This is a genomic window from Paenibacillus sp. tmac-D7 (assembly GCF_006519665.1).
Lineage (GTDB): Bacteria > Bacillota > Bacilli > Paenibacillales > NBRC-103111 > Paenibacillus_G > Paenibacillus_G validus.
This window is the reverse complement of sequence record NZ_VIDW01000038.1, coordinates 1-44,886: the sequence shown is the minus strand read 5'-3', so window position 1 is coordinate 44,886 and position 44,886 is coordinate 1. Positions and strand designations below refer to the sequence as shown.

The following is a 44,886-nucleotide window of genomic DNA, read 5'->3' as shown; positions in this document are numbered from 1 at the left end:
AAGCCGGGTTAGGTCTTATTCTTATGTTTACAGAAGATCGGAAGAATCGTCGTAATCAAATCGAAAACCGTCCTCGGACAAGAGTCTCGATGGCTGCATCGCCGCCGCGGCATTGGTTTTCAGTTTGCTCAGCACTTCTTGGTACGACCGAATGCTGCCTGTTTCGCCCTGGGACCTAATCGCAATTTGCAAGGCCTGTTCGATAACGGCGATATCTTGGCTCGTAAAGTCCATGCCGCAACTCCCCCTACAGCTTGATTTTTTACTGCAACTATTCTAACCCAATCCATGTCAATTCATACTAGACGGCTATCTGGAGGGGACGACCGGAGGGTCAACGCGCCTGCCATCCTCCAAACTCGATCGTAGGCGGACTGCTTGGGCTTCCGCCTCCTGTAGGCGGATTCCTCTCGACGCGCACAACCGTTCTGTTCCTGAATTCAGGGTTTCCGTAATAAGAAGGAAACACGCCGATTTGTCTGCCCGCCGACAATCCTCCGAAGGACGGCGGAGAACCGCCGATGTCCTTCTTGAAGTTTATATCTCCCATTGTGGCCATATAGCTGCCTACTTTTAACCCGGTAATGCTATTGTTAAACTCAATGCTGCCCTTGGATAAAAAAGTCCCGTCCACGGTCATATTAGGAAAGGTATTGCTGCTGCCAATCACCGTGCTGTTTGTATAAATCGATCCTTTGATTTGCAAGCCGTCAACGGCATTGCTCAAGGTGAGCGTCCCGCCGGAGTAGATGGAACCTCCAATTTCCGTGCCGGCGATCGTATTGGCGAAGGTTATGCTCCCGTCGCTGCCAAGACTGCCTGGAACCGTAAGACCGGTAATCGTATTTTGAAATAAAATGCCGCTTCCAGCAAGGATAGAGCTGCCCGCTCCAAGCAAGTTCAATCCTCCGACGGTTGATTTGAACGTAATACTGCCCTTGGAGCTGATAGATCCGGATACACGGGCCGAGCTTAATGTATTATTGAACATAACATGGCCCGTTGCTGCGATCGGCCCTTGCACCGTCAATCCGCTTACGGTGTTGTTAAACGTAATCCTGCCGTCCGAGCGAATCGCCCCGTGAACGGTCATGTCATTAACGGAATTGTTGAAAAAGATGTCCTTGTCCGCTGCGATCGGTCCCCAAATTTCAAGTTTATCCCAATTGGCATTAAAGGTTACCGTGCCCTGACTTCGAAACATGCTGAGGCTATTATTCGGACTGCCGATGGCGAGCCTCCGAAATCCTTCAAAATAAACCCCTTTCCCCGCCAAAAGCGCCTGTCCGATTTTGTTTTCCGTCCCCCAACCGCCCAGCTGTTTCGAAAAATAAATATACCCTTGAGAGCTCAAATCTTTGCCAATCGACAAGCGGTCGCCGATCTGATTAAATTTAATCCCCGTGGAATCCGCGTTTGCGGTTGAGAGAAAGCCGGAAATCAACGACTCACCAATTTCCAAAGCGGACATTTGTTCAAACAGGATATTTTCCTTACTGCTCATCGAACCGTTTACGACGTGAAACTTCCCGCTCATATTGCCGACGCTTAACGTTTTGCCGCTAATGATGTTTTTTTGTACGGTGACAGCATTCGCCCAATTTGTATTAAACGTAATTTTTCCGGCTGCGATGATATTGCCGTTAACCGATAAATTGTTCCAGTTGGAGTTAATGGTGATGTCGCCGCCGGAAACGATATCGCAGTTAATCGGATCCGAATTCGATAAATGGATAATGACACTTCCCGCCGAAGGCGTACATACAGGATTGGAACTCCCCGGTGATAAGGCGTAGGGCGCCAGACTCCCCGCTTTCAGCATCAGCTTGTTCGTGTCCGGGTTCGTGTAGGTATATACATTCAGAGGTGTTTCCGGCACTCTCAATGGGGAAGCGGCCGGGATCGCAACGGGGTCTAAAGGAGCAGGATTCTGGTTAAATTGGGCATTAAAATATTCGGTGAAATCAGCATCGTATTTGGCTTTCGGCACAGTGTCGTCCTGAGCGATGATGTCTCCGTCAGGACGTTTGAAAATTTGCAGCTTCCCGGCCGTAATGGTAGGCGTTACCGCTTCTTGACCGAAGATTCCGCCCGGTACACTATATTTATCGGCCCCGTCGCCTGGCGTCCCCGGATTGACGCTGAAATTCAGCCGGATCGTCCGCGAAATCGCTTTGGATTGGCCCGTCGATACCAACTGAAGATTGTCATTTGGCCCCCCTTCCAATGTCACCTGGGGACTGGCGGAATCATAAAGCACGTCCGGCACGGCGCTTATACGTTGGATAATTGAATTCAGATGATCCGGGGTTAATCTGTATTGCTCGTGTCTGACCGCTTCATATAGCGCCCGCTGAGCGATCAAAGCTCCTGTTTCAGCTAAATAGTAGGCTCTTTCCGACTGTTCTCCCCGAATCGTGTTCAGTTGGCCTTGACGTGTGCTAAACAACAAGGGCGTCGACAATAAACCTATTAATACGACAAAAAACAAAACCAATACTAACGCAGAACCCCGTTCGGCTGAGACTATTTTCATATGCCCCATTCCTTCTTTACAAGTTTTCATGTTATCCTCTATAGTAAAAGTATAATACAAATGACCTAGTGCAAAAAGGGCGTGTTGTTGTGAATAACGAAAGAGGGATTACGTTACTCGAAGTGCTGGCTGCCGTAGCCATACTAAGCGTAGCCATGATCTCCTTTTCACTCCTATTCGGCCAAAATTTCCAATTCTCGCATCGGGAAGAAAGACGCGACGTGTCCGTCAATATTGCAAGAACCGTTATCGAGGAGCTTAAAGGACAACTGCCTTCTGGCGCTGAGCGTATGACTATTTTTGAAGACCATCAAGAAATTGATTTGGCGCTGCTGCGAGAACCATCCGCAGACATCCAGGCCGTAACCGTATATTACCCTTCCGGCACGGATCGACAGTTTACGGTTGTCATTAGAAACATTCCGATACCCGCTGATAAAAGGATCACGATACCAAATCCGGACGACGCCTCCCAGTCGTATACCTTTCCTTATCACGACTTTTTTTCGCATATTGAAGTCGAAGTGGAGAACGAGGCGCTGCGAACAAGCTACTCCTTGCAGAGCTACGTCGAGAGGCGGGGATTAGGTGGATAGACTGAATGAACGCGGCCTTTCCTTGGTAGAACTTCTCGCCGCCATTACCATAGCTGCCATTGTAATAGGAGTTGTTTCGTCGGCTATTTTTCAAACCTACACAGGATTTGCAACCGTAACGGCACGCGAATCGACTCAGGAAAATGCCAGACTCGTTACCGAGCATATCGTGAATCGCGTCAGGGAACAACCTTATGTCATTTCGCAGAGCGACGAGAACTTCCTGGAATTAACCGCTCCGGACGGGAATCCCGATACCCCCGACGATTTCGTGCATTACCGGCGGGAAGGCACGAATCTTAGCGTCATCACCAGAGCAAACAATCGGGTCGCCACAACCTTGATCGCAACGAATGTCACGGAGGCGGACGCCGAACTGATCGATGCCCATGGGCAAATCATCACCGGTCCCTCCCCGTTACAAGCCCAGGCAATCCGGATTTCTTTGAACTTCAGAACAACGGATAAGCACATGCAGCATTTTAGTACCACAATCAGCATCCCGTCCTGGAATCAATATCGGTAGCGGAAAAGCCGGGTCATGTTTACCCGGCTTTCCTATTTTTGCGCAGACGCGGTGCTTCCCTGTACCTTGGCCTTCAACATGGCATTGACTTTCTCCGCATTCGTATTAAATATGGTCCAGGCGATGCTGTAATCATCCAAATTTTTACTTTCCCAACCACCCCGCAGAAGCTCCACTGCTGCCGCCATTTTGGCAAACGAATTGGCCAATTCCTCGTCCTGTAAATCTCTGACGGTATCCTCCAAGCTCAAATACCGTTCCCGGATGGTTTGCATGCTGCCCGTATCGGTCGTCTTCAAAGCCTTCAACAGCTCCGAAAGAATAGAATTATTCGTCATGGCAACATATTGATAGATGCCTTGTTCGGAAGAAGCTTGCAGGGCAGCCGATTGCGACTTGATAAAATCCAGATTAACAGACCTGTTGGCATCATTCCAGCTTACTTCAGCGCCCAGCATCTCGGCTAGACTGCGAAGAGGAACATAGATGGAGCCGTTGTATAGAATTGAATCCTTGCCCAGCTCTGCTTGCTGGCCATTGACGGCAACATGGATTCTTTCAAATAAAACCTGAATCGATTTCAAGCCGCCTTCCGCAAATACGGTAGCTGAAGTCGCCAGCGTCGTCGCCAGCGCTAATGCGGTAACCACCTTTTTGTTCATCGTTCCCTCCTACTGCTGCGGCTGCGTTGTTCTTAGCAATGCCTGGAAATGTTCTTCCGTCCATGTCGGGTCAAGACGCTTATCCACGATATGGGGCGATAACGGCGGTAATTCCTTGAATTTCCCTTCATAAGCACTTGCCGAAAATATCGTGATCTCTATAACCATTCGCGTATTTTCACGAGTTTCGTCAGCAGCTTTGGATGCAATCATTCCAGAAGATGCCGGGTTCGTATTCCCCGCCGTAACGGTCCATTTTCGTACATTGACAAAACGGTTCATCTGATAAAGGCCGTTTATAAAATCGACCGTGCTTGGATAGGAGCCGTTAATAGCGATGGTCAAATCGTGAGCTACCGTAGTTTGATCATTTTTCGCCTGCTTTTGAGAGGAAGAACTCCCGTTGGCAGTGGAACTTTTCGAACGATTTTGCTGCTGGGTACTGGGTGCCTCCTCATTGCCCGAAGTCAGGCCTAACGCAGTTAATGGATCGTTGGAAGACACGTTTCCCATTGAAACCGTTTCGATTATCGCGCCTGAACTCGCCTCGAGCTCCCTTATGGAGAAGAGGAATCGGACCAGTTCTTCTTGGGTCGGCACTTGCTCGACAAGCTTTTGGATGTCTTCATCCGTTACCTTGGCGGGAATGGGCTTATTTTCAATAGCCGCTTTTTGCTGCTGCAGCGCATCAATCTGATTGTTAAATTGACGTTCATTCAAATATGGCGGCAGCACAAAAACAAAGGCTAGGTATATATTCACAACTAAACCTGCGGTCACTACGCTCCCGATGATCGTGTAAGGAGACTTCAAATAGTTCAAATAATCGGCCATCTTCCGCATGTATCGAACCCCTATTTTGATATAGCCTTAGCCTTTAACTTTACTTCAATGGTTACTGAATACTTAAAAACTGTAGTTGGTTCAGACACGGCTGCGTTGGAACTTGCACCGGTTTCACGGTTTGACGGTGTCTGATTCGAATAGGCTGAGGGCGACTGCTTCTTAAATTGTTCCAATTGCTGCTGAGCCTGCCTGATATCTTCCGCAGTGATAGCTGACTTGCCGGCGGCTGAAGGCGCCGATACATCAGAACGGCTTCTCCCGGATCTGTCCGGTGTATCCGGGATTTGTAAATCAAATTGCTGGTCTACCATCTGCTTGGTAATCATCCAGTTCAACTCGTTCAACAATTGATCGCCTGTCGTTTCCTCAGGCTTGAGCGAATTTTCCAACGATTGGATATAGGCTTCGGTACGATCAATCTTCCCTGTCTCCGCATTCGCGCCCGAGCCGGATTCAACCGGTTGGTTACCCGCGTCCGCTGTCACCTTCAATGGAGCCCGCGTAATGCTTTCAACATGGACGGCTTCAATTAAAGCCGATTGCTGAAGGCGAACCATGTATTCCATCGATTGTTGTAAGCTGGCGAACTCTCCGAGTAATTTGACGGAACGTTGCGGCTCGGAAGCCATAGAAGCTGCAGCGGCGTTATTCGGCGCAGCTGACGCTGCTGTTTCATAACTTTGCATGTTCAGTAGTCTGGACGCTTCCGGAAGCTGGGAGGTCAGAAGTTCGAACACAGGGATCCAATCGTATCGCTCATTTTTGAGCTTCTGGATCTCATTCGCAAACTGTTGGAAATCAGCCGTTATCGGATCTTGAACCCGCTGCTGAGTTACCGCACGCACTTCCGCTTGAAGCCTCTCGACCGCTACCGCTTTATCGGACAATCCCTTTTCCAGATAAAAATGAAAAGTGACAAGCAGCACAGCAGCAAGCGCCGATGCAGCGCCCGAGGTAACTAATAAGGGAACGAAGTATTTCTGTATTTTCGGAATTTTAGGAACTAAGTTGATGTTCATCATGTCGAATTCCCCCGCAAGGCCAAGCCGATCGGAACGGCGTACACCGGGAACAGGTCTTGGAACATGTTCTGCACCTGCACCCGCTCGGTATAAAACATGGTGATCTCGAGCTGCAATCGCTCCCGAAGCAGCCCGGCGATCTCGTTCAACCGGCCTACATCCCCGGCCAGCACCAACCGGCTAAACTCCTGGGAGCGATTGTTCAACGTGTAGCGATAAAAATTCATCAGCCGCTCCAGCTCATGTGCCAAATCGCCGCATGAACTGCGGAAATCGGCATCCGGATCGGAGAACGCAGCGAAAAGCTGATCGATGTCCGAGGCCGCGCCCCCTTCTTCCTTCTCGCTGAAGGAAACCGGTACGGTCCGTGTGATTTTCAGCATCCCGTCGTGGAAAATACTCATGTCCGCCAAACGCTCGTTAATATCAAGCACCAACAATGTGCCCTGCTTATCCGCAAAATCCATATATTCAATAACCCGATATAGGGACAACGCCTTGATCTCCAAGCTGGATACTTTCAAATTTGCCGCTTTCACGGCATGCATATACTCGTCTACCAGCTCGCGGGGAGCGGCTACCAGCATCACTTCGCACTGCGTTTTCTCTACTTGCGGTCCTTCCTCTGCTTGTCTCGAATCGCCGAAGAGACCGTCTACCCCTTTCAGATCCAAGCCGCCGGATTCTTTGGAAGCCGCAGCTTGTCCGAATAAATCATCGCTTTTGCTTGCTTCCGGGAGTTTGTTATGAACGATCTTCTTCTGCCGCCTGCTTGAATGACCCGTTAGACGTCCGGCCTCTGTACCGTTCATTTTTACGAAATCGTATACGGGCTGATCGAAGGGCAAATGGATATGATGCTTCATTTCGAAGTCGACCAAACGGACTAAATCTTTATGCGCAATATCCGGAAATTTCAAAAAACGAACCATAATCGCCTGGCTTGGCAGCACCATATGTACGAACTTTGTTTTTTGGCTTACCCTGGCCGTCAAAGTTTGCAGGGCACGCGTTACGGTAACGGGCTCGAGAATACGTCCGTCTTCGACCGCTTTCTTCGGAAGCTTCTCAACATGATAAGCTTTAATTTCCGGAGGCTTGGATTTATGCAGCCGCAATTCGGTCATTTTTATGGATGAATCAGTGATTTCGAGTCCTAGAGAGGATGTCACGGGAGAGAATAATTGTACAATTGAAGAAAACCGATTCGGCATAGTGACCATCCCTCCTTTCTCTATAAATCCTGAGAGCATTCAATGTTGGTAATTGTCGAAAATAATCGAATATATACGTCTATATTTTATCATAGTCATTCGATGAAAAGACATCATAACGATTTCCAATTGGCCCCATTGCAAATCAAATGGCGATGAGCAGGTCTATATACGCACGGATACACGCGTCTCCCCATAGATAACAGCATATCGCGCCGAGCGCAATAAAGGGGCCGAAAGGAATATGCGCATCCCTTGTTTGACCGCTGCTCTTGAGTAGAATGAGCCCGCCGATCAGTCCGAATAACGAAGCGGCAAAGATCGTGAGTAAGGTAAGCTTGATACCCAGCATGAGCCCGAGAAAAGCAAACAGCTTGATATCTCCTCCGCCCATCCCTTCCTTCTTCATAAAGAACTCCGATGCCCAGGCTATCCCATACAACAGGCCGCCTCCGACTAATGCTGCGACCCCATAGTTCCATAAAGGGAGCCCGTGAATGAACAATCGCAGAATAAGCCCAACCGCCACGGCAAAGATCATGATTTTATCCGGAATCAGCATATATTTGACATCCGTTAAAGTAATGGCGGATAAAATCGCGACAAGAAACAGTCCGACGAGGAGTTCGGGCTTCAGACCGATTACACCAGAAGTGATTGCAAAGAATATGGCGGTAACGAACTCTCCGAACGGATAAATCCGCGAGATCGGAGCCTTGCAGTACCGGCATTTCCCTCCTAGCAGCACATAACTGAAAACCGGAATCAGGTCGAGCGCGCCCAACCGATGATGGCAGTGCACGCAATGCGACGGCGGGTAAACAAAGGATTCCTTCTTCGGAATGCGCAGGGCGATGACGTTCAAGAAGCTTCCGATGAACAGGCCGAGGATACCCGATACTAACGGGAGAAGAAGCGGATGCGCTTGGAATAACGCTTTATATAAAGCTAACGTGTCGTTCAGAAGGCTCATCACAGGCTCCTTAGTAAGAGTTAAGAAAGGTAACCCTACTTGGGGTTACCTTTCTTAAATATTCAGGCCTATTTTTACCTACGGCGTGGTTGCAACAGTAACTGTATACACACCGTCGTTTGCATTATCTCCGTCCGTAATCGTTACAGTCACACCTGTCGGCACATTCGACAGGTAGCCTTCAGTAAACAACTCCTGCAAGACAGCTGCACCGTCAGTCAATGCGGCGGTAGGATTTCCGCCCGTTTCCATAAAGTGTCTTTGCAACGCATCTTGAACAATTCTCTCTGTCGATTCGTTTGCGCTCACACGGGATTGGGTAAACCCTCTAGTCACTGCCGCTCCGGCCACTGCGGCCAAAATCCCCAAAATCACGACAACGGCCATTAACTCGATCAACGTCATCCCTTTTTGATTTTTCGTCAGCTTGAACCGCTTTTTCATTACAGTCTCCATTGTTCATTCTCCTCTCCATGATTAAACGATGTGATCAAACCTTGACTCATTCCCTGGCATTAGCCGCCCATGTTCTCCATCAGCTTGAATGAAGGAAGCATGACCGCCAGCACAATACCGCCGACGATAACCGCTAAAATTAAAATCATGATCGGCTCCAGAAGCGCCTTCAGACGATCCGCCATCGCATCGACGTCGGCTTCATAGAATTCGGCCACCTTCTCCAGCATGGTGTCGAGCGCCCCTGTCCGTTCGCCCACCTGCAGCATTTGCACGACCATCGGCGGAAACAGCCACGAATTTTTGAACGGCTCCGCGATGGAATTCCCCGCCCGCAAGCCTTCACGCGAGTCGCGAATAAGCTTCGCGATGACTTCGTTGCCGACTACGGTAGAGACGATGGACATCATTTGCAGCATCGGGATCGCAGCTGCGAACAAGGAGCAGAAGGTCCGGCTGAACCGCGACAAACTTTGCTTGTGCCATAGCTTTCCGAAAACAGGCAGTTTCAGTTTGATATAGTCCAAGCCGTACACGCCTTTGGGATGCTTCTTCATCATTCTTAGCAAGAAAGACGGTACCAACAAGAACATCATAACCACGTACCAAAACTGCTTCATCCAGTCGCTGACGGCAATGACGATCCGAGTCGGAAGCGGAAGCTCCAACCCCATCGTCGCAAAGTTCCCCACGAGCCTGGGAACGACAAAGGTCATCAATATGATCACGACGATGACGGTAACGACCCCCATGATGGCGGGATACACCATCGCCGATTTCACCTTTTGTTTCGTGTAATATTCTTTCTCGTAGAAGATCGCGAGCCGCGTCAGCATTTCGTCCAGGTTGCCGCTGGCCTCCCCCGCACGGATCATATTGATGAAGATCCCTGTGAAGACCGTCGGGTAATGGGCTGCTGCTGCGGAGAACTGCGTTCCCCGGGCCATCTCTTCGCTGACCGAGGTCAAGATTTTGCGAAATTCCTTGCTTTCCGTCTGCTCACTCAGGACCCGCACGGCTTCCACCAGATTGATCCCGGATTTGTACAAGGTCGCCAGCTGACGGCAAAACACGGTGAAATGCTCCGTCTTGACCTTCGGCCCGCCGCCGAATTTCAGCTCCTTGCGAAGCAGGCTCTTGCTTTGATCGATCAGTTCCAGGATCCAAAGCCCTTTGCCCTTCAGCTCCTCCATCGCTTGATGGAACGTTTTGGCTTCTAGGGTGCCTTTGTAATAGCGGCCATAATCGTCCACGGCTTTGTAATCGAACTTGGGCACCGGTCTCAACTCCGTTTCGCATAAACTCAGATGTATGGCCGTTAACCGTTCAGATCTGCGAAGCCGAACATCGCTTCCCGGGCGCTCTCCATCGTGATAACGCGCTGCTGCAGCAGTTCGCGCAGCGACATCTCCATCGTTTGCATCCCTTGCGCTTTGCCGGTTTGCATGGCGGAGCGAATCTGGTGCACCTTCTCGGAACGAATCAGGTTCGCGATCGCCGGCGTGTTCACCAGCACTTCGATAGCAGCGACACGGCCTTGTCCGTCAGCCGTCGGCAGGAGACGCTGCGCCATAACGCCGAGCAGCACCGAAGCAAGCTGGACGCGAATTTGCTGCTGCGACTCCGGAGGGAATACGTCGATCACGCGATCTATCGTTTGCGGCGCATCCGCGGTATGTAACGTTCCGAACACCAGGTGACCGGTTTCGGCCGCCGTGATGGCGGTGCTGATCGTCTCTAAGTCGCGCATCTCGCCGACCAGGATGACGTCGGGATCCTGACGCAGAGCGGCACGCAAGCCGCTCGCGAACGAAGCGGTGTCAACGCCGATTTCACGCTGGTTGACAATGCAGGATTTATGGTTGTGAACAAACTCGATCGGGTCTTCGAGCGTAATAATGTGATCGTTGCGGGTCCGGTTGATGTAGTCCAGAATCGCCGCCAGCGTCGTCGATTTCCCGCTTCCCGTCGGCCCCGTGACCAGGAGCAGGCCCTGCGGCTTCTTCGCGAACTCTTCGGCCATCGCTGGCAGCCCGAGCGCTTCCATCTGCGGGATTTTGCTCGGAATCAGGCGGATCGTCAAGCTGACGTTTCCCTTCTGTTGAAAAGCGTTGACACGATACCGGGACACATCCGGTATTCCATAGGAAAAGTCCAGGTCGCCCTTGCTCATAAACGATTGATACTGTTCGTTCGTCATCAGCTCCCGGGCCAGCTCGACCGTGCGGGCAGGCGTCAGCACCTCGCCGTTAACCGGCTTGAGATCGCCGTGAATCCGAAACACGGCCGGCGAATGTACGGTAATATGAATATCTGAAGCTTTCTTCTCATAAGCCAGCTTCAACAAGTCAATTACGCTCAAATCAGACCCCTCAATTTCCCATTTATTATCATTATACGCATAATCCGGGTGATCTGCCATTAAATATTAGTTAATTCGAACTATTTCTTTATAGCGAACGTACATCTATAGAACTATGTATTAGAAATGCTTATGATTCATTCCCGATCACTCTGAATATTTCAGACAGCGTCGTATAACCCGCAGCCGCTTTCGCAAGCCCATCCTTGACAAGCGGGACATAAGACTGGGTCAGCGCATAGGCGCGGTAATCGCTGTCCGGCCTCTTCTGCAGGATCATGGACCGGAGCGTATCGTCGAGCGTCAAGATTTCATGAATCGCCAGCCGTCCCCGATACCCGCTGCGGCCGCATTCTGCGCAGCCTTGGCCCTTCTTCAACGTTTGCGCCTCAAAACCGTGAGCCTCGAACAGCTTCCGTTCATCCTCGGACGGCGAATACGCTACGGAACACGAAGGACAAACTCGCCTCACCAAGCGCTGAGCGACGATGCTGTTGACCGACGAAGAGACGAGGAACGGTTCGACGCCCATATCGATCAGCCGGGTGATGGCGTTCACGGCACTGTTCGTATGCAGCGTACTCAACACCATATGACCGGTCATCGCGGCGCGGACAGCGATCTCCGCCGTTTCCACATCGCGGATTTCTCCGATCATGACGATGTTCGGATCTTGACGAAGAATCGCCCGCAGTCCCCGGGCGAAACTTAAACCGGTTACCGGATTGACCTGAACCTGGTTAATGCCTTGCAGCTGATACTCCACCGGATCCTCAATCGTAATGATGTTGACGTCCTCATGATTAAGCCTCGACAAAGCGGAATACAGCGTGGTCGTCTTCCCGCTTCCCGTCGGCCCCGTAATCAGTACGACACCGTGCGCGCCTTGAATCCCTTTCATAAACAATCCCAAGTTATGCTCCGAAAGCCCGAGCTTTTCGATATCCGTAAGGGCGCTGCCGAGGTCGAGCACCCGCATCACGACCTTCTCGCCGTGAATAGTCGGGAGCGTGGAGATCCGAATATCGACCTTCCGGAATTCAATATCCATCTCCACCCGGCCATCCTGCGGCAGACGTCGTTCGGCGACGTTCAAGTTCGCCATGATCTTGACCCTGGCAATAATGACGCTCTGCATGTGAGGCGGCAGTGAACGCTCCGTACGCATAACGCCGTCCACCCTGTACCTGATGCGAAGACTGTCTTCCTGCGGATCAATGTGAATGTCGCTGGCGCCGATCTGAACCGCTTGAATTATAATCTGATTCACGGTCTTGACAACCGGCGAATCGTCGTCTTCCCGGGTCTGCGGCCTCGCTTCCTCGCTCTCCCGGTTCTGCAGGATTTGACTGATCTGCTCGACCGATTCCTGCAAGCCGTAATAACGCTTGATCGCCCGCTGCAGCTCGTCCCGAGCCGCAATAGTCGGTTCGATGCGAAGTCCCGTGCTCATGCGCAGCTCGTCGATGGCGAAATAATCGAGCGGGTCGGCCATCGCCAGAATCAGCTTGTTGCCTTCCGTACGCACCGGGAGCACTTGATGCTGTTCGGCAAGCCGCTGAGGAATAAGATTAATGACCTTCGGATCGATCTTTTGGCGATATAACTGGATGTGAGGGATGCCCAGCTGGAACTCGAGCACTTCGATCAATTGCTGTTCGGTGATGTAGTTGCGGTTAATAAGAAATTCGCCGAGCCGCATCTTCGTTTCCCGCTGTTCCTGCAGAGCCGTCGACAGCTGCTCTGGAGTCAACAGCCCCGCCTCCACGAGCAGGTCGCCGATCCGTTTCCGTAGAGCCACTACGCGTTCCCCCCGATCCGAATATGTACCCAAGCCCCAAACGATAAAGTCCTTGAAAACAAAAACAACCCGACTTCAAAAAGTCAGGTCGGTTGCGCTAGTTGCTCACAGCTGTCCAAGCGCCCACATGAAGACAGCCGTTCATCGCATCATCTGAAGAAATAATATGAAAATCATGCCCTATCTACTATTATTTAAGCACAATTCATACGAAGTCGTCAATGAAAAATAGATCTTAAACCCTATTATTTCGTCATAATTCGACAAATATTATTCGAATTTGCCCTAGACTAGACGAATGGCGGGGCCCACGCTTTCTTTTTCCAGCCGAAGGAATAACCCGTCACTTTCATATCGCGATCCAGCATCACATCGACACCGAACGGCAGCTGATGATTATACCAGAAGCGGACATCCCTCCACTTCACGACATAACCGTCCTGTCCTGCCGAACAAGAGACATGAATCCGCTGCGCAAACTGCAGGAAGGCTCTTACGCCGTCCGTTGACTTGGAAGCCTCGACAATCGAATCGAATGCTTCCTTGACGTAGATGTCTTTCACCTCGACATGCTTCCCCCGCACATGACCTGTATAAAAGCAATCCTCCGTTTCCACCACGAACTGCCATCGAAACCAGTGAAACCCGGGCGCAACCTGATAAATGCCTTCGTAAGGCAGCTGGTGCCGGACGCGAGCTACGACGCGGAGGTGATGTGCCGCGCGGACTGCGATATATCCCGCCGTCACCGCATAAACGGCCACAAACAACAGGCCCGGATTCGTCCCCGACGCTATCCACCATAGAACGCCCCCGGCATGCAGGGCAAACAGGAACGGATCGAAAATCGATAATACGTCCAGATGCTGCCACTTTCGGGTAAACGGACGAAAGCACTGAACGCCGTAAGCGTTAAACCAGTCCAGCAATACGTGGAAACCTACCGCGGCAAATATCCAGGCCAGCAGCAGGCCGACATGCGCCCACACCCCGAACGTCCAGGCGATCGGCAGCGCCAACACTAGCGGCCAAACGAACAGCGCCGGCAGCGAATGCGTTACGCCGCGATGCACCCGAATATAGGTCGAGTAACCGCGAACTCTCGCCAATGTATCGAAATCCGGCGCTTGCGAACCGACCATCGTCGCCGTCAGCATCGCTTGAAACAAAACCGGATCAGCGGACACCTCCGGATGTAGCATGGCCAAGCCCGTCAGCGTCGTCCCGAATAACAGATGGCTACCCGTATCCATCTCGGACACCCCCTGCCGTTTAGGCGGAATGCGTTTCTTTCCCTGCGTCTTGTTCCGCTTCAGTACGGCATTCCTGCTCCCACCGTTCCTGAGCGTTAAACCAATAAAACCATTGCGCCGGATGTTCGCGTATCACGCGTTCCATGAACCGATTCAACAAACGGGTCGCCTCGGAACGGGTGGAACGGCTGAAAGACGAGGATAAGTGAAGCGCCGGTTCAAACGTTAACCGGTGAACAAACCCGCGATCCCGCCGCCCGTAGAACGGAACAAGCGGCGCCTGTTGTTCAATCGCCAGCGTCGAAGCGCCTTGCGGCGTCCGGGTCTGCTTGCCGAAAAACCGTGAGGGCGGGAATGTCGGACGCCAGAAATCGCCTAACAAAAATACGATGCCTCCGTTATGAAGATGCTTCTTCAGTTTACGAAGCAGCTCCAATGACGGCGTTCGATCATAATCAAGCCCGGGACAACCAAGCGCTTGAAATTTTAAATAGAACGGTCTTAGCTCCTCGCTGCCTGCAGTCGCAACCGTCAAGCAATCGTACTTCTGACATAGATACCAATAGTAGTAAAAAAAGTTGCCGCAATGCGGTGTATACACGATCGCACCTCGGCCCAGGCGGAGCGCTTCTTCCAAGCAGGCTTCGCCTTCTACCCGGAAACGTCCGGTTCCGCCGGCCGGCAGACGGTAGGATTCAATCGCTATTTCGTAGAGGGCAAAGACGACATTCTCATAATAACGATAACGAACGCTCTTCAGATCCCGCACCTTGCGATCAGGCAGCAGCTCAAGCATATTGCTCAGGATCCGCTGCCGCAGCCGGACGCCGCCGAGCATATACAAGAGCAGCGCCGCAGCGCGGCAAACGGCAACCATTATACCGAGCGGTACCCGGCCTGTGAATCGAGCGATACGTTGTAACATTCGTTCGTTCCCGGTGACTTTCGCGATCCATTCATACAAACCGTTGACGCCTCCTCCGCATATAAACGTTTATCTAGACATAAACCGCTTTTGATACCGTTTCGTCACACGGTCCTTCTCCAGAACGATGAAGAAGTCTACCGTATCGAACAACGCATCGTAAGCCGGCTCGCCGCCGATTTCGGCGCCCAGCCATTGATAACCTTTCATCAGCGGCGGCAGCTTGCGGAAAATATCTTTATCGCTCAGCTCGCTCTCAATGAGCTGCAGTCCGGCGATCCGATGGGAGTCCAGCGGCCGGACGCCGAATCGGTCGGTGATGACTTGCTTTCGCCGCAGCAGCGTATACATTTCGTTCACGTCGGCGATCGTTGTCAGATGCATGCTGGCACAGCCGATCATATAGCGATAGTCGTTAAGCGTCATATAATCGGCGATCCCTTCCCACAACAGCTGAATCGCCCGCCCGCCGCGATAAGCGGGATCGATGCAGCTGCGGCCGAGCTCGAGCGTTTGGCTTTTGGAAGTGTGGAACCCGGACAGATCGAACTCTGTCTCCGAATAAAAGCCAATATGACGGACCGCCCTTTGGCCCGGCAGCAGCCTGTACGTGCCGACGACCTCATCCGTATCGACGTTCTTCACGATCAAATGATCGCAATAGGCATCGTACGCATCTTGTTCCAGACCGCTATCCGTGCGCAGCCGCATGTTTTTTTCCTCTTCTACGAAAACCCGGTACCTAAGACGCAATGCTTGTTCCACTTCGCCGTCGCCTGCCGCCAGTCTAACCGTCAGCCTGGAGGGATCTAATGACGTTTGAGTAGCCGTTGGGATCATCGAGAACACGCCTCTCTACAGGTAAGTTGCCTTACACTCTTAGGTTAGCAGACGTTTATTAAGAAGACGTTTGGCGGTTGTAAAGCTTTTGTAAGGATTCGTCAGGCTGTCCATAACAAATAACGGAGCCGCATCTAATGCGACTCCGCCGTTACTTTAACTCAACCATATATAAACGGGGATAAACAATACGCTTGTCAAGATAGCAGCCGCCCCCATCGCAAATCCGCTGATACTGCCGGCCAGCTCCGAATCGCGAATAATTCTCGCCGTGCCGATCCCATGCGCGGCCGTTCCCATCGCCGTGCCGATCGAGATGTCGTCGCGAACGCCGGCCCACCTGAGTAAGGACGGTCCGAGCACGCTGCCGATTAATCCGGTGAGCACCGTCAGCACCGCCGTCAGCTCAGGCAGCCCGCCCGCTTGCTTGGATATTTCCAGAGCGACGGGCGACGTCACCGACTTCGGCATCATCGTCACGATCAACTCGCGGCTGCCGCCGAGTCCCCAAGCAAGGGCAGCGGACAGCAGCAGAGCGCTGATCGAGCCGACGGTAATGCCTGTGGCGATCGGGAGCAGCATGCTTTTGATTTTGCGCGCGTTTTTATATAAAGGAACCCCTAACGCCACGGTAGCCGGTCCCAGCAGAAATACGATGAAATCCGCCCCTTGACGGTAGGATTCATAAGGGACATGAAGCAGCAGCAGAACGGCAACGATGAGGACGGAGCATACAAGCAGCGGATGCAGCGCCCCCCACCGTTTGTGAATTTGCAGAGCCAGCGCGTAGGCTACGACCGTAAGCGTCAGGCCGAATACGGGTTGTTCCGTAAAGTCAGCGAGCGTCATGCGTTTTGTTCGCCTCCTTTCGATCGGAGCGGCTCAAGCCTTTGACCGTCCAGCCTGTCACCAGCAGAACCCCGAACGTGCTGAGGAACAGATTGGCAAGGATAACGAACGCTTGATCGCCTATGACGTGAAAGAACGCCATCGTCCCGACAACGATCGGCGCGAATAACAGCAGCATATGGCGGACGAGAAATTGACTGGCGTCCTCCACCCATTCCAACTTGACCCATTTCGCGAACAGCGCGACTGTAAACAGGATCAGTCCGATCACATTGGCAGGCAGCGGCAGATCGCAAACGGTTTGAAGAAGCGAGCCGAGCAAGTAAAAGAATAGCAAAATGGCAAAACCGAGCATGGGCTTGAACCTTTCCTTTCCGGCCTATTGGGCAGCGATTAAGAGGTATATAAAACTTGCCACAGGGCATCAATAAAGGGGGCGCCGTAAAGCGCTAATCCACAAGATCAAAGGAGCTGTCCACCCTTATGGCTAAACCCGACAATCGCGCAGACAACGTGGAACATTTACAAAACAACATCAATAACACGATTGAGAACCTGGAGGAGTCGGAAGAATACTTGGCAGAGCATGCCGATGAAATCAGTCCCGACGAGAAGCAGCAGGTCGCAAGTAAGAACGAACGCCGGCGCAACAGCCTGGAATCGTTCCGCTCCGAGATCAAGGATGAATCCGCTTTTCAAAATGAGCAGTCTTAACCTACCGATAAAACCTCCTTCCCGTTTCCGGGTCGGAGGTTTCTTTCATCCGCGGAGCCGATTCAAAATTTCCAGATGAAAATGATCGTGCGCCAAATAAGTGTCCGCATGTATAGATTGAGCTTCACGAAGCAGCTCTTCGGACGCCTCGGCTTGATACCGCGAGCTGATATGCGTGATAACCAGTGTACGCGCGCCAGCTTCCTGTGCCGTTCGCGCGGCGTCCATCGCCGTGGAGTGATCGTAACGGATCGCCATTTCCTTCCTCGCCTCGGCGAACGTCGCTTCGTGAACAAGGAGGTCCGCATGCTCCGCCAGCTTCACCGCATTCGGGCACGGCTGCGTGTCGCCTAGAATCGTTACGATACGCCCGGGAATCGAAGGGCCGACGAACGCTTCCGCATCCAAAGTACGGCCATCCGGCAACGTCACCGGCTCTCCCCGTTTGATTTTCCCGTACAACGGACCGGATGCAATACCGTATTCTTTCAGCTTGTCCACCTGCAGCTTGCCTACCTGCGGTTTTTCCGTAATCCGGAAGCCGAAGCTGGCGATGCGGTGCTTGAGCGGAGCCGTTTCGACCTGAAATCCGTCATCCTCGAACAGGACCGATTGCTCCCCCTCGGTAAATTCCACGAACCGGGTTTCGTATCCGACATGCGAGTCGCTGATCCGCAGCGCCGTTTCCACAAATTCCTTCACGCCTTTGGGCCCGTAAATCGTAAAGGGCGTATCCCCGCCCTGATACGAACGGCTGGACATCAGACCCGGCAAGCCGTAAAGATGGTCGCCGTGCAGATGAGTGATGAACAGCTTCTCCAATTTGCTGATTTTCACCGGCGCCCGCAAGATTTGGTGCTGCGTCCCTTCTCCGCAATCGAACATCCAATACGCGTTCCGTTCCGCCAACAAATTAAGCATGATCGAAGTGACGTTTCGTTCCTTCGAAGGCATACCTGCACCGGTACCGAGAAAATAAATCTCCAACCTGATCGTCTCCGTTCATGTCCTTACGGTTTTCTTAAACGAAAGAGTGGAGCGTCCGCCCCACCCTCTCTAGCATGCCCATTTTCGGTTAAGCATTAAAATAACGCGCTTGCGGGTGTGCAAATACGATGGCGGATACGGACGCCTCCGGTTCCATCATGCTGCCCTCGGTCAACTCCACCCCGATATCGCCCGGATTCAACAACGCGAACAGCTGCTGCTGATCGTCGAGATTCGGACAAGCCGGATAACCGAACGAGAACCGCTGGCCGCGGTATTTGGCGCCGAAACGCTCCTGCATCGTCATTTCCGCCGGATCCGGGAAGCCCCACTTGTCGCGCATCAGCTGATGCACGCGCTCGGCGAAGCCTTCGGCGATCTCAAGCGCAGCCGCCTGCAAGGCGTGGGAGCGCAAGTAATCGCCTTTATCCCGCCACAAGGTAGCCAGATCGCTGACGCCGTGCCCGGCTGTGACGACGAGGAAGCCGACATAATCCATCTCGCCGCTCTCCACCGGTTTTAAATAATCGGCCAAGCAGAGGAACGGCTCCGATTGTTGGCGCGGGAACGAGAACGTCTGCAGCACTTTGGTCGGATCTTCCGGATCGTATACAAGCACGTCATTGCCGCTGGATTGGGCCGGGAAGAACCGGTACATCCCGTGAGCGCGAATAATGCCTTGGCTTTGCGCTTCGCTGAGGATATCGTCCACCGTCTCTTTCAGCTGGACCGCTTTCGGATCTTTCTCGGCAAGCAGTTGTTCGACCTTGCCCTTAAGGCCAAGGTGGTGCCCAAGCAGCATTTGCATATTCACGTAAGGGATCAGATGGCTGATCGGAAAATCCCGCAACACGTGACGTTCCAGATCCGGCGGCACTTGAACAGGAACGGTACGGTCGACGTTGGACGTCTTGACCCTGGTCAGCGCAGGCATCGCGTCTTCTTTCCGACCGGATTCCTTCACATCCGACTCCTTGCTTTCGCGGAGCTCGCGGATGAGCTGCTGACGCTGCTGCGGATCGCTCAGCTTGTTGGCGATATCGAGTCCGTCCATCGCATCCTTTGCATACAGCACCATCCCGTCGTATTCCGGCGCAATACGCGTTTTCGTGAACTTGCGCGTAAGCGCGGCGCCCCCGACGAGAATCGGCACGTCGATGCCCGCCATCTTCAAGTCCTGTGCGGTGATGACCATCTGCTGTGCGGATTTGACAAGCAATCCGGACAGGCCGATCGCATCCGGCTTCTCTTTGCGGTAGGCTTCGATCAGCTGTTCCGGCGGCACCTTAATGCCGAGGTTGACGATTTTGTAGCCGTTATTGGAAAGAATAATCTCGACGAGATTTTTCCCGATATCATGGACATCGCCCTTCACCGTGGCCAGGATGATTTTCCCTTTCACGGCGCTTTCCTCTTTCTCCATAAACTGCTCGAGGAACGCGACAGAAGCTTTCATGACTTCCGCGCTCTGCAGCACCTCGGCAACGATCAGCTCGTTGTTGTTGAAGAGGCGGCCGACTTCTTCCATCCCTCTCATTAACGGACCGTTAATGATCTCCAAAGGAGCGTATTTCTTCAGCGCTTCCTCGAGATCCGGGATGAGACCGTCCTTCGTCCCTTCCACCACGTAAGACGCGAGCCGCTCCTCCAGCGAGAGGTTGGAGATTTTCTCCTTTTTCTCTACCTTCTTAGTCCGGAAATGGGCGACGAATTCGGCGAGCGTCTCGTCATTCGTGTTGTAGATCAGATTTTCAGCCAGACGGCGTTCCTCTTCCGGAATAGAAGCGTACCGCTCCAGCTTCTCCGTATTCACGATCGCATAATCGAGTCCGGCCTTCGTACAGTGGTACAGATAGACGGCGTTCAATACTTCGCGGCCGGCATCCGGCAAGCCGAACGAAATATTGCTTAATCCGAGAATGGTTTTACATTCCGGGTACTTTTCTTTAATCATCCGAATGCCTTCAATCGTCTCCACGGCTGAGCCGATGTATTGCGGGTCACCGGAGCCGATAGGGAACATATTCGGGTCAAAAATAATATCGTGAGGCTTAAGCCCGTATTTGTTCGTCAATAAATCGTACGCACGGTCGGCCACTTCCATCTTTGCCTGACGGGAAACGGCTTGTCCGCGTTCATCGATCAGGATCATGACGACGGCCGCTCCGTATTTGTGTATGAGCGGAACGATGCTCTTGAATTTGGATTCGCCGTCTTCCAGGTTAATGGAGTTAATAATGGCCTTCCCCTGGGAATATTTAAGGCCCAGCTCAATTATATGATCATAGGTGGAATCGATCATCAACGGAGCCTTTACTTTTTTGACGACATAGCTCAAGAAGTTTTCCATCGCATAAGCTTCATCGATATCCGTATCCTGCAGGTTGATGTCGATGACCTGGGCGCCGTTCTTTACTTGACTCCTCGCGATTTCCGAGCCTTCCTCGAACTTCCCTTCTTTAATCAGCCGTTTAAATTTACGCGAACCCGAGATGTTGGTCCGTTCGCCCACCATGATCGGCCGGTTGGACTCTTCCAAGTACACCGTTTCGATCCCGGACACTGCGGCCGGGTGGGAACCGTTCTGTTCCCGGGGCTTGTAGGCGCGCAGCGTCTCCGCCATGACGCGAATGTGCTCCGGCGTCGTTCCGCAGCAGCCGCCGGCGATATTAAGCCAGCCCTGCTCGGCAAAACCGGCGAGTTTCTTCGCCAGCGATTCCGGCGACTCATGGTACTGTCCGTTCTCATCCGGTAAGCCGGCGTTCGGATAACAGCTCACGGCTGTCCCGGCAATATCCGAGAGCGTACGAATATGATCCCGCATGAATTCAGGACCTGTTGCACAGTTCAAACCGATGGAGATCGGCTCCAAATGTTCGAGCGACACATAGAACGATTCAATGTTTTGACCGGCAAGCGTCGTGCCCATCGGTTCGATCGTGCCGGATATCATCAAGGGCAGCTTGCGTCCGCTCTCTTCGAACGCTTTGCGGATCCCGATGCTGCCCGCTTTCACGTTCAGCGTATCTTGCGACGTTTCGAGGAGCAGCGCATCCACGCCGGCTTCGATTAAAGCCAGCGCTTGCTCGTAATAGCTCTCGATCAGCTCATCGAAGGTAACACCGCCCGTAACCGATAGCGTCTTGGTGGTCGGCCCCATCGCCCCCACCACATAGCGCGGCCATTCGGGAGTGCTGTATTTGTTAGCCGCCTCAATCGCCAGTTTAGCGGCGGCAAGATTGATCTCCCGGGCGCGATCCTGTATATCGTATTCGGCAAGCACAACGCTCGTGGCGCCGAACGTATTCGTTTCGACCATATCCGCGCCCGCGGCAAAGTACATCTCGTGGATACGCTGGATAACGTCTGGACGAGTCAGCACTAGCATTTCGTTGCAGCCTTCTAATTCTTCGCCTCCGAAATCGTCCGCCGACAAATCCTCTTGCTGGATCATCGTGCCCATGGCGCCGTCCAAAATCATAATTTTCTTTTGCAGCTGCTCTTGTAAGCTAGGTTTAATCAATGAAAAATCCCCTTTCACCCTGCCGATCTGCCGGTATATGCGATGAAGTAGGCAGTCCGAACATGTAGACCCCTTATTCTATCCGGTATGAAGCGTTAAATCTCTTAAACAATGTATCCTTAAGTGTAACAGAAACATGATATGATGAAAAGAAACTTCGACAAAAATGGAGTCTTTATTAAATGAATCCTATCGGATTTATATACATTATACATCGACAGAACGTACACCTTCTACTATAATACAAATTAGGAGTACACATTTCATGTGAAAGAGGGATAAACCATGGCTGAAATCCGTATCCGCAATACGAACGAACGCATCCAAGGCGAAGATAACGTCAGAAATTTTCTAGAGAAACAAGAAGTGCTTTATGAACATTGGAATCCAGGCAAATTACCGGCCGAGCTGCAGGAGAAATTTATTTTGTCCGATGAAGAGAAGAGTCAAATTTTATCCACCTTCGACGCAGAAATTCGCGACCTGGCCGCCCGTCGCGGCTACCGGACTTGGGACCTCATCGCCTTGTCCGATGCGACGCCGAATCTCGACGAGCTATTGAAGAAGTTCGAACAAGTGCACACACATACCGAGGATGAGGTTCGCGCCATCACGGCAGGCAAAGGTATTTTCATTATCAAAGGCACCGACGATGTCGGATATTTCGACGTTGAGCTCGAAGCCGGCGACGTCATCTCCGTACCGGAGCATAAGCCGCACTTCTTTACCCTGATGGAAAACCGGCAAATTGTAGCCGTCCGCCTCTTCATCGAAACCGAAGGCTGGATTGCGCATCCTTTCGCCGACCCGACTTTCCAACAGGCCTAATGATAAAACCCCAACTTTAGGTGTCTTAACGCCGTAGTCCGGAACGGATCCTGCATCCATTTCGGACTACGGCGTTTTTTCGCTTGACGGGAACGCCGCAACAAAAAACCGACGCCTGCCAGGATCGACAGACCGTCGGTTTCTTATGTTCATTAGATGAATGATATGGAGTCCAGAAGCGCTTGCATATCCCGCAAGCTCTTAATTTCGTAAACGGGTTCGATGTCCGAGCTGCGTTCTACACCATGGCGGTTGATCCACATGTTGCGCATCCCCACCGTATTCGAGCCCAGAATATCCGTCGTCAATTTATCGCCGATCATGACACCTTCATCTGCCGTTATGTTCAGCAGCTGCATGGCGTGGTGGAAGATGGAAGCGGCCGGCTTCCCTTCGCCGAATTCACCGGAGATCACAATATGGTCGAAGTAGGGAGCAAGCTGCGGCACCCCGGCCAGCTTCTCCTTCTGCAAATCCGGCGAACCATTGGTCAGCAGGAGCAGCTTGTACTTTTGTTTCAACTGATCCAACACTTCGAACGTTTCTTCGTACACAATGGGACGACTGCGTCGTTCGGCGGGAAACTGTTCGGCCAGCTTGCTGCCGAGCGCCTCGTCATCGATACCGAGAGCCTTCAAGCCGCGGGTCCAGGACGCCTTGCGGTATGACGGCGCCAACGCCTGCAGCTTGCGGAATTCCTCCTGCTCTCCTGCCGTAAAATTCGCCCAGAGCCCTTCGAACGGATTGATTCCGATCATCTTCGTGAAAGGAAACGTTTCATAAGATTCGTATAATGCCCGCGCTTCACGGCGTACCGCTTCTTCCAGCTGCGCCGGATCCAGGTCATAATGTTTGGAAGCCTCCGCGCAAGTTGCTTCAAAAGCCTCTTTCACGCTTCGGTCATCCCATAACAACGTATCGTCTAAATCGAAAAGCACCGCTTTGATCGTCATTGTTTAAATTCCTCTTTCTACTGCGATTATCGTTCCTAACTGCCAGTCATTTATATTTAATCCGATCAAGCAACCCCATGACGTTCGTTCAGGCTTCATTTGATGAGCTTTACATTGTTTTTCGAGGCGAAGTCGGAAATTTTCTCGATCATAGCTTCCATTGGCATTTGGTGGAAAAATTTCGTGAATACCCAGCGTTTACCTTTCGGCTTCAAGGTTACCATGATCGTATCTTTGCTCACGGTTATTTCGCTAATTTGGGAAGCTTCTACGATCCGGTCGCCGCCGAATCGACGGGAGGCCAGCGAAGTTTTACCAATCCTCAGAAACGGTCTGCGCGCCCAATACATAAGCAATGCCAAGAAAAGATAACTGAAGCCCGTTACCCAATACATAGACTCGTCTTGGCCTGCTTGCGGACGAAGGGCAATAAAACAGAACACGCTCATGGCGACGAGCACCAATGGCAATAACCAGCTGCGGCCTTTAAAAGTAACCGCCCCGTCCGAAGACCGAACGGAAATCGAAGACGAACTGCTTTGGCCGTGTTTTTTATTCATGATCTTCGTATTTTTACGTACCATGCGTTCCCATTTACGCGACATTATCGTGACCCCTTATGCTCTCGATTAGATCTGCCTATGAAACTTCTCAATAAACCGGTAAGGATATTCCGATTCCAGCGCGCTGACATCATCCAGCCGCTTCCACATGGAGTCGGAAAGCTTCCAGCCGACCGCTCCCATATTATCTTCAAACTGTTCAAGCGTACGAGCGCCGAATATCGGCGATGTAATCCCTTGCTTATGGATGAGCCAATTGAGCGCCACTTGTGCCGGCGTTTTATTGGTCTCTGCCGCTGCGCCAAGAACCTCATCCAGGATTCGGAAATTCTTATCGGTATTTCGCAGCTCCCATCGACTCTCGCCGTTTTTGTTAGAAAGGCGCCCTTCCGTCGGTTCGTTTCCGCGCTCGTAGCGCCCTGTCAAAAATCCGCCGCCAAGCGGTGCCCAAGGGATGACTCCTACGTTCTCCTCCAAGCAAAGAGGGAGCACTTCGCGGTCCATGGAGCGGCACACGAGACTGTACTGCGGTTGAATGGAAATAAACCGCGCGTAGCGGTTGAAGTCACTTAGATTTAACGATTTCATTAACTGGTACGCCAAGAAATTCGAGCATCCGATGTACCGAACCTTCCCTGATGCAACTAAATCGTCCAGCGCACGAAGCGTCTCTTCAATCGGTGTGACCTGATCCCAAACGTGAACTTGGTACAAATCGATATAATCGGTTCCTAAGCGTCGCAAACTGTCTTCGACGGCATCCATGATATGCTTGCGGGATAGACCGACTTGGTTCGGTCCGGGTCCGGTCTTCATTCGAACTTTAGTAGCCAGAACTACGTCCGATCTTCGTTCGCGAATCGCTTTACCGACAATCTCTTCCGATCTGCCGCCTGCATAGACGTTTGCCGTATCGATGAAATTCCCTCCTTTATCCAGGAAACGGTTTATCATCTCTACGGACTCCCGTTCATCGGTCGTATGACCGAAGGTCATTGTTCCTAAGCAAAGTTCCGATACCAGAATACCGCTCTTACCCAAAGCCCGATATTGCATATCAAAACCCTCCTCCTACTTCTTCTCATCTTCATCAACAAATTTGATGTTATCGAGTTGAGTGCGTAAGGAAGATTTGAAAGAATCAATGTACTTTTTACGCAATTCGTTACGTTCGTTCAACTCCGCTTCGCTCAATCCTTCGGATTTCGCTTTTCGAGCGAGTTCATTGATTCGCTTCACGGTAACATCATGTTCCGATTCCAACATGCCTATCCTCCCAGTCTTCTCGTGTTCCGGTTGTCGCCAGCTGTCGGAACCTGACAAGCATGTCCAGACAAATGGCGTTCGTTATCAAATTATACTTTGACATTATGGATAACGATTGTCAAGAGAATTGACAGGCGGGAAGAGCCTGAAATGTCAGGGCGAGCGGTATTACGGAAGCAACAATTGTTGACCGGCACGAATCGAAGCGTCCTTCAATCCGTTCTTTTTTTTGAGCTCATAGATGTATTCTCTCGGGTTGCCACCCTTAGCTATATGTTCATTGGCGATACTCCACAAGGTATCTCCTCGTTCGACGATAACGGTATGTTGTTCGGCCGGCAAGGAGGCGGCTGCATAAGCGTCCGAATTCCCAAGTAATGCCGTGATCACCGTGCTGATCCCGATGATCATGGCCAACACAAGACCCGTCAGAGCCAGACGCCCTAGCCGTTTGCGATTGCCGACCGCATCTGTTCTATTCATGGACGGCACGCTTACCGAAGTTTGACTGCTAATGATATGCATCATAATGACGACCCCCAAACATTTGTTCTTATATTAAAATAACACGAACACATGTTTGTGTCAATGCATTTTCTCGAACTTATGTTTGTACGAACGGCTATTCTGTGCTATACTTCCAATTAATAGTTTCTATATATTGGAGTGATACGATGAGCAAGATTTCCTCCCGTCAACAGGCCATTTTAAATTTTATTAAAAATGAAGTTAAGGATAAAGGTTACCCGCCTTCCGTACGTGAAATCGGCGAAGCGGTAGGTTTGGCGTCGAGTTCCACCGTACATGGACACTTGGAAAGGCTCGAGAAGAAGGGCCTTATCCGCCGAGATCCGACCAAGCCAAGAGCCATTGAGATTCTGGACGGGGAACCAGGAGAAGGCGCGTTCTCCGTTTCGGTAGCCCGCGTTCCGTTAATCGGACGGGTTACGGCGGGGGTTCCGATTACAGCAACGGAGAACATTGAAGATTACTTTCCGCTCCCCAGCCACTTTGTCGGCGATCAGAGCGTGTTCATGTTAAGCGTCGTCGGCGAAAGTATGATTGACGCAGGCATTCATCACGGGGATTATGTGATCGTCCGCCAGCAGCAGACCGCCAACAACGGCGACATCGTCGTGGCTATGACCGAGGAAGACGAGGCGACGGTGAAAACGTTCTATAAAGAAAGAGACCATATTCGGTTACAGCCGCAAAACCCGACCATGGAGCCTATTCGGTTGAAAAACGTTTCTATTCTTGGCAAAGTCATCGGCGTATTCCGCGACATCCACTAACAACTCAAAACCTCTCGAAGCTCGGCTGCTGCCGGATCGTGAGGTTTTTTCGATAAAAAAACCTCACGGAAGATCACCGCTAGGTCCTTATGGAATATAGGTCTTGCTAAATTAAAGAAACGGACGCTCGGCTCAGCCGAACGTCCGTTTCTTTAATTATTAATAAAGCGTTAAATACTGCTCGCGCTCCCAAGCGTGAACTTGAGTACGGTAAATGTCATACTCGATTTCCTTAAGCTCGAAGAAATGAGCCAGCGCATGATCGCCGAGTGCTTCGCAAATGACATCGTCCCGAAGCATTTCGTCGAGCGCTTGCTTCAAGTTGATCGGCAAGCTCGGAATGCCTTGCTCTTCCCGCTCCTCTTCGGTCATCACGTAAATATTGCGGTCCGTCGGAGGCGGCAGCTGCATTTTTTTCTTGATGCCGTCAAGGCCGGCCTTCAACATAACGGCCAGCGCGAGATACGGGTTAGCCGCCGGATCCGGGTTACGCACTTCAACGCGCGTGCTGAGACCGCGGGAAGCCGGGATACGGATCATCGGGCTGCGGTTGCTGGCCGACCAGGCGACGTAACAAGGCGCTTCATAACCCGGTACAAGACGCTTGTACGAGTTGACGGTCGGGTTCGTAATCGCCGCGAACGCGCGGGCGTGGCGCAAAATACCAGCCATGTAATGACGTGCTTCTGCGCTTAGGCCGAGTTTGTCGCTCTCGTCGTAGAAGGCATTCTCTTTACCGCGGAACAACGATTGGTGACAATGCATGCCCGAGCCGTTAACGCCAAACAACGGCTTCGGCATGAATGTGGCATGCAGGCCGTGCTGACGGGCTACCGTCTTCACAACGAGCTTGAACGTTTGAATTTGGTCGGCCGCTTTAATCGCATCGGCATATTTAAAGTCGATCTCGTGCTGACCCGGCGCCACTTCGTGGTGTGACGCTTCGATCTCAAAGCCCATTTCTTCGAGCGTCAATACGATTTCGCGGCGGCAGTTCTCGCCGAGATCCGTAGGCGCCAAGTCGAAGTAACCGCCCTGGTCGTTCAGCTCCATGGTCGGATTGCCTTTCTCATCGGTTTTGAACAAGAAAAATTCCGGTTCCGGCCCGACGTTCATCGCGGTATAGCCCATTTCGTACGCTTCTTTCAACGCCGCTTTCAGAATGCCGCGCGGGTCGCCCGGGAACGGACGGCCGTCCGGCAAATAAATATCGCAAATCAAACGCGCCACGCGATCTTCCGTCACCCATGGGAACACGACCCAAGTATTCAAATCCGGGTATAAGTACATGTCTGATTCTTCGATACGAACGTAACCCTCGATGGAAGAACCATCAAACATCATTTTATTATCAAGCGCCTTCTCAAGCTGGCTTAAAGGTATTTCGACGTTCTTGATGGTGCCGAGCAAATCCGTAAATTGAAGTCGAATGAATCGAACGTTTTGTTCCTTGGCAATACGTAAAATGTCTTCCTTCGTGTAGTTCTTATCCGTCACTGTGAAATCTCCTCCTTAAAAATCGGTACGTAATAACGAGGGGTACCGCTCGCCCCGCCTCAGGTGAACAGAGCGGCGGTCGCTCCTCGGCCAAACCCTATTTTCTGAAAAAACGAGACAGTTCGCCTTGAATCAACGATACATGATTCGGTCGCTTGCCTCCGCCTATCAGCTGCTGCTTCAGCATCTTGTGCAGCTGGGAATCGGTCAGTTCCCGGCGTTTCACTTCGGATTGCTCGTTCAAGACGGTTGCATCCTCCGAATCTTTGTCGACCGGCAGCAGCACTTGTTTAATTCCTGCGATGTTAACGCCCTTCTCGATCAAATCCTTGATCTCCAAAAGACGCTCGACATCGTTGAACGAGTATAGACGCTGGTTGCCGCCGGTTCTTGCTGGAATGATCAATTCATGCTGCTCGTAGTATCGTATTTGTCTGGCGGTTAAATCCGTCAGCTTCATAACAATACCGATCGGAAAAAGGGCCATATTACGGCGGATATCATCACTCATGACTATCACCCCTAACACATAAAACCTTACTTTTATTGTAACCATGTTCTAGAAACGTGTCAAGTTATGTCAGGTTAATGCCACATGTAAGTAATGATTACAATAATTTGCGGTCGATCATGTTTTGGATGGCCGTCAGAACGCCGAGCTTACAGTGGGAATACGTCAAGCCTCCCTGCATGTAGGCAATATAAGGCTCCCGAATCGGCGCGTCGGCCGATAATTCCAGGCTGCCGCCCTGAATGAAGGTTCCGGCCGCCATAATGACCGGGTGCTCGTAACCCGGCATATCCCAAGGTTCCGGCACGACATGCGCGTCTACGGCCGCCGCCTGCTGAATGCCTTGAACGAAGGCGATCAGATGCTCCGGCCCGGTAAACCGTATGGCCTGAATTAAATCGGTGCGGGGATCGTTCCAACGCGGATGCGTCGTAAATCCCAGCTCGGCGAACAGTGCCGCCGCGAACACCGATCCTTTAACAGCTTGTCCAACCGTATGCGGCGCTAAATACAAGCCTTGGAACAAGGCCCGCGTCGTCCCGAGCATAGCGCCGACCTCCCCGCCGATGCCCGGCGCGGTCAACCGGTAGGACGCCAGCTCAACATACTCGCGCTTGCCCGCGATATAGCCGCCTGTAGGAGCCAATCCGCCGCCCGGGTTCTTAATCAGCGAACCGGCGATCAAGTCGGCCCCGACTTCGGTTGGTTCGTTAAGCTCCGTGAATTCGCCGTAACAGTTGTCCACGAATACGATAACGTCCGGCTTTATTTCTTTCACGAAACGAACCATCTCGCCAATCTGCTCGACGGTGAACGAGGCACGCCATGAATACCCGCGCGACCGTTGAATGCCGATCACTCTCGTTCGCGGAGTGATGCGCCGGGCGATCTCTTCATAGTTCGGCGAACCGTCTTCAAGCAGCTCCACCTCGCCGTAGCCGATGCCCCAGTCTTGCAGCGAGCCGAGTCCGTCGCCCGGTTTGCCTATCACCTTGTGCAGCGTGTCGTACGGACGACCTGTAATCGACAGCAGCTCGTCGCCGGGCCGCAGGACGCCGAAGAGCGCCGTCCCGATCGTATGCGTGCCCGACACGAAATGCGGACGCACCAGCGCCGCCTCGGCGCCGAACACGTCGGCATACACGAGATCGAGCACTTCGCGTCCGCGATCATTATAGCCATATCCGGTCGAGCCGGCAAAATGATAATCGCTTACTTTAAACTTCTGAAACGCACGTATGACTTTCCACTGATTGCGATCGATCAACCGATCGATTTCATTCATTCGTTCCCCGACTACCTTCTCCGCCTTCTCCATCAAGGCGAGCACCTGCTCGTTAAACATGTTCCGACGTCTCTCCTCTGTTCTCTCCCTGCGGCGCACGCGCCGAATCGTATGCAGCCAGCATGTATCCTATCTTATCGAACTCTTTATTGTTTACCCGTACCTTGAACAGCATGTCGCTGCCGTCCACTTCATTCTCCAGCACCTCGCCTACGCGGTACACAAGCGAGATGACATCCCCCTTATCGGCAGGAATACGGTACGTCCGGCTGTCGCCCATCAAATGTTTCTCTAACGCGTCGATCAATCGCCCGAGATCTTCTTCGCGATAAGCCGAGATGCGTAAGTAATCGCCTTCGGTCATCAGCATCTCCAATTGCTCCGGCGTGCACAGATCGATTTTGTTAAACACGGTTATCCGATCCTTGCCGTGTGCGCCGAGCTCTTCGAGCACCTCATCGACGACCTTCATCTGGATCGTCATCATCTCGGTGGAACTGTCCACAACGTGCAGAATAAGATCCGCTTCGTTGGCCTCCTCGAGCGTCGCGCGGAAAGCCGCGACCAAATCGTGCGGCAAGTTCTGAATGAACCCGACCGTATCGGTCAAGACGATCTCCAATCCGCTCGGCAGCTTCAGCGAGCGCGAGGTCGGATCGAGCGTGGCAAACAACTGGTTCTCGACATACACGTCGGCTTGCGTCAGCTGGCGAAGCAGCGTCGACTTGCCGGCGTTCGTATACCCGACGAGAGCGACTTGAAAGACGCCGGTCTTCTTACGCCGCTCCCGGTGAAGCGTACGGTGCTTCACCACTTCCTGCAGCTGGCGCTTCAGCTCGCTGATCCGATCGCGGATATGACGGCGGTCCGTCTCCAGCTTCGACTCCCCGGGTCCCCGGGTCCCGATGCCGCCGCCGAGCCGGGATAAATTTTTCCCGTGGCCGGACAGCCGCGGCAGCAAATAGCTAAGCTGCGCCAGCTCGACCTGGATGATCCCCTCGCGCGTCTTGGCGCGGCCGGCGAAAATATCCAGAATCAGCTGGGTCCGGTCGATGATTTTCACATCCAGAAACTGCTCCAGATTGCGCACCTGCGCGCCCGACAGCTCCTGGTCGAAGATGGCCGTGTTCGCGTCTTTCTCCTCCAACAGCTCTTTCAATTCTTGCGCTTTTCCTTTGCCTATGAACCACTTGGAATCGGCGTATTCTTTATTTTGCGTCATTGTTCCGAGCACTTCGACATTGGCCGTCTCGGCGAGCCGGATAAGCTCGGCCAGCGAATAGTCGGGGTCGTACGTTTCCTCGCGCTTTAATTCCTGCGTAACCAGACTCACCAGTACGGCGCGTTCTTGGTGGTCCGGCGTAATTTCATGGCTCGTTTTTTTCATATAAATTTATATGTCTCCTTTGGGGATTTACGTTCCAGCTTGACGTCCTCCGGGCGAATGATCATCAAATCCTGTTTGGTCGGATGTACATGCGGGCTGCTTAACAGGCGGACGGCGTGATTGCGCATCGCTTTCTCGATCAAGTTGCGCACGAACCGCGCATTGCTGAAGGCGACCTCCATTTGATTTTTCTCGTTCGTGATTTGCTGCCGGATTTTCATCTCCGTCGATTGAGTTAAAGCATACTCCCGTTCCTTCACGATCAATTCGGCGATCTGCATCAGCTCGTCGACCGTGTAATCGGGGAAATCGAGCTGAATCGGAAACCGCGAAGGCAGCCCCGGATTCGTCGTCAGAAACTGCTCCATCTCTTCGGAGTACCCGGCTAAAATCAAAATAAAATTGTTCTTATGGTCCTCCATCGCCTTTACAAGCGTATCGATGGCCTCTTTACCGAAATCTTTTTCCCCGCCGCGCGCCAAACTATACGCTTCGTCGATAAACAGAATGCCGCCCAGCGCTTTCTTGACAAGCTCCCGCGTCTTCAGCGCGGTATGCCCGATATATTCGCCGACCAAATCGGCCCGCTCCACCTCGATAAGATGGCCTTTGTTCAGCACGCCCATCGTCTGGAACAGCTTCGCCACGATACGGGCGACCGTCGTTTTGCCCGTTCCCGGGTTCCCCTTGAAAATCATATGGTACACCTGGGTTCCCGCCATAAGGCCGACTTCCGCCCGCATCCCGGCTATGCGCAGCAGCGCGTAAATTTCGAACACGAGCTCCTTCACATGCTCCAAACCGACCATACGATCCAGTTCTTTCATAATTTCCCCGAACTGGCCTTGCTGGGATAGAGGCTTGCCGTGAAACAAAGCTTCCGATTCGGCGGGGGCATGTGCGACAGGTTCCGGACTGCGCAGGACGACGTTGATTTGCCGGGCGTTTTTCGTGATCTGAATCTGATCCGAAGGCTGTACACGTCCGCTCATGCGTAACATCACCTCTTCTTTGGTGTTAATGTATACGCGCGAGTCGGGCGGATTGTGTCTGTTTTCTTTGTCTATTGTATATCTCTTCCTCGATTTTTCAAAATGTCGGTCTGCTGCAGCCGCTTGATCACCGCTGCAAGCCCGATCTCTTCCATGGACGCCAAGCGAAAATCGTGCGTTCCGAACGTTAACAAGCCCGTTACGGCGTTCGGCACAACTACGCATCGCATGCCCGCGCGATAAGCCGCCAGCGCGCCGTTCGGGGAATCCTCGAACGCCACCGCCTCGTGCGGCTGTACGCCAAGCGCCGCGAGCGCCTTCAAGTAAAGCTCCGGGTCGGGCTTTACCCGGGTAACGTCGTCGCGCGTCCGGATGCATTCGAAGTCATCCAGCAAACCGTACGCCTTTAAATATCCCGTAACCCATTCCCGCGTCGAACTGGAGGCTAGACCGATCCGCAACCCCAGCCGTCTCGCCTCCTTCAGATAAGACCGCACCCCGGGCCTCACATCAGCTTCGGCCATCCTGGCGTCATAGGCCTGCTTGCGCATCGCGCGGGCCGCCTCGCGATCATACGTCCGGCCGATCTGCCGCTCCAAGTCGTCATAAGGATTAAAGGCGTCCGGTCCCGTACCGATGCAGTGCCCCCATACGTCGATGGTCAGCTCGCCGCCGTGATGGCGGTACATCGCTTGAACCGACTCAAAGTCCGCCGTTTCCGTATCCACGATCAAGCCGTCAAAATCGAATACGACTGCCCGAATCATGACCGCACCTCCTCCCGCATTATGTAATGTATCGTACTACGATTGGCGGATTTTGCCTAGTGAACATTCAGTTTCTACCCATTCTCGCCGTGCCGGAGGACGCAAAAAAGGAGCCGCTTGTCCGCGACTCCCCTCCTTCATTCCGCTTACCCGCCGGCTATGATTCAAGCTTCCACTGCAGCTGTCGATAATTTTTTCTTATACACCCATTTCGAAAGCGTAATGCTGAATTCGTATAAGATCAGCAGCGGAACCGTTACCAAAATGTCCGAAATAAAATCCGGAGGCGTAATCATAACCGAGATGACGATAAGCGTAAAATAAGCCACTTTCCTCGCCTTGGCAAGTCGCACCGGGTTCAATACTCCGATTTTCGTTAAAAACATCACCACGACCGGCATTTCAAACAAAAAACCGAACGGCAGCGTCAAATTCAGCATAAACCGGAAATATTTATCAGCCGTATAGAGCGTGTTGACCTGCCCGGCCGCCATGTTCTTCAGGAAGGAAAGCACCATCGGGAACAGGACGAAATAGCCGAAGCCAATGCCTGCGGCAAACAGAACGGCGAGGGCGGGGATATATCCGAGCGCCGCTCTGCGCTCTTCCTCCTTCAGCGCAGGCTTGACGAAATGCCAAGCCTGCGTAGCGGCTACCGGAATCGTCACAGCAATCGCGAAGACCCCGGAAATCATCATATACACCCATAGAATGTCGGTCGGACCGAGGATGGTCAGCTTGTCTCCCAAATCGCGGACGAGCCAGTTATAGATCGGCTTCGCGTATAAGAAAGCGGCAATCATGGCAACAAGAAAGGCGGCGAGCGTGATGACGATTCGTTTGCGCATTTCTTCCAGATGACTGAAAACGTGCATTTCATTATTTTTCATCGTAAGGGTCTCCCATAATGAAGCTAGCTTCCGGCAGCATGCGGTTACCGGAAGCCAAACGTATAATGCGGATGGAGTTTAGCTAACTTTGTCTGCGTTGAATTGGGGTTTCGTTTCGGAGACCGCTGGCGTCTTGTCTTGGACGGTCGGTTTCGACGCTTCGGAAACCTCCGGCTTCTCGTCTTCGCCGCCTACCAGGCTGCGGGTGGCGCTTTTAAACTCGCTCAAGGTGCGTCCGAAGGCTCGGCCGAGCTCCGGAAGTTTGGAAGGTCCGAAAATGATGAGCGCTATAATTAAAATAAGAATTAATCCGGGAATCCCGATATTGCCGAATGGCATGTTGTCATCTCCTTTGAGGTAAAACGCCCATTGCGGGGCCCGCCGGCCTAATGGATGGTTACGTCCGGCCTGCGGGCTTCACATCGGACATTTACGATCGAGCACTTGCAAGTTACTGCATCTGCATAAATCCCGGATTAGCCGAGCTTGAAGCCGCTGATCGCTACAACGCCGCAGCGAGCTTTGGTGTCGCCTTGGCGGTGCGGCCACAGGCTGGTCGGCTTCGCCAAATCCGTTGTGTTTTCGCCCGGATGCTGAACGGAGAGGAACAGCGTTCTTTCGTCCGGCGTGAAGAAGGGTCCCGTCAATTCCGCATCCGTAGGGGCAGAAGCAAACTGCATCGCTTGCGCTTTGGCCGCACCGTGGGTCGGAACGACGAACAGCCCGTTGTTCATGAATGAAGTATGAACCCCTTTGTGCATGCTGCTGGTGGAGATGTCCGTCACAACCCACAGGTTGCCGTTCGAATCGAACGCAAGGTTGTCCGGCGAGCTGAATCCGGATTGACGTCCGCCTGCAATGAAAATTTCAAAATCGAACTCCGTCGCGCCGAGATCGTTGCCTTTCTCGAAAATACGCGTGATATGACCGTGAATGTTACCATGGTTGTCGTTGTTCGTATGACTGATGAACACCGTATTGTCGAACGGCGAAATTTCCACATCTTCCGGTCGGTCGGTCGGCGTACCGCCGAGGATCAAGGCCGCTTCGTGCACGTTGGTTACCACATCCGCTTGGCTTTGGAACATGCGTTGCAGTTCCTCTCTCGTGCCTTTAACGCCTGCCGGCGCTTTGAATTTGGCGTCGCCGATGACTTTGGACAGCGCTTCGTACGTAACGGCAACCCACTTCCCGGATTTCAGGTTGGCTACATATAGCGTGCCGTCTGCCAGCAGCTCGGAGTTTTGACGGCCGCTCGCCGGCACGTATTTGCCCTTCGTGACGAATTTATACACACAGGCATCCTTCTTATCGTCTCCCATGTAAACGACGACGCGGCCGTCGGCCGTCAAACCCATAGCCGTATTCTCATGGTTGAAGCGGCCAAGCGCCGTGTGCTTCTTCAAGAAGCTGCCGTCGAACGGATCGATTTCTACAACCCAGCCGTAGTGCGTCAGAGGCAGACCGGCTTCCGTCGCCAGCTCGGAGAAGTTCTCTTCACAGGACAGAACCGTATTCCAGAGCGTAACGCCTCCGGAGCAGTTTGCGAACGTGCCTTGGGCGGTGCTTGCGTTTTTCAAGATGGCGGAACCTTTGGCAGGACCGGTGAATTCGAATTTGGTAAAACCGTTGATGCGGCGGGCATGTTTGGAAGTCGTGTCCATTTTCCATGTGCCCTTGTCGTCCTGGAATACTTCAATAACGGACATTCCTTGGTAGTACAGGTCTTTATCCGTTTGTTCTTTCGATTTCTTGCCGTCCTTCACCGGACCGAGCGCAAAAATGTTCGTATATTCGTGGTTATTCACAAGCAACCCGCGCGTGTTGGAACCGTCAATCGGGAAGTAGGCGTTGTAATCGGAGCCTTGTCCGAATTTTTCGCCAGCTGCGTTGATTACATCGTCGAATGCCGCCACAACGTCGTAACGGTACCCTTTCGGAAGCAACAGCTGGTCTTCTTTGGAAGCCTGAATCGGTTCGAAATAACCGCTGACTTTATTCGTCTTAAACCCGAACAGGTGGTCGGCCGTCGGGGACATCGCGGAAGCTTTGCCTTCCAAGACGCCTAATCCGGCGGATGCAGCTGCCAGCGCCGCCGCCCCCGTACCGAGATAAGATAGAAATGTCCGGCGATCCATGTTTTTCTCCATATGTACACTCCCTATACTAATATAGTATATCCATAGATAAGCATAAGGAACAAAAATCAACAGAAGATTAGGGCCAAGTGAAGGTTTTGTAAAGGGAGAGGATGGGTTAGGCACAAGCGAGTACAGGGATTGTTCGTGGAGGGGCCATCGGCGGCGGACAACGGCAGCGGACAACGGCGGCGGACAACGGCGGCGGACAACGGCGGCGGACAACGGCGGCGGACAACGGCGGCGGACAACGGCGGCGGACAACGGCGGCGGACAACGGCGGCGGACAACGGCGGCGGACAACAAAAAAACTCCCTGCGGCGGATCATGCTCTCGCATGACCGGCAGGGAGTTTGATTACATACGGATTCCCGACGGATTATGACTTCGGTTCGTTCTTCTTGTTGTTCTCTTCCTCATTCTCGCCGGATCTTAAACCTCGCGTCGACTCTTTGAACTCGCTTAACGTACGACCGACCGCACGGCCAAGCTCGGGGAGCTTCGACGGCCCGAATAAGATCAGTATAACGATTAAAATAAGTAAAAGTCCGCCGATTCCGATATTGAACGGCATGTTCGTCACCCCGTTTCTGGGACTATCCTTTCCTTGCATTATACCAAGTCCGCGAGCGAAAAGAAACTTTCAGTTTGGTCCACTGCCGCCTAGCGCTGCAGTTCGTACCCGAGCGAAAGCTGGACCTTGTCCCACTGCCACTTGGCGAAAGCCAGCGTCTCCCGGCTGCGGTGCCAGGACATCATCAGCACGCTTGAATCCATCGGCGAAGCCTGCGGCCGCTCGAAGCCGAGAAAGCGCGCAATGTCGAGGGCGCGTACCGCATGATAGCGATGCGTAATAATGACCGAAGACGTCCATCCGTGCTCTTTCATAATCGCTTGGCTGAATTTCAAATTCTCATAGGTGCTGCGTGCTTCGTTCTCCAAGTAAATGTGGCCCTCCGGAATGCCCTGCTCCATTAAATAATTGCGCATCCCTTCGGCTTCGGTCAGCGTAGACTTCGGCGTGTCGTAGCCGCCGCTGACAATCACCTCGGTAATGACGCCGCTGCGGTACAGCTCCACCGCCCGGTCCAAGCGCTCCTTCAACGCAGGGCTTGGCGTCGTCTGCCAAAGCGAGGCTCCAAGCACGATGCCAACGTCCTGCGGTGGCAGCTCCCGATCGGGCAATGTGGCCATGCGAACCTGCACGACGCCAATCCATAGGACGCCCACAAGTGCAATCGCCAGCAGCCAGCGGCCGCCCCGTATCCAGCGATCCTTTCGTTTCATCGCCTTCCGGCGTCGTTTCTCTTTCATTGCAATCAGTCCCTTACGATTGTTCCCCCTACTGCGTCAGAAAGCGTCGTACGGCTTGAAACACCTCAGCCGCTTCGGGCTCGAGACAAAGCAAATGCCGGGACTTCGGTACATACAGCAGCTCTTTCTCGCCTTGGATACGGTTGTAGATATAGCGGGCGCTGCGCGGATGAACGATCTGGTCCTGACGCCCTTGTATAATTAACGTAGGGACCGAGATGCGGTTCAGCTCATGCCGCTTCGCAAACCGGGCCAATTTCATGAACTGCACCGCAGCGGGCAGCGGCACGCGTTTCACCCGCTGCCAATGCTCCCAATCGTGGGTACGCATCCGGTCGACCAGATCCCGCATGAACCGAACCGGGCTTATGTAAATCGCAGCGGCGCTCAGCAGCACCAAGCGGCGGATCGGGAAGCGGTTGGCCAAATATGCGGAGATCAGTCCCCCCATCGAGAAGCCGATCAGATCGACCGACGCATAATGCCGGCTAAGCCGGCGAGCCTCATCGGCGGCCGCATCCAGCCAATCCTGCCACGTGGAGGCCGCGAGACCCAGCAGCTCCGGATCGTGGCCGGGCAGCGTCGGGACATGACAATCATAACCGTATCCTTGCAAGTAATCCGCCAGCGGTTGAACCTCGTAAGGTCCGCCGGTAAAGCCGTGCAGCAGCAAGCACGCGCGTTCCTCGGCCATATGCAGGTCTCTCCTTTCATTAGACGAATGTATCCGGAATAAGGTTCCCTCAGTCGAAACAAAAAGCAGCGTGGATTCCCACGCTGCCTGACCATCCCGTTACTTTTCAGTAATCGTGACCGACTGAATGACGACTTTCTCCTTCGGTTTGCTTGGCGTTGGCTCAGAGCCTTGCTCGACCGGTGTGGCGGCAATTTTTTGCACGGTGTCCATACCTTCGACAACTTTGCCGAAGATCGTGTAGTTCGGCAATTTATTCAAGCTCTTGCTGTCTTCGCCGGTGCAAATGAAGAACTGGCTGCCGTTCGTATTCGGACCGGAATTGGCCATCGCTACGATCCCGGGCTCGTATTTGTAAGGCGAATTCAGTTCATCCGGGAATTTGTAGCCCGGACCTCCCGTCCCGTTGCCGAGCGGATCTCCCGTCTGAACCATGAACGATTGGATGATCCGGTGGAAGGTGATGTTGTTATAAAAGCCTTCTTTCGCCAAAAACACAAAGTTGTTTACCGTTTTGGGCGCATCCTTGGCAAACAATTCGATGACGAACGTCCCCTTGGACGTCGTGACCGTCGCTGTGTACGATTTGTTCGCATCGATCTTCATCTCCGGAGGCGACGACCAGGTTTTCTTGCCCGGTTCAGACGTCGTACCGGTTGAAGCATTCGGCTGGGCGGACGGATGGCTCGCGTTCGAATTGTCGGCGGGCGCCGGCTTCGTGCCGCATCCGGCCAGCATACCGGCAACCAGGCCCGCCGCGAGGGCTGTACGTATCGTTTTTTGCGCAATCTTTGAAATCATCGTTGGTTCATCTCCATCTGTAGCTATTGGAATCACGTTACGGCCTGATTATACTACACCGGAACTCGGAAAATAAAATATTCAAACCGCAACCCGGGGTCACACCCCTTGTTATGGGGAACGCTGCGGCAGCGCGGGACTTCCAAACGTGCCGCCGTTATTGCCGCCGACTGCCGGGTCCGGGGTTATCGGCTGCCCGCCGATTGGATTTGAGGCTTCGCCGCCGCCGGGCTCGTTCCCGGGCGTCGTACCGCCGGCTCCACCCGTCCCTGGGGGTGTGCCGCTTCCGGCGCCGGCTCCCGTGCCTCCGGTACCTGTTCCCGCGCCCGTCCCCGTCCCAGGCTTCGATCCACCCGGGGTTGTCGTACCGCCGGGCTTACCGGTTCCAGGCTGTTGTCCCGAACCGGCTCCTGTTCCGCCATTTCCGTTAGTTCCGCCCGGATTATGTCCGGTACCGGTGCCCGGCTGTCCGGCTTCCGGCGCGTTCGGATCAAGCGGCTCGCCGTCGTTTTCCGTACCCGGCTGTTGCGGATTTGACGAATCACTGACCGTTACGCTGGCTATGTTCGAGCGAGCGCCAGCCACGTTGTTTTCCGGGTTAAGCGGAACGACCGTATACTCGTACGTATCCGGCTGAATAGCCGAAATATCGTTGACCTCGGTCACCGTTGTCGAAGTGATCGGCTCGCTCGGAAACTCCTGCATTTTGCTGTCCTTACGGAATACCTGGTATACGACGCCTTCGCCGACAGCGGACCAAGTCAGCTTCACCGATTTCTTCTCGGCGACGAACTCCGCTTTCAGATCGCCGATTCCTTTTGGCGGTTCATCCATATCCGCTACACCGCTAGGCTTGACGAATTTCGTCATCGGCTTTTTGGCCAGCGCCTTCTGCATGACTTCCTTGAAGATAGCGGCCGGCGCGCCGCTGCTCATCGAAACATAATGCTTCGCATCTGTTTTATCGAAGCCCATCCAGACGGCGGCCGTCCATTCCGGCGTGTACCCGACAAACCAGAGGTCGCGGTTATATTTCTCAAGACCTTTAAGCTCGAGCTGCGTCGAACCTGTTTTCCCCGCAACCGGGCGTTCGAACTTCGCCGCCGTACCGGTGCCGCCGGGCTCCAGGACGCCTTGCAGCAGTTGGGTCATGTACCAAGCCGTCTTGGCGCTCCAGACGGGAGCCTTCTTCTCCGCCTTGAAAGCCGCGCGCTCTCCGCTGTCGTCCATAATTTTAATGATTGCGTGCGCTTCGACGACGTTTCCGTTGTTCGGAAATGACGTATACGCCTGCGCCATTTGCAGCGTCGTAACGCCTTTCGTCAAACCGCCTAAAGCAATGGCCAAGTTATTATCCGCTTTATCGAACGGGATGCCGAGCTTTTCGACGTACGACTTCGCTTTGCTTATGCCGACTTGGTTTAACACCTCAACGGCCGGAATATTCACCGACTTCTTGATCGCTTCGAACATCGTCACCTGGCCGCGGTAGACGCCGTCCCAGTTCCGCGGCGAATAACCGTTATACGACTTTTGTTCATCCGGAAGCTTCGAATAAGGCGAGAACTTGCCAAGCTCCAGGGCCGGCGCGTAGGAGATCAAAGGCTTGAACGCCGACCCCGGCTGACGCGGCTGGGCAACGGCCCGGTTCAACCCGCGGACTACATAATCCCGCCCGCCGATCATCGCGACGATCCCGCCGTCTTTGTTATTCAAGATGACCATGCTGCTTTGCATCTTCTGAGCAGGTCCGTCCTTTTGGAAAAATTTCGGGTTCGCATACGTTTGTTCCATGATCGCCTGCGCATTCGGGTCCAGATTCGTATAAATTTTGTAGCCGCCCCGCAGCAGATCGTCTTCCTCGAAGTTATACTTTTCCTGCGCCTCCCGCAATACGTAATCGATATAGGACTGGAATTGATCTTTCGCTGCGCCGGCAGGCCGTTCATAGTCGTGTGCGGCCGCTTCCGCCCGCTGCGCTTCCGTGATATACCCTTGGTCGTACATCAGCTTCAGCACGACGGCCCGGCGTTCCTTGGATTTGTCCGGATTCGAGATCGGGTTGTACGTATTGGGCGCCTTCGGCATGGCCGCCAGCGTCGCGACCTCCCACAGCTCCAGCTTGCTCAGGTCGGACTTTCCGAAATAAATTTTCGAGGCTGTTTTCACCCCGTAAGCCCGGTTTCCGAAATAAATCCGGTTCAGATAGTACGTCAAAATCTCGTCCTTCGTCTTGTTTTGCTCCAACGCCATCGCAATCGACATTTCCGTCGCTTTACGGAAGAATGTTTTGTCCGCGCTCAAGAACACGTTTTTCGCCAACTGCTGCGTAATGGTGCTTCCGCCTTCGACCATGCTGCGGGCGACGACGTCCTTCACCAGCGCCCGGGCGATCCCGAACAAATCGACCCCGGCGTGCTCGTCGAACCGTTTGTCCTCCGTCGCCACGAACGCTTGTCTCAGCAGCTCTGGCACTTCCTTCGGATCTATATTTTCACGGTTTTCCACCTTCAGGACGCCGACTTCCGCCCCATTGATATCCAGAATATGCGACGCTTCATCAAACTCAAGCTTATCCAGGTTTTCCTGCAATATTTTATTTCCGTTTAATATGACGAAAATGTAGACCCCCATCGCACAAATCGCAGCTAATGCTCCGGCAATGAACATGGCTAAGAATACTTTGCCTGTCGTCACTTTCTTCTTCTTCTTTTTCAAGCCGCTTGACGTCTTTCTCTCCTTCGGCGCTTGGTTCGGTGTCTTTTTGCTTGATCCCGTCATGCCCCGACTTCCTTTCCTTATCTGTGTCACAGTCCTATTAACCTGCGCAAAGCTGTCTTAAACAAAGAAACAACCCGGAAGAATCGGGTTGTTCTTTCGGTTTCTATGCAATTAGACGCGATTCGAACCGGAAATGTTGCTTCCGGCCCCAACCCTGGGTCAAGTACCCTGCGTATGAATAGCGGGCAAAAGCCGATTATTCGGCGTTCTGCTCCTGCTGCTGCATCAACGATACGGCGCGCTGCGGGGTAAACGTAGAAATCGCATGCTTGTACACCATTTGCTGGCGACCTTCACTGTCAATGATAATGGTAAAATTATCGAACGCGCGAATGACTCCGCGGATTTGGAATCCATTAGTCAAATAAACGGTGACCGGAATGTTCTCCTTGCGCAATTGGTTCAGAAACGTGTCTTGAATGTTGATCGACTTGTTCATCAAAGGGCCCCCTCAGGTTTAGTTAACGGGTCAAAGTTAATTTAGTTGCTATTATACCACGAACGAATTGCAACTGGGTAGAAAATTCTCCCATTTGGCTCATATCCACCCATTCGATATCTTTCATCCGGCGGAACCACGATAGCTGCCGTTTGGCAAAGTGGCGGGTGTTCTTTTTTAAAACGTCGATTGCTTCGTTCAGCGTTGCTCGGCCTTCCAAATAGGAAACAATTTCTTTGTACCCCAGCCCTTGCATCGATAAGGACGAAGGATCGACGCCTTGGGCCAACAGGCCGCGAACCTCGTCCACCAAACCTTGTTCGATCATGAGATCGATTCTCTCTTCAATACGTTTATATAGTAAAGCTCTATCCATTGTCAACCCAATGATACACAATTCGTAAGGCGTTACCCTTTTTTGGACCTTCAGCCGGTCGGAAAGCCGTTCTCCGGTCACTTTATAAATTTCAAGCGCCCGTATGATCCGCCTTTGATCGTTCGGGTGCAGCCGTTCCGCCGATTCGGGATCGACTTCCCGCAATCGGGCATGCAGCGCATCAGCCCCATGGCGCAAAGCAAACGTCTCCATTTCTTCGCGAAACGCTTCGTCCGAGCCGGCTTCGCTGAATTGGAAATCGTAACAAACCGATTCGATATACAAGCCCGTGCCGCCCACAATAAACGGAAGCTTCCCGCGGCGGTCGATATCCCGGATCAACGGCACGCACCGTTCCTGAAACTCGGCGACCGAGAACGGCTCTTCCGGCTCGTGAATGTCGATCAAATGGTGCTTCACCATCGCGCGTTCTTCCGGGGTCGCCTTCGCGGTCCCGATATCCATCCGCCGGTATACCTGCATGGAATCGCCCGATATAATCTCGGCGTCGTACATTTGGGCCAGCGTCAGGCTGAGCTTCGTCTTGCCGACCGCGGTCGGTCCTACCAGCACGAGCAGCTTCGGCTTGCGCGCAGGCGCCGGATTTGTGCCGTCTCTCTCTACGAACATCGTATCACTCCATAAGCAATTTTCGTCGAGGAGCGATGAGCGACGGCAAAGCCGAGCCGCTCGAACTCCATGCTGTCGCGGTGTTCCTTCATGACGACGCAGCGCCGCGACACGCGCTTCGCTTCGGCGACCGCCTCTTCCGAGAGCGCCCGGTCGTCGGCAATTCCCCGAATCGCGCGGATCGAGTTCGATTCCGTGATCGGCTTGCGGAACATCGGGTCGAAGTATACGACATCGCAGCTATCATCCGGTAGTCCGCGCAAATAGGTCAAATGATCGACCGGATGCACCTGGATGCGTCTCATCGCTTCATTCAAACCGGGCACATCGGAATGATAGGACTTTAAGCCCTCTGCAAGTAAAAAAGCAGGGATCGCCGCACTTTCGAGCGCTACAACCGTTCCTTCATCGCCGACCGCAAACGCGAAAACGATCGCATCGGAGCCGAGTCCGGCCGTACAGTCCACAATCCGGTCGCCGGGACGAACGCCGGCCAAAGCGAGCAGCGTATCAGGCTCGCCGTTGCGCAGCCGCTTCACGCGGACGGCCGCCGTGCTCGGGTGAAAAAAGAGCGGCTGCCGGCCGTCGTGATGATACTCAAGCCGCTCCTTCGAAATGACTAAAATATCCTCGTCCCCGAATCGGGCGCGCAGTTGAGCCAGCGTCATTTGGCGGCGCTGCAGGCAGCGTCCGCCGAGCGTTCCGGCCAGACGCCGGGCCTCGGCAAGCTGCGCGGCGTTCGGGTCGTAGGAAGTTGTGACGAACAAAGCTACATCACCCTTTTGAACATTTTCTCCAATTCATAAGTCGAGAAGCTGACGACGATCGGCCGTCCGTGCGGACACGTGTACGGATTTCGGCATGCGGCCAGCCGGTCGAGCAGCACTTCCATCTCGAGCGTACCCATAGTTTGATTCGCTTTGATCGATGCTTTGCAGGAGCACATGATGGCGGCTTTCTCGCGGAATTTCCCGATATCGACGCCCTTCCTCTCGTTTAACAGCCATTCGATCATCTCTTCGATCATCTCTTCGATCAACGCCTGCTCTTCGCCGCGCGGCAGCCAGTGCGGGTAAGCGCGCACGAGAAACGAGGAGCCGCCGAACGGCTCAAGGTAAACGCCGGCCTGCTCGAGCTGGCCCAGCTTGTCCTGCAGACGTCCGGCTTCGGACGAAGTCAATTCCAGCGTAATCGGGACGAGCAGCTCCTGACTCGCTTCCGCCGGTTTTCCGAACAAATCGTAATAATGCTCGTAATTGATCCGCTCATGCGCCGCATGCTGATCGATCAGGAACAGCCCTTCTTCGTTCTGCGCGACGATGTACGTCCCGTGAAGCTGCCCGATCGGGTCCAGCTTCGGGAAGGCCGGCAGCGCCGGAGCGGCTTCGCCGGCC

The 44,886-nt window shown here is 53.1% G+C and carries 47 protein-coding genes and 1 riboswitch; of the genes, 6 read left to right on the top strand and 41 right to left on the bottom strand.

Annotated features, from left to right (window positions below):
• Window positions 1-27: 27 nt before the first annotated feature.
• Both FKP33_RS20915 and FKP33_RS20910 read right to left on the bottom strand, forming a co-directional pair.
• Window positions 28-234 carry a hypothetical protein gene (locus FKP33_RS20915; protein WP_054797400.1) on the bottom strand — a complete coding sequence of 69 codons (207 nt, stop codon included), beginning with the start codon at window positions 232-234 and terminating at the stop codon, window positions 28-30.
• Window positions 235-334: 100 nt separating this feature from the next.
• Window positions 335-2,536, bottom strand: coding sequence for a hypothetical protein (locus tag FKP33_RS20910; RefSeq protein ID WP_141336275.1), 2,202 nt, complete (start codon window positions 2,534-2,536; stop codon window positions 335-337).
• Between the two features lie 89 nt (window positions 2,537-2,625).
• Between FKP33_RS20910 and FKP33_RS20905 the strand changes: the two genes are divergently transcribed.
• Window positions 2,626-3,132 carry a type IV pilus modification PilV family protein gene (locus FKP33_RS20905; RefSeq protein ID WP_181410232.1) on the top strand — a complete coding sequence of 169 codons (507 nt, stop codon included), beginning with the start codon at window positions 2,626-2,628 and terminating at the stop codon, window positions 3,130-3,132.
• Window positions 3,125-3,658, top strand: coding sequence for a prepilin-type N-terminal cleavage/methylation domain-containing protein (locus tag FKP33_RS20900; RefSeq protein ID WP_141336273.1), 534 nt, complete (start codon window positions 3,125-3,127; stop codon window positions 3,656-3,658). Before FKP33_RS20905 ends, FKP33_RS20900 begins: the two co-directional genes overlap by 8 nt.
• Before the next feature lie 32 nt (window positions 3,659-3,690).
• On the opposite strand, the gene FKP33_RS20895 is transcribed toward FKP33_RS20900, so the two are convergent.
• The 14 genes from FKP33_RS20895 to FKP33_RS20830 all read right to left on the bottom strand — a co-directional run bounded on the left by FKP33_RS20895 (window position 3,691) and on the right by FKP33_RS20830 (window position 17,216).
• Window positions 3,691-4,320 (bottom strand): stalk domain-containing protein, encoded by a 630-nt coding sequence (locus FKP33_RS20895; protein ID WP_141336272.1) that lies wholly within the window; start codon window positions 4,318-4,320, stop codon window positions 3,691-3,693.
• Between the two features lie 9 nt (window positions 4,321-4,329).
• Complete coding sequence (locus FKP33_RS20890; protein ID WP_181410231.1) at window positions 4,330-5,163, bottom strand: hypothetical protein; 834 nt, start codon at window positions 5,161-5,163, stop codon at window positions 4,330-4,332.
• Window positions 5,164-5,174: 11 nt separating this feature from the next.
• Window positions 5,175-6,188: a hypothetical protein gene (locus tag FKP33_RS20885; protein WP_141336270.1), complete on the bottom strand. Its 1,014-nt coding sequence runs from the start codon at window positions 6,186-6,188 to the stop codon at window positions 5,175-5,177.
• Entirely contained in the window at window positions 6,185-7,402 is a 1,218-nt protein-coding gene (gene pilM, locus FKP33_RS20880; RefSeq protein WP_181410230.1) for a type IV pilus biogenesis protein PilM, read from the bottom strand. Before pilM ends, FKP33_RS20885 begins: the two co-directional genes overlap by 4 nt.
• 145 nt (window positions 7,403-7,547) lie before the next feature.
• The gene (locus tag FKP33_RS20875) at window positions 7,548-8,375 is read right to left on the bottom strand and encodes a prepilin peptidase (RefSeq protein WP_054797389.1); all 828 of its coding nucleotides are present in this window, start codon (window positions 8,373-8,375) and stop codon (window positions 7,548-7,550) included.
• Between the two features lie 78 nt (window positions 8,376-8,453).
• Complete coding sequence (locus FKP33_RS20870; protein ID WP_054797388.1) at window positions 8,454-8,831, bottom strand: competence type IV pilus major pilin ComGC; 378 nt, start codon at window positions 8,829-8,831, stop codon at window positions 8,454-8,456.
• A 59-nt stretch (window positions 8,832-8,890) separates the two neighbouring features.
• A complete protein-coding gene (locus tag FKP33_RS20865) occupies window positions 8,891-10,108 on the bottom strand; it encodes a type II secretion system F family protein (protein ID WP_141336268.1) in 1,218 nt (405 codons plus the stop codon).
• 41 nt (window positions 10,109-10,149) lie between these two features.
• Window positions 10,150-11,193, bottom strand: a complete 1,044-nt coding sequence (locus FKP33_RS20860; RefSeq protein WP_201318704.1) for a type IV pilus twitching motility protein PilT — start codon at window positions 11,191-11,193, stop codon at window positions 10,150-10,152.
• A gap of 130 nt (window positions 11,194-11,323) precedes the next feature.
• Window positions 11,324-12,994: a GspE/PulE family protein gene (locus FKP33_RS20855; RefSeq protein ID WP_258313509.1), complete on the bottom strand. Its 1,671-nt coding sequence runs from the start codon at window positions 12,992-12,994 to the stop codon at window positions 11,324-11,326.
• A 79-nt stretch (window positions 12,995-13,073) separates the two neighbouring features.
• Window positions 13,074-13,155: riboswitch (cyclic di-GMP riboswitch) on the bottom strand.
• 129 nt (window positions 13,156-13,284) lie between these two features.
• On the bottom strand, window positions 13,285-14,247 hold the full coding sequence (locus FKP33_RS20850) for a metal-dependent hydrolase (RefSeq protein ID WP_127609502.1): 963 nt from the start codon (window positions 14,245-14,247) through the stop codon (window positions 13,285-13,287).
• Window positions 14,248-14,266: 19 nt separating this feature from the next.
• Window positions 14,267-15,211 (bottom strand): lysophospholipid acyltransferase family protein, encoded by a 945-nt coding sequence (locus FKP33_RS20845; RefSeq protein ID WP_230875928.1) that lies wholly within the window; start codon window positions 15,209-15,211, stop codon window positions 14,267-14,269.
• A gap of 30 nt (window positions 15,212-15,241) precedes the next feature.
• The gene (locus FKP33_RS20840) at window positions 15,242-16,012 is read right to left on the bottom strand and encodes a GNAT family N-acetyltransferase (protein ID WP_141336266.1); all 771 of its coding nucleotides are present in this window, start codon (window positions 16,010-16,012) and stop codon (window positions 15,242-15,244) included.
• Window positions 16,013-16,168: 156 nt separating this feature from the next.
• A complete protein-coding gene (locus FKP33_RS20835; RefSeq protein ID WP_141336265.1) occupies window positions 16,169-16,861 on the bottom strand; it encodes an LrgB family protein in 693 nt (230 codons plus the stop codon).
• A complete protein-coding gene (locus tag FKP33_RS20830; protein ID WP_127610162.1) occupies window positions 16,848-17,216 on the bottom strand; it encodes a CidA/LrgA family protein in 369 nt (122 codons plus the stop codon). Before FKP33_RS20830 ends, FKP33_RS20835 begins: the two co-directional genes overlap by 14 nt.
• A gap of 128 nt (window positions 17,217-17,344) precedes the next feature.
• Here FKP33_RS20830 and tlp point away from each other — a divergent pair, with 128 nt between their 5' ends.
• A complete protein-coding gene (tlp, locus tag FKP33_RS20825) occupies window positions 17,345-17,575 on the top strand; it encodes a small acid-soluble spore protein Tlp (RefSeq protein WP_054797382.1) in 231 nt (76 codons plus the stop codon).
• A gap of 45 nt (window positions 17,576-17,620) precedes the next feature.
• Here the strand turns inward: tlp and rnz are convergent, their stop codons facing one another.
• Both rnz and metH read right to left on the bottom strand, forming a co-directional pair.
• Window positions 17,621-18,562 (bottom strand): ribonuclease Z, encoded by a 942-nt coding sequence (gene rnz, locus FKP33_RS20820; RefSeq protein ID WP_127610164.1) that lies wholly within the window; start codon window positions 18,560-18,562, stop codon window positions 17,621-17,623.
• Window positions 18,563-18,650: 88 nt separating this feature from the next.
• On the bottom strand, window positions 18,651-22,085 hold the full coding sequence (gene metH, locus FKP33_RS20815; protein ID WP_127610167.1) for a methionine synthase: 3,435 nt from the start codon (window positions 22,083-22,085) through the stop codon (window positions 18,651-18,653).
• Window positions 22,086-22,370: 285 nt separating this feature from the next.
• On the opposite strand from metH, the gene FKP33_RS20810 reads away from it, so the two are divergent.
• Window positions 22,371-22,913 carry a 1,2-dihydroxy-3-keto-5-methylthiopentene dioxygenase gene (locus tag FKP33_RS20810; protein ID WP_127610169.1) on the top strand — a complete coding sequence of 181 codons (543 nt, stop codon included), beginning with the start codon at window positions 22,371-22,373 and terminating at the stop codon, window positions 22,911-22,913.
• A gap of 152 nt (window positions 22,914-23,065) precedes the next feature.
• Here FKP33_RS20810 and FKP33_RS20805 read toward each other — a convergent pair whose 3' ends face one another.
• The 5 genes from FKP33_RS20805 to FKP33_RS20785 all read right to left on the bottom strand — a co-directional run bounded on the left by FKP33_RS20805 (window position 23,066) and on the right by FKP33_RS20785 (window position 26,223).
• Window positions 23,066-23,866: an HAD family hydrolase gene (locus tag FKP33_RS20805; protein WP_141336264.1), complete on the bottom strand. Its 801-nt coding sequence runs from the start codon at window positions 23,864-23,866 to the stop codon at window positions 23,066-23,068.
• Between the two features lie 95 nt (window positions 23,867-23,961).
• On the bottom strand, window positions 23,962-24,471 hold the full coding sequence (locus tag FKP33_RS20800) for a hypothetical protein (RefSeq protein ID WP_127610170.1): 510 nt from the start codon (window positions 24,469-24,471) through the stop codon (window positions 23,962-23,964).
• 24 nt (window positions 24,472-24,495) lie between these two features.
• A complete protein-coding gene (locus FKP33_RS20795) occupies window positions 24,496-25,485 on the bottom strand; it encodes an aldo/keto reductase (RefSeq protein WP_141336263.1) in 990 nt (329 codons plus the stop codon).
• A gap of 15 nt (window positions 25,486-25,500) precedes the next feature.
• Complete coding sequence (locus FKP33_RS20790; RefSeq protein ID WP_054797378.1) at window positions 25,501-25,695, bottom strand: DUF896 domain-containing protein; 195 nt, start codon at window positions 25,693-25,695, stop codon at window positions 25,501-25,503.
• 168 nt (window positions 25,696-25,863) lie between these two features.
• Window positions 25,864-26,223, bottom strand: a complete 360-nt coding sequence (locus tag FKP33_RS20785; protein ID WP_141336262.1) for a LysM peptidoglycan-binding domain-containing protein — start codon at window positions 26,221-26,223, stop codon at window positions 25,864-25,866.
• Window positions 26,224-26,369: 146 nt separating this feature from the next.
• On the opposite strand from FKP33_RS20785, the gene lexA reads away from it, so the two are divergent.
• The gene (gene lexA, locus FKP33_RS20780) at window positions 26,370-26,990 is read left to right on the top strand and encodes a transcriptional repressor LexA (protein WP_127610174.1); all 621 of its coding nucleotides are present in this window, start codon (window positions 26,370-26,372) and stop codon (window positions 26,988-26,990) included.
• Window positions 26,991-27,149: 159 nt separating this feature from the next.
• Here lexA and glnA read toward each other — a convergent pair whose 3' ends face one another.
• From glnA to FKP33_RS20735, 9 genes are all read right to left on the bottom strand, one after another.
• Window positions 27,150-28,487: a type I glutamate--ammonia ligase gene (glnA, locus tag FKP33_RS20775; protein WP_127610176.1), complete on the bottom strand. Its 1,338-nt coding sequence runs from the start codon at window positions 28,485-28,487 to the stop codon at window positions 27,150-27,152.
• Window positions 28,488-28,584: 97 nt separating this feature from the next.
• Window positions 28,585-28,998, bottom strand: a complete 414-nt coding sequence (locus FKP33_RS20770; RefSeq protein WP_127610178.1) for a MerR family transcriptional regulator — start codon at window positions 28,996-28,998, stop codon at window positions 28,585-28,587.
• Window positions 28,999-29,095: 97 nt separating this feature from the next.
• Window positions 29,096-30,343, bottom strand: a complete 1,248-nt coding sequence (locus FKP33_RS20765) for a methionine gamma-lyase family protein (RefSeq protein WP_141336261.1) — start codon at window positions 30,341-30,343, stop codon at window positions 29,096-29,098.
• Entirely contained in the window at window positions 30,336-31,670 is a 1,335-nt protein-coding gene (hflX, locus tag FKP33_RS20760; protein WP_141336260.1) for a GTPase HflX, read from the bottom strand. Before hflX ends, FKP33_RS20765 begins: the two co-directional genes overlap by 8 nt.
• The gene (gene spoVK / locus FKP33_RS20755) at window positions 31,667-32,662 is read right to left on the bottom strand and encodes a stage V sporulation protein K (protein WP_127610185.1); all 996 of its coding nucleotides are present in this window, start codon (window positions 32,660-32,662) and stop codon (window positions 31,667-31,669) included. The genes hflX and spoVK overlap by 4 nt, the downstream gene beginning before the upstream one ends.
• 71 nt (window positions 32,663-32,733) lie before the next feature.
• The gene (locus FKP33_RS20750; protein WP_141336259.1) at window positions 32,734-33,429 is read right to left on the bottom strand and encodes an HAD family hydrolase; all 696 of its coding nucleotides are present in this window, start codon (window positions 33,427-33,429) and stop codon (window positions 32,734-32,736) included.
• Window positions 33,430-33,593: 164 nt separating this feature from the next.
• The gene (gene tatC / locus FKP33_RS20745; RefSeq protein ID WP_141336258.1) at window positions 33,594-34,319 is read right to left on the bottom strand and encodes a twin-arginine translocase subunit TatC; all 726 of its coding nucleotides are present in this window, start codon (window positions 34,317-34,319) and stop codon (window positions 33,594-33,596) included.
• 78 nt (window positions 34,320-34,397) lie between these two features.
• Entirely contained in the window at window positions 34,398-34,658 is a 261-nt protein-coding gene (gene tatA / locus FKP33_RS20740; protein ID WP_127610191.1) for a twin-arginine translocase TatA/TatE family subunit, read from the bottom strand.
• A gap of 137 nt (window positions 34,659-34,795) precedes the next feature.
• The gene (locus tag FKP33_RS20735; protein WP_174817615.1) at window positions 34,796-36,469 is read right to left on the bottom strand and encodes a PhoX family protein; all 1,674 of its coding nucleotides are present in this window, start codon (window positions 36,467-36,469) and stop codon (window positions 34,796-34,798) included.
• 135 nt (window positions 36,470-36,604) lie between these two features.
• Between FKP33_RS20735 and FKP33_RS20730 the strand changes: the two genes are divergently transcribed.
• Complete coding sequence (locus tag FKP33_RS20730) at window positions 36,605-36,814, top strand: hypothetical protein (RefSeq protein ID WP_141336257.1); 210 nt, start codon at window positions 36,605-36,607, stop codon at window positions 36,812-36,814.
• Between the two features lie 22 nt (window positions 36,815-36,836).
• Here FKP33_RS20730 and tatA (FKP33_RS20725) read toward each other — a convergent pair whose 3' ends face one another.
• From tatA (FKP33_RS20725) to FKP33_RS20685, 9 genes are all read right to left on the bottom strand, one after another.
• Complete coding sequence (gene tatA / locus FKP33_RS20725) at window positions 36,837-37,031, bottom strand: twin-arginine translocase TatA/TatE family subunit (RefSeq protein WP_054797403.1); 195 nt, start codon at window positions 37,029-37,031, stop codon at window positions 36,837-36,839.
• 89 nt (window positions 37,032-37,120) lie between these two features.
• The gene (locus tag FKP33_RS20720) at window positions 37,121-37,771 is read right to left on the bottom strand and encodes a YdcF family protein (RefSeq protein WP_141336256.1); all 651 of its coding nucleotides are present in this window, start codon (window positions 37,769-37,771) and stop codon (window positions 37,121-37,123) included.
• A 28-nt stretch (window positions 37,772-37,799) separates the two neighbouring features.
• Entirely contained in the window at window positions 37,800-38,465 is a 666-nt protein-coding gene (locus FKP33_RS20715) for an alpha/beta hydrolase (RefSeq protein ID WP_054797370.1), read from the bottom strand.
• A gap of 99 nt (window positions 38,466-38,564) precedes the next feature.
• The gene (locus tag FKP33_RS20710; protein WP_141336255.1) at window positions 38,565-39,266 is read right to left on the bottom strand and encodes a peptidylprolyl isomerase; all 702 of its coding nucleotides are present in this window, start codon (window positions 39,264-39,266) and stop codon (window positions 38,565-38,567) included.
• A 111-nt stretch (window positions 39,267-39,377) separates the two neighbouring features.
• A complete protein-coding gene (locus FKP33_RS20705) occupies window positions 39,378-42,047 on the bottom strand; it encodes a transglycosylase domain-containing protein (protein WP_141336254.1) in 2,670 nt (889 codons plus the stop codon).
• Window positions 42,048-42,243: 196 nt separating this feature from the next.
• Window positions 42,244-42,486: an RNA chaperone Hfq gene (gene hfq / locus FKP33_RS20700; protein ID WP_054797369.1), complete on the bottom strand. Its 243-nt coding sequence runs from the start codon at window positions 42,484-42,486 to the stop codon at window positions 42,244-42,246.
• Between the two features lie 22 nt (window positions 42,487-42,508).
• Window positions 42,509-43,492: a tRNA (adenosine(37)-N6)-dimethylallyltransferase MiaA gene (gene miaA / locus FKP33_RS20695; protein WP_141336253.1), complete on the bottom strand. Its 984-nt coding sequence runs from the start codon at window positions 43,490-43,492 to the stop codon at window positions 42,509-42,511.
• Window positions 43,483-44,259, bottom strand: a complete 777-nt coding sequence (locus FKP33_RS20690; protein ID WP_127610205.1) for a class I SAM-dependent methyltransferase — start codon at window positions 44,257-44,259, stop codon at window positions 43,483-43,485. The genes miaA and FKP33_RS20690 overlap by 10 nt, the downstream gene beginning before the upstream one ends.
• Before the next feature lie 2 nt (window positions 44,260-44,261).
• Window positions 44,262-44,886 (bottom strand): DNA mismatch repair MutL family protein (locus FKP33_RS20685; RefSeq protein ID WP_483874542.1); only part of this gene is annotated, 625 nt, incomplete at its 5' end.

What these genes read in the sequence shown, in the direction of transcription:
- FKP33_RS20915 (WP_054797400.1), bottom strand. Translation starts at nt 234, where the DNA reads ATGGACTTTACGAGCCAAGATATCGCCGTTATCGAACAGGCCTTGCAA.
- FKP33_RS20910 (WP_141336275.1), bottom strand. Translation starts at nt 2,536, where the DNA reads ATGAAAATAGTCTCAGCCGAACGGGGTTCTGCGTTAGTATTGGTTTTG.
- FKP33_RS20895 (WP_141336272.1), bottom strand. Translation starts at nt 4,320, where the DNA reads ATGAACAAAAAGGTGGTTACCGCATTAGCGCTGGCGACGACGCTGGCG.
- FKP33_RS20890 (WP_181410231.1), bottom strand. Translation starts at nt 5,163, where the DNA reads ATGCGGAAGATGGCCGATTATTTGAACTATTTGAAGTCTCCTTACACG.
- FKP33_RS20885 (WP_141336270.1), bottom strand. Translation starts at nt 6,188, where the DNA reads ATGATGAACATCAACTTAGTTCCTAAAATTCCGAAAATACAGAAATAC.
- pilM (WP_181410230.1), bottom strand. Translation starts at nt 7,402, where the DNA reads ATGCCGAATCGGTTTTCTTCAATTGTACAATTATTCTCTCCCGTGACA.
- FKP33_RS20875 (WP_054797389.1), bottom strand. Translation starts at nt 8,375, where the DNA reads ATGAGCCTTCTGAACGACACGTTAGCTTTATATAAAGCGTTATTCCAA.
- FKP33_RS20870 (WP_054797388.1), bottom strand. Translation starts at nt 8,831, where the DNA reads ATGGAGACTGTAATGAAAAAGCGGTTCAAGCTGACGAAAAATCAAAAA.
- FKP33_RS20850 (WP_127609502.1), bottom strand. Translation starts at nt 14,247, where the DNA reads ATGGATACGGGTAGCCATCTGTTATTCGGGACGACGCTGACGGGCTTG.
- FKP33_RS20840 (WP_141336266.1), bottom strand. Translation starts at nt 16,012, where the DNA reads ATGATCCCAACGGCTACTCAAACGTCATTAGATCCCTCCAGGCTGACG.
- FKP33_RS20835 (WP_141336265.1), bottom strand. Translation starts at nt 16,861, where the DNA reads ATGACGCTCGCTGACTTTACGGAACAACCCGTATTCGGCCTGACGCTT.
- FKP33_RS20830 (WP_127610162.1), bottom strand. Translation starts at nt 17,216, where the DNA reads ATGCTCGGTTTTGCCATTTTGCTATTCTTTTACTTGCTCGGCTCGCTT.
- tlp (WP_054797382.1), top strand. Translation starts at nt 17,345, where the DNA reads ATGGCTAAACCCGACAATCGCGCAGACAACGTGGAACATTTACAAAAC.
- FKP33_RS20810 (WP_127610169.1), top strand. Translation starts at nt 22,371, where the DNA reads ATGGCTGAAATCCGTATCCGCAATACGAACGAACGCATCCAAGGCGAA.
- FKP33_RS20805 (WP_141336264.1), bottom strand. Translation starts at nt 23,866, where the DNA reads ATGACGATCAAAGCGGTGCTTTTCGATTTAGACGATACGTTGTTATGG.
- FKP33_RS20800 (WP_127610170.1), bottom strand. Translation starts at nt 24,471, where the DNA reads ATGTCGCGTAAATGGGAACGCATGGTACGTAAAAATACGAAGATCATG.
- FKP33_RS20795 (WP_141336263.1), bottom strand. Translation starts at nt 25,485, where the DNA reads ATGCAATATCGGGCTTTGGGTAAGAGCGGTATTCTGGTATCGGAACTT.
- FKP33_RS20790 (WP_054797378.1), bottom strand. Translation starts at nt 25,695, where the DNA reads ATGTTGGAATCGGAACATGATGTTACCGTGAAGCGAATCAATGAACTC.
- FKP33_RS20785 (WP_141336262.1), bottom strand. Translation starts at nt 26,223, where the DNA reads ATGATGCATATCATTAGCAGTCAAACTTCGGTAAGCGTGCCGTCCATG.
- lexA (WP_127610174.1), top strand. Translation starts at nt 26,370, where the DNA reads ATGAGCAAGATTTCCTCCCGTCAACAGGCCATTTTAAATTTTATTAAA.
- FKP33_RS20770 (WP_127610178.1), bottom strand. Translation starts at nt 28,998, where the DNA reads ATGAGTGATGATATCCGCCGTAATATGGCCCTTTTTCCGATCGGTATT.
- FKP33_RS20765 (WP_141336261.1), bottom strand. Translation starts at nt 30,343, where the DNA reads ATGTTTAACGAGCAGGTGCTCGCCTTGATGGAGAAGGCGGAGAAGGTA.
- hflX (WP_141336260.1), bottom strand. Translation starts at nt 31,670, where the DNA reads ATGAAAAAAACGAGCCATGAAATTACGCCGGACCACCAAGAACGCGCC.
- spoVK (WP_127610185.1), bottom strand. Translation starts at nt 32,662, where the DNA reads ATGAGCGGACGTGTACAGCCTTCGGATCAGATTCAGATCACGAAAAAC.
- FKP33_RS20750 (WP_141336259.1), bottom strand. Translation starts at nt 33,429, where the DNA reads ATGATTCGGGCAGTCGTATTCGATTTTGACGGCTTGATCGTGGATACG.
- tatC (WP_141336258.1), bottom strand. Translation starts at nt 34,319, where the DNA reads ATGAAAAATAATGAAATGCACGTTTTCAGTCATCTGGAAGAAATGCGC.
- tatA (WP_127610191.1), bottom strand. Translation starts at nt 34,658, where the DNA reads ATGCCATTCGGCAATATCGGGATTCCCGGATTAATTCTTATTTTAATT.
- FKP33_RS20735 (WP_174817615.1), bottom strand. Translation starts at nt 36,469, where the DNA reads ATGGAGAAAAACATGGATCGCCGGACATTTCTATCTTATCTCGGTACG.
- tatA (WP_054797403.1), bottom strand. Translation starts at nt 37,031, where the DNA reads ATGCCGTTCAATATCGGAATCGGCGGACTTTTACTTATTTTAATCGTT.
- FKP33_RS20720 (WP_141336256.1), bottom strand. Translation starts at nt 37,771, where the DNA reads ATGAAAGAGAAACGACGCCGGAAGGCGATGAAACGAAAGGATCGCTGG.
- FKP33_RS20715 (WP_054797370.1), bottom strand. Translation starts at nt 38,465, where the DNA reads ATGGCCGAGGAACGCGCGTGCTTGCTGCTGCACGGCTTTACCGGCGGA.
- FKP33_RS20710 (WP_141336255.1), bottom strand. Translation starts at nt 39,266, where the DNA reads ATGATTTCAAAGATTGCGCAAAAAACGATACGTACAGCCCTCGCGGCG.
- FKP33_RS20705 (WP_141336254.1), bottom strand. Translation starts at nt 42,047, where the DNA reads ATGACGGGATCAAGCAAAAAGACACCGAACCAAGCGCCGAAGGAGAGA.
- hfq (WP_054797369.1), bottom strand. Translation starts at nt 42,486, where the DNA reads ATGAACAAGTCGATCAACATTCAAGACACGTTTCTGAACCAATTGCGC.
- miaA (WP_141336253.1), bottom strand. Translation starts at nt 43,492, where the DNA reads ATGTTCGTAGAGAGAGACGGCACAAATCCGGCGCCTGCGCGCAAGCCG.